The sequence below is a fragment of the Priestia sp. D3YE.R1 genome, from assembly GCF_049199565.1.
Lineage (GTDB): Bacteria > Bacillota > Bacilli > Bacillales > Bacillaceae_H > Priestia > Priestia aryabhattai.
In genome coordinates, this window is sequence record NZ_JBLTHW010000010.1 from 1 (window position 1) to 52334 (window position 52334).

A 52334-nucleotide genomic window follows, 5' to 3' on the forward strand; every position below is an offset into this window, starting at 1 on the left:
ATTTTCAAAAGGTATTACATTACATGCTATTGCAGAATCCATTAGTTCTAGCCTAAAGAAGAAAGCTATTGCGGGTAAAGTAAATGGAGAATTGTATGATTTGCATCGAGCCATTAATCAAAATGCAGAAATCGAAATTTTAACAGTAGATTCTGACGAAGGTCTAGAAATTATGAGGCATACAACAGCTCACATACTTGCTCAGGCAGTAAAAAGAGTACATAAGAATGTGAAGTTAGGGGTAGGACCAGTTATTGAAGATGGATTTTATTACGATATGGATCTTTCTACAACGATTGCTTCTAATGAGTTACTACAACTCGAACATGAAATGAAGAAAATTATTAATGAAAATCATCCTATTGAACGTACTGAAGTGACACGTAGTGAAGCTGAAAGAATATTTAGCGAGATAAACGACGAGTTGAAACTGGAGTTATTACGTGATATTCCTATGAATGAAACAGTTACGATTTATAAACAAGGGGAATTTTTCGATTTATGTCGAGGCCCACATCTTCCTTCTACTGGAATGGTTAAGGCGTTTAAATTAACAAAAGTATCAGGAGCATACTGGAGAGGTAACAGCGACAACCAAATGTTACAACGTGTATATGGCGTAGCTTTTCGTTCTCAAAAACAGTTAAATGAGTATCTGATGTTTCTAGAAGAAGCAGCGAAAAGAGACCATAGAAAATTGGGAAATGAACTAGAATTATTTATGTTTTCTGATGAAGCACCTGGAATGCCTTTTTATCTAGCTAAAGGACAAATGGTTAAAAATCAGCTGGAGCAATTCCTACGATCCGTTCAAGAAAAGCATAATTACGAAGAAGTACGTACTCCTTTTATGATGAACCAACAATTATGGGAAAAGTCTGGTCACTGGGATCATTATAAGGATAATATGTATTTTTCAGAAGTGGATAACGCTAAATTTGCATTAAAGCCCATGAACTGTCCTGGTCATATGCTTATCTTTAAAAATAAGCTCCATTCCTATAGAGATTTACCCATTCGAATGGGAGAATTCGGTCAAGTTCACCGTCACGAATTCAGTGGGGCTCTAAATGGATTATTAAGAGTACGTACGTTTTGTCAGGACGATGCTCATATCTTTGTTACTCCTGAACAAATTGAAAGTGAAATTAAATCGGTCATTGAATTAGTGGATTATATCTATAAAACATTTGGTTTTGAATATAGTATAGAACTTTCAACTCGACCAGAAGACTCCATGGGAGAAGATAGCTTATGGGAACTTGCTGAAAACTCCTTAGAAAACGTATTAAGAAAGTTGAACTTTGATTATAAATTGAACGAAGGCGACGGAGCATTTTATGGTCCTAAAATCGATTTTCATATTAAAGATGCCTTAAAAAGAAGTCATCAATGTGCAACGATTCAATTAGACTTCCAGCTACCAGAAAAATTTGATTTGAATTATATTAACGAAAAGAACGAAAAACAGCGTCCAGTTGTCATTCATCGTGCTATTTTTGGATCCCTTGACCGTTTCTTTGGCATTTTAATTGAGCACTTTGGAGGCGTCTTCCCAACATGGTTGGCACCTGTACAAGTAAAGGTTATTCCAGTTTCCCTAAAGGTTCATCAGGAATATGCCCAAGAGATTAAAGAAGCTTTAGGAAAGAAAGGGATTCGAGTAGAATTAGATAATCGAGAACAAAAGCTCGGATATAAGATTCGAGAAGCTCAAGTGGCGAAAGTTCCTTATATTTTGGTATTAGGAGATAAGGAAATGGAAAGCAACTCCGTAAACGTACGAAAACACGGTGAAGAAAAGTCTGAAACGTTCAATTTAGATAGCTTTATTGAAAAACTTCAGGATGAAATTGTTGAAAAGAAACTTAGATAATTAAACAAAAATGGTTCCTTAATATTTAATAAGGGACCTTTTTGTATTTCTAGTTTACTCTTTCCTATAATGAATCAGCACAGGTTTTTATATTTTATTATTAGGATTTTGTATACTCATTTTACAATTTTTTCATATAAAATCATTGACTTTATTAGTACCTAGTACTAATATCAATTTATATATCTTGGTAATTAAGAAGGGTGAATACAATGAAATCAACTGCACGTATTACAGCAATAGGTACATACGTACCAGAAAAAAGACTTACAAATGACGATTTAGAACGAATTGTAGATACTAACGACGAATGGATCGTGAAACGAACTGGCATGAGGGAAAGAAGAATTGCCGATGAAAATGAATATTCTTCTGACCTAGCTATTAAAGCAATTGAAAACTTAGTAGAGCAATATCAGAAAGAGTTAAAGGATGTAGGATGTATCGTAGTCTCAACTACAACACCCGACTATGCATTTCCAAGCGTGGGAGCCCAAATACAAGATTACTTTGATATTCCTACAACTGGGGCGCTAGACTTTAACGCTACCTGTGCTGGCTTTACATACGGATTACACATGGCAAACGCCTTTATTACATCTGGACTTCATGATAAAGTCTTAGTCGTAACTGCAGAAACATTATCAAAGGTTACAGATTATACAGATCGCACTACCTGTGTTCTATTTGGGGATGGAGCTGCAGCTGTTTTGGTCGAAAATGATGCAGAGCGCCCAAGTTTTATTGCTACGCATATTGGTACAAATGGAAAGGGAGGTAAACATGTATACCGCACCAATTTATCTACTACCATGCATGGACAACCTTTGAGTTCGAGTGGCAAGATGGTGCAAAACGGAAGGGAAGTATATAAGTGGGCATCTCGAACAATTCCTTTAGGTATGGCTGAATTGCTAGAACAAGCAAATCTACAAAAGAGTGAAGTAAATTGGTTCGTTCCACACAGTGCCAATTTACGAATGGTTGAGTCTATATGTGAAAGATCAGAGTTTCCAGTTGAGAAGACATTAACTAGTGTCGAGTACATGGGAAACACTTCTTCCGTTTCCATTCCTCTAGCACTACAAATAGGGATAAACGAAGGAAAATTAAAAGATGGAGACGTTCTCTTACTCTACGGATTTGGAGGAGGCCTTACCCACGCAGGTCATATTATTAAATGGGATTTAGGTAAGGAGTAAACAATTAATTTATATCATTTCAACAAGAGTTTTATAGCTAATGAGAAGTTAGTAAGTTTGTATACACAATGTTAGTTAACCCTTAAATAACCTAAACAAAGATGACCGGCATGACAATACAAAAAGATCCTACATCAAAATAATGTAGGATCTTTTCATTTACTTTTATAAATAGAGTATGTTTATAAAAGTATAGAAAAGCACCCTTACTCCAAGATAACATGTGTGTATACATTATTTATCCCTGGTAACATGGAACTTTCAATAAAAGTGCTTTTTCAACATGCTCTGGAATATAACTGCTTAACCTTCCCCCATTAGAATAGATTTCCTTTACCATACTTGAACTAAGAAAAGAATATTTTTCTTCTGAGTGAATAAAGAATGTTTCAGCTTCTTTATATAGATTTTTATTTGTTAGCGCCATCTGGGCTTCATATCCATAATCAGTCACGGTTCTCAAGCCTTTGATAATCGCTTTATAATTGTGTTCTTTCATATAATCTACAAGTAATCCTTCAAATGTATCAACTTTGACTTTTTTATTATCTTTAAATGATTGTTCAATTAGCTGTCTTCTCTCTTCGGTAGAAAATAAATATTGTTTCTTAGAATTCACCAAACCAGCGACTAAAATTTCATCAAAAAATTCACTAGCTCTATTTATAATATCAATATGCCCATTTGTAATTGGATCAAAGCTTCCTGGATATATAGCCTTCATTTAATCACCTCACTTCTTACTACTAACTATTCCGAAAAGCATTTGGTAATCTTTTCATTTTGTTAGCAATAATAATTACTTTAACATCTTGTAATAGATTTGAATATCTTGTACGTAAAAGTATGACTTTTTGAACATCACTAACAAAGGAAGACTTCCATTTCGAATTCTTTCTATTTTATATCGTTATCTTAAATGTTTTAACAAAGTCAATACAACTTTTCGAAATATTGTTTTATTGAAGGAAAGCTTCCTTTTGGAGCACCTAATAGTTTTTCGTAAATCTCGTCAATCGCATCAAGTTTGGCAATGAGTTGTTCGTGAGTCAATGAGAAAAGGCTGGGATCAAGCATGAAATGGAGTCCGACTAGTAAGAACTCCGTAATTTCATCTGGAAAATTCGTGTGAAATACACCTTCTTCCACTCCTTGCTTCACAACAGATGAAATAATTGGTGCATACTCTTTAATCATGCCAACTTTCATTTTCTGATGTAGAAGGACGTTATCTTTGTGATGCAAATGAGTCATTAATCCATCACTGAAATGATTTGATGTTTCCTGTGAAAAAAATTGAATGATGCTTATAAACTTTTCTATTGCCTTTAAATCAGGGTTATTAATAATTTGTTTAAATAACTGGACACTAGAATCAATAGAGTCTTGAATTACTGCGTCTGCAATTTCATCTTTTGACTTGAAATAATGATAAAAAGTACCTTTCGCAACTCCAACTTTTTTAATAATATCGTTAACCGTAGTATTCTCATATCCATTAGATGAAAATAAACCTTTTGCTACGGTAATAATCTCGATTCTTCTTTCTTCTGGTTTTTTGACGATTCTTTTCATGGAATTTCCCCCTTGAGACATATTATTGTCTTTTAAAGATACATCATTGACCGTCGGTCGGTCAATAGTGTATCATTTATTTACTTAACATCTGTAGGGAGCGTGAAAAGATGACAAATGGAAACCAAGAGCGAAAGTATGAAAATGAGCGCATTCGTATTGTTTTAAGAGAAATTGATAAAAAAGTGGTTAAATTGGATTATGATTCTGGTGGATTAAAAAAAGATGTCATTCATTTAAAGAAAACCTTTTGGGATGATGTGAAAATTAATCTAGATAATCCTGAAGATGCTGGTGAAACCTTATCAAGCATTAGACAGCAGGCAGAGATGCTGTCCGAGAGGGAAAGAACGCACCGTCAACTAGATAAGCAGAGGAAGACCTTATCTCGATTAAAAGATTCTCCATATTTCGCCCGAGTTGATTTTCTTGAAAATGGGGAGGAGACAACAAATAACGTATACCTCGGAGTTGCGAGTTTAATGAATGAAAAAGAGGAAAAATTTCTTATTTATGATTGGAGAGCCCCTATTTCCAGTATTTATTATGATTACTCTCCGGGACCAGCCCAATACGAAACAGTAGAAGGGATGATTCAAGGAGAAATGCAGTTAAAGCGTCAGTTTATCACGAAAGACGGCCAAATCAAAACGATGTTTGATACGGGTGTAACCATTGGAGATGAACTATTGAAAGAAATACTTGGCAATAACGCGAGTATCAATATGAAAAGCATTGTTGCTACCATTCAGAAAGAGCAAAATCAGATCATTCGTAACGTGAAAAGTAAGTATTTAGTTGTACAAGGGGTTGCTGGTAGTGGGAAAACCTCTGCAGCTCTTCAAAGAGTTGCGTATTTGTTGTATCGCTACCAAGATGAGATCACGGCCGAAAATATTATGCTTTTTTCACCTAATTCTTTATTCAATCGCTACATTGCTTCTGTCCTCCCTGATTTAGGAGAGGACAATATGCAGCAGCTTACATTCCAAGAATATGTAGAGAAGCGTCTTGGAAAACAATTTGATGTTGAACATCCGTTTACGCAAATGGAATATATGCTTACATGTCAGGAACATAAAATGTATTCTGCCAGAAGAAAAGGAATACGGTATAAAGCGAGTAACGATTTTAAATCTTTGATTGACTCCTATGTTGTTGTTCTCTCAAGTGAAGACTACCTTATCTTTAAAAATATTTCTTTCCGGGGAGAAATGTTGATTGGAGCTGAACAAATTAAAAGCTATTTTTATTCACTAGACGCATCTATCTCTATTCCAAATCGTATGCAGTTAGTAAAGGAATGGCTTCTAAAAGAGTTAGTAAAGAAAGAAAAATTGGAGAGAACCAAAGATTGGGTAATAGAAGAGAGTGATCTGCTAGATCTTGAAGAGTATACAAAAGTTTATAGTGAGCTCCTAAAGGAAGGAAGATTTTCTGAAAATACGTTCGACGATTTTGAACAGGAGCAAAAGAAAATAGCTAAAAAGATTGTCAAAAAACACTTTAAACCAATACGAACAGCTGTAAAGAAACTAAAATTTATTAATGTGGTAGCGCTTTACAGCCAATTGTTTAAGCAGAAAGATAACATCTACCAAAAGCTTAATGATACATTTCCTGAAGGTTGGGAAGAAATTTGTTCATATACGTTAAAAAAGCTACATAGAAAAGAACTGACGTATGAAGATGCAGCTCCTTATTTGTATCTCCAAGATAAACTTGAGGGGAAAAGAATAAACACAAGAATACGTCATTTATTTATTGATGAAGCACAGGATTATTCACCCTTTCAGTTTTTTGTGCTTAAGCAGCTTTTTCCTTATTGCCGAATGACGATTCTAGGTGATTTTAATCAGGCGATTTATGCCCATACTCTAAATGCACCAACCTTACTATCAAACGAATTGTATGTAAAAGAAAATTTTGAAAAAGTGGTGTTAACGAAAAGCTACCGTTCAACTCGTCAAATCGTTGAATTTACAAAGGGAATTATAGAAGAAGGAGAAACTATTGAAGCCTTTAACAGAAATGGTCAGAAGCCTACTTTTACGAAGGTAGAGGACCTGGACACCCTCCAATCTCGAATAACAAAGAAGATTAGGCAACTGCAGTCAGCAAACCATGAAACAATTGCTGTGATATGTAAAACAGGAAAAGAAAGCTGGGAAGCCTATGACCGATTGAGTGAGCAAATAAATATCCAGCTGATGGAACATAATACGAGTTCTTATCGAAAAGGTATCTTAATTTTACCTGCTTATTTGGCAAAGGGAATCGAATTTGATGCTGTGATAATATACGATGCTTCTGATGTAACATATGGAAGAGAATTTGAAAGGAAGCTTTTTTATACTGCATGTACGAGGGCCATGCACGAGCTTCATCTTTTCTCCGTAGGGGAGATGAGTCCGTTTATGAATAAGATTCCTGCAAATTCATATGAGATTACGGAGTAAGTATAACTTCAATGAGGAAAAATGGCCTTCCACCACTTTAATTCCTGACAGGGTTCGCGGAAGCTTTTTTCTGTGGCATTAAATATAAAAGCCGATGATTCCTTAGCGTAGGGAAAATCGGCTTTATTCATATCGAAATTTGCTTAGCGTATGTTTTTCGCATTTTGTTGGTAGGACCCCAGAAAGTAAGTTTAGGAGGTTACTTTTTTTAAGGAGGATTGTTCGTAAAAGTATACATTTACGGACTTTTGTTTTATGTAAGAAATCTATTGTTTAAATCGTTCGTTTAAGTTCGAAAAATAATTACGAACGTTTTTTAAAACACACACACTTTTACGAACTATCTATTTGAATGAAATGAGGAGAAACATGAAAGTAGTATGAAATAGTAAAAAACAAAAGATCCTTTGTTTTCAATAACAAGGGATCTAGAATTAATAATTATGGGAACACAATTGTTGTTTGAAATAAAATTAGAATAACTTACTTTATTTTTACTAAATGCCTTTTAAATTTTAAGTAATAACTTTTCATTATCAAAGATACAAATATCTCCATCCTCGGAAATTTTTATAGCTATCCCCATTTTCGAAGCATACCTTGCAGCTTTTGTACCCGTTCCAAAAGTCTCCTTATATTCTGTGGAAGCAGGTATAGAAATTATTTCACCAAAACTTACTATATTTAGACATTTATCCAATATTACTGCACCGTCAATAGCAGCAAGAGATTGAATTAAATACTGATCCAAATCTTTAATATTTGAATGATTTTTACCATCTTTAATTACATTCATATAATCTTGATTTAAATTATTTTGCTTAAAACCATTTTCTTTTAATATTTGTCTAGCGTTAGAATATGAAAGAGAATTAAAGTGATCTGTATCCAGAGAAATAATAAAAATAGAGCTTTTATTATTCTGAGAAATTATTTTAATTATATTATAGAGCTTCATTACTGCTTCCGTTAATTCACCTATCAGTTTTTCTGAATTTTGATGATTAAACCGAATTAACTGAACTATATTATTTACAAATACAGATTTCATAATTATTCCCAACATAAAATTATAATGTTTTAACTGCCAATCTCCATTTGCATACGAAATCACAAATTTTTGTTTTGTGAAAATGTTAATTTCTTTATCCCTAACTGCAAAATAAATATAGCTAGGAGGTCTTTTAGATTCAATACTATTAGATGTTGTCAGTATTTTCTCTATGATCTGCTCTGCTGTGTTAGTTAGTGGAATTGGATCTCCTTTCTTCATATATCTTTTAGCTATATTATCGGTTATTTCTTGTAAAATATGCTTATTCATCTCATTAATAGCCCAACTGTTGAATTGCGATTCTAGTAAATAAGATAAACTTTTCCCTTCAGATTTCTTTCTTAAAATCGCAAAAACGTCGAATTGATTATCGACTACAATAATGAGTGATTGATTGTCTATTAACTTTAACAAGGGTTTTTCCTCTAAAAAAAAGCGTTGAAGTGGCTTTTTTTTAGATAAAGAAATAATATCAACATCAAGTAATTTAAGATTTTCTTTATCTAGATCATTTTCACAATAAATAACCCCAATATTTACTGGAGAGTTTTCATAAGTTTTTGCACCAATATTTTTTAGTTCATTGACCATTTTAATATAGCTATATTGCGTTGATTTATCTGCTTCCAAGTATTTTTCAAATATAAAAGAAAGTGATACGTCTCTTGTAATAGTTTGAAGTATGTCATAATTAATTGTATCGTCTGTTTTAAAGTGTTTGAATATTAAATCAAACGCTCTGTAGAGAGGTTGCATTGCAAATTCTTCTATAATAAATTTTGGAAGATTTACACCAGTACTTACTTTTAAGTTAATACCAATTTTGCCTTCATTATTATTATAAGAAGGTTTAATTTTAACGTTAGAGTACTGATTTAATAACTCTTGAACTTTTTTAAAAAATTCTATGACGTCTTTCTGTTTTTGATCTGCTTCCCATGGTAATTCAACTTCCATTTTTATCTTCACTCCTTAAAGGTAACTATTCAATAGATATAAGTGAATAAATCATTAGATCTACTAGGTAATTCTTCTAAGATTGCTTTAAATATTTGTTATTCCGTTATAAGGCTTTTCTTTTTTTTTTTGAAGTATTTTCTATATAAATCATATTATAACTCTAAAAAATCATTAAAAACATATTTGTATGGTATTATATTCCTAGGTTTACTTCTTACATTTAAAAATTAGCAGATATAAGGGAGTATTTATTTGAAAAACATGTTCGCGGGTTTAATAGATTATAGTGAAGAAGATTATCAAGAATTGTGGAATGAAGCAATATTTGTAGTAGATACAAATATATTAGTCAATTTCTATAAATTTACCTCTAAAGAGAATACTACTAAGTTGTTTGAGATACTTACAGATCTAAAAAAAGAGGGAAGATTATGGATTCCTCATCAAGTTGCCTTAGAATATTTTTTTAATTACGAAAATAATTTAAATAAACCGAGAGAAGGTTATACTTTATTAAAAGAAAAGATTTCAAAAATTGAAGGAGAAATTCAAAAAATATTTGACACAGTAAAGAGTCAACATTCCTATATTACTACTGATAGGTTTAGGTTTATATTAGATGATTTAAAAGCTACTAATGAAAAAGCACAGCAACTTATTAAAGAGGAAATAGATAGCCTTCCTGATCCTAATGTCACAAAGGATAAGATATACAATTTATTAGAAAATATTGTTGGTCAACCTTATGACCAACAAGAAATTATCCAAATAGAAAAAGAGGGAGAGTATAGATATGAACATAATATTCCACCCGGATTTGGAGATATAGAAAAAAAGAAAAAACTTGGCTCTAGAGTATTCGGAAATTTAAAGTACGAAAGATTATATGGTGATTTAATTGTATGGAAACAAATAATTGATCATATTAAGGCAAAAGATGAATCTGTTCCAGTAATTTTTATTACAGAAGATAAAAAAGAAGATTGGTGGGAAAAAGAAGGTACCAATATTAAGAGACCTCATCCTCTACTAATTCAAGAATTTATGCAAGAGACAAAACAACAATTCTATATATATAGAACTGACAGCTTTGTTAGGTATGCTAAGCAGTATTTGGATATAGAGGTCACAAATGATGAACAAGAATCTATAAATAGGGATGTAAATAATATTAGATTGTCCATAGAGGTTGAAGAAAACTCTCTAAGTGGACTTAACCAATATGGAACGGGTTTATTATCATTCCTTAAATTTCAAAGTACTGAAGATGAACAAGAATTACTTTCTAAAGTTCTTATGTATCTAGATGATAAAGATCTACAAGTATATAACGATAAAATCATAGAAATTAATAAAATAGATAAGAAGCCATATTTTAAAGAACTCGAATCTACTAAAGTAAGAAGATTTGCCTTACAGGCTGCAATTCCAAACATGATTGATCGAGCTAAACTCATAATGGCTACGTTAGAATTCACAGGATTTGGAAAATTAGTAAAAAAAGCAAAAACCATACTTAATAATCTCCCTGAAGATAAAATTGAGACAGTAAAGGTTTTAGATGAATTAATAAATAATTTACAAACTAAACGTTTCTAATCATTCTATTTCAAATAAGCAATTTATATTTTAGAACAAAAGAAACAGATCTATGGATTTTATATTCCCATTTCTTTTTTCAGAGAGTTTAAATGATGAAAATAACTTAGTTTTTAAGATCCCTATTGACTTCTTCTATATTGAACTTTACAACTTTTCTCTACCCTGAGTATAAAGACAGATTTCTTGATTTTGTAACGCAAATAAGAAACTACTTATCTTGTTAATTTACTTTGGTTTTAGAATTGGTTTTATAGTATCTTTTAGTTTACGAATATGTGGCTATTTGAAATGCAAATTAAAACATAAGAGGCACAACATATGTGCCTTTTATGTTTTGAAGAAGTTTCCTTCTTTTGAACTAGGATCTACAGTTTTTAAAACTTTCATTATTCTTTTTATACAAAGTATATGACTTTTATTTATTCAATGGTGTTTCGTATGCACCCTGAAACTCAGTAAGTCCATCATTTTTATTGACGTTTGTCATATATTTAATAGCTTGCTTCTTTTTAAGGAATTTAAAAGTAAATTGATAACTCCTTTTTCCTTTGAATGATTCATCAAATAATTAATATTTTAATTTTTAGTAATCAACAGCCTCAAGGTTGTTTGCTTTGTTTTTGGCTCCAACCATGTCCAAAACAATTTAACCATAATCCTCCCTCTATTATATCTTTCCCACATCTAAAAAATCACTTTAGACTTTCTAATTGTAAGTCTATTTCCAATTAAGTTACAAAAACTATTTTATGACTTACTTATTAATTTACTTTTTTTCTTCTACTGGAGTAACCCTTTAGGTCCTCAATACGTTTTGTTAAGCTACTTCTTATTATCGCTGTAAGGATATACATCACTAGAAATGCATAAGTAGCAACAAAAAACAAAGGAGCAAGGAAAGGAAAAGGAGTTACATATTTGAAAAAAACACTTGCAACTAGAGCTAGAAGCATAAGAAGACGGCTTTGCTTTAACAGTTGATTTGTTTTTTCTAGTAACAATTCTTTTTGAGCAATAAACGTCTTTACCATCGCAGGCCTTTTTTTAATGGCTTCACTTTCTATTTTTCTGTTAGCCTTACCAATTGCAGTAGCTACAATAAAAATTAAACTTGTTATGATTAATGCTATAATAATGGAATTTGACATAAGAGTTTTCCCCAATCCTATTTATATTTTTAATCTATAAACACCTTTTTTCTAATAAACTAACTACTCTATTAGAGGATTAATGTAAGAAACACTAAATTTCTAATTAAATTCACTATCATCAACAAAACAGAAGTTAAGTTTGTCACAGCACTTCTCAGCAACATCCTATTTTCTATTTTTTAAGAGAATGGCTCTCTTTTTACACATATTCACCGATAAAATACATTTCGTTTTTTTGATCCATTAACAAGTGATAACAATACGTAAATTCCGTATTTCGGATGAACATGATTTGCGATTCGATATCATGATTATGATCAATCACTCTATTTTCCATTTGGATATGTTGACTATCGAAATACTCTCGTATGTGCATATATTCTTGAAAGTCTGAGTCATTGGTGTAAATACGTAAGATCGTGTACATTTCATATGAGGTATCCTTTTGCCTTTGTTTTGTAAGTTTTTTCAAAGAGAATACTGCACTCTCATTCTTAAATTTCAAGGCAAACATCACAACGATCCATCCCGAAGCAAACATAAGAGGATAAAAGAATCCACTATGAGTTAAATTAAACAACTGACACGAAACAATCAACACAACAAACGCCGTAATAGGCAGCCAATACTCTCTCCAGACGCCTTTGACATTCCTAATTACAACGGCTTTTATGTCCTCCACTTGTTCTTTTCCCATCCACTTCACCCCTCTTTATTAAGCTACACGTCGCACATTTCCATTAAATCGATCTTTCCAATATTTTGTATTTAAGTCACCTACTGATACTCCTTGTGAACTACTATCATTAAGAAACTTTCCATCTCCCAGATATATTCCAACATGTCCATTTATCTTATACGTATCAAAGAAAATGACGTCTCCACGCTTCATTTCACTTGCTTTCACGACTTTACCAAGTTTGACTAAGGTATCCGTTGTAGTAGCACTTACCGGCCCTAAATTAACACCAGCTGAACTATAGGCCCATCTAACATAAGAACTACAATCAAATTTACGTGCATTAATGTCACCTTGATTTCGTCCACCGCCCCATACATAAGGGCTTTTTCCAACGATAGAGGATCCCACTTTAATTGCTTTTTCAATAGCCTCTGAACCTTTTGCAGAACCACCTTTGATTGAAACAGCTTCAACAGACCCACTTGTGTACTCTTTCGTAAATCCCATCACTCGTGAAACATACCAACTAGCATGGTTATAAGCAAAAACAGCTTTTTGATAGTTTCCAGAAGCTCCACCATTTGCAGCCAGATAATTAGCTGTTGAATACATGGCATCTGTCACATTATAAGGATCAGCTTTTCCGTCTCCATCGCCATCAACCCCAAAACCGCCGTATTTTGATATAGCAGCTGGACTCATTAGCGTTTCTTTGGGAATAGAGGCGTCACCGAGACTCGTTCCTCCTGGAAAAGACCATCCAACCCATGTTTTTACCATGAACTGAGTGTGGCCAATGGCCCCAACTGAAGAGGTATTTAAATCTTGACCAAAGTTCGTTTCCACGCGGTGAATCGCAGCAATAAGTGTCCAGGGGATATTGTATTTTTCACCTGCTGCTTTATAAATAGGAATATACTCTTTTGGTATCTGACCTTCCCCAACCTTAGATATTTGAATATCTCCGAAATTTACAGCTGTACCATCTAATTCTGCTACGTCTTCTTGATCTGGTAAAAGGATACCAAACACACTCACCATAGCCATCGCACTTATCACAATGCCTAGCGCTAGTAAAGCTGCGATAATAGCTAGTAAGATTTTAGACTTTCGTTTAGCAGAATGATTCAATTTATGGATGGGCTTAATTCGGTACGTTGACACGAACACCCACCACCTTATATCCGGCCTCTTGCTTTTCAAGTGTGACTAAATACCAATCTTCCTCTTGTTCAGCGTTTCCATCTACGTCGTACACTTCCCCTTGCATGATGACATTCCATTGAATAACATCGGTATTATCATTTGAAACCTCTGTCGTTTCAAGGTTTTTGGGGACAACCTTATCATAAGTAAGCGTGCCTCTCTCTTTTTGTTCCTTATAGTTTTTATACATTTCCTCTGACATATAAGGCTTAGCTTTTTCAATATGTTCTGAAGGGTTTTTAGCATCAAAACTAGCAAAGACTTTGACAAACTCTTTTGCGATTTCTTTCGTACTCTGTAAGTCTTCTTTTGTATTTCGTTGTGTCTGATCATAGGGGTTTTTATTGTCTTCTGTAGCCTCTTCTTTCTCTTGTTGCACAGATTCAGAAGAAGGAGCTTGCTTCTCCCCTTGCGAAGAAGCAGGCTTTTCTTTTGAAAGAAAAGAACTAGTCATAATGCCCAAAAAGACAACGACACTCAGAAATACAAGCATTTTCTTTTGTCGAACACTCATGAAAAGCCCTCCCTTTTAATCTTGTTGAGACTGTCTCCTCATTTGTTCAATCTCTTTAGAACGGTCTATATGACTTCCATTTGATTCATTCGCAACAGAAACTTCTTCTTCCCCTTGCTGAATTTCTTGTCGTGCCTGTTGTTGCCTCATTTGTTTATGAAATTGCTGATGTGTTTTGTCTGTTCGTGGTGGTTTAGGTTGTGCTTTTAACGGTGCTTGCTCTTGGTTGAATTGTTTCGTTGAGACGTCTCCACTAGCTGGAACTAAACGCCGAGAACGTTGAATGGGTGCTTGCTGATTTTCTGAACGCGTCTCTTGTTTTCTCATTTGCTCTACAACTTTACTGGATTGAGAAGAACTTGATTTTTGCTGCGGCTGTGCTTTCAATGGTGAGTTTTCTTGTGTTTCTTGTTGTCTTATTTTTTTCATGACCTGTTCATTTTGTTTGCCAGAAACAGGTGCATTTTCTTTTATACCCTCTTGTTGAGGCCCTTTAGGCTGTGCCTTTAATGGTGCATGCTCTTGTTTTTTCTGTTGCCTATCAATCTGATTAGATACAGCTTGATTATGATTTGATGCCTGACCCTTTTTGTGAGGGTTGGGAATTACACCATTTTCAGACGATAAATTATTTTTCCGTTCTTTATCTTGTCGTTTTTTAAACGGCATTACATTTCGTTTTGGTGTATCTTCAATTACGTTCCCATTGCTATCGATAGGTTTATTTCTTCGTAAAGTAGGTTTATTACTTTGTCGTTCCATCGCTTTTTCCATCTGTTCTCTAGCTCTTGCGTCTGTTGTTCCCCTTTGGCCAGATCTCGAACGTGAATGTACATTATCCCCTGTATAAAATGGCTCTACGTGTGCATATTGACGTTGGGCATCTCGAAATTTAATGGCATCAACTTTTTGCCTCCAAGCTTGTTGGATTTGTTGCTTCTTTTCTGAATAAATCTTGTACCCAAAAAGCTGTTTTTGAAGAGCAAATATGGCTGCAACCACAATCAGAACGGCCACGATGGTCTGAGCATAGGCCCAATTATTCTCACTGGCGACTTTATAGGTGATGTTAACAAAACTAAATAATAAAATGAGTAAAACCGTAAGTCCGATACACATAGCCAGGAACCCTACTAACTTACCAACAAATTGTTTGGCAAACCGTTGAAACGTTGGAAAGATGCTAAGAAATAAAACAAATACCCCTGTAATAGCTGTAAGTAAGAAGCCTACTCCATATATCTGAATAAATGTGGCTAAATAGCCGACCATTGCTAATATAACAAGTGCTGGAACCCAAATTAACAGAGATAACACAATCCGTTTATTTGTATGTTCTGGGGCAAAAAGAGAGTTATTAGCATTTTCCTTAACTACAGTCTCTCTCTTACTACTTCCTGGTTTTTTACTTAACAAATCTTTGACTGTCTCTTTACCTTTTTTTATTTGTGCTGATGAAGCATTGTCATTTTTCCCACCACCAATGACACCATAGTTTGTTGTACCAAACTCTAATAACAAATACGGTTTCACAATTAATAAATCGTGCATTAGATTTCGTATTCTTGATACACCGTACCGTACGGATGATGTGTCCTTATAGCTTTGTGTAGCTTGATCTCGCTGTCTATCTTCAATCATTTCTTCTTTTATTGCCTCTTCATCCCCATCACCTAGTGAATAAGTAGAAGAAGTCAAAACAGCACCTGAGATATAGTTACGAGCTTGGTTTAATTGACCTAGTAACTGATCACTATTTTGCACATAAACGGTAAAAACTGCAGACAAGAGCGCGGCCATAAAGAGTCCTGAAACGGTAGCACGATATTTCTTTTGAGCAAAAGAGTAGACCAGCCACCCAGCCACCATAATCATCATAAAGCCCATGAATTGGCCAATTCCATACGTGCCACCTGTTTCTGAAATAAACCCGGTAATGTATGAAAGCATACTGTCAATAATGTCAAAAGTGAATGCTTGCTCCATTAAGAAAATCCCAAAATTAACAACTACTAAATATCCGTACCAAATGCCACTTAAGATTTGTTGTTGAAAGGCTGCGATATTGTTATAGACTTTTTCATCGACTTTAAAAATATTAATAGAGTCAAACCAGCCTTTATCGTCGTCATCCTTTACGTACACATCAATGTCGTAGTTTTCCAGAGGAACTTCGTTGTATCGAAGTAAAGGTGCATTTGTTTGTGGTAAATTACTGTTCGGCATTAGCTCATCCATCACATTAGGCGCAGCAGCTGATACCGTTGACATGGGACACAGTAAACAGACTACAACTAATAGAAAAAGCAACTTTGTATAAAAGTTTTTTCTCACTATTTATCCCCCCTTATTTTCAATAATTCTCAACAGGTTGTGGGCCAAATATAGTTTTATCTGTCTTGCTTAAACCCTTTGAATAATATCTTTTATAAGGAACTAAGGAGCCTTCATGCTTTATATCATTTTTAACTGCTCCATTAACATAATTATTAGTTAAATACTTACTACCTTTTTTATAAACTCCAACAGTAAAGTTTTTAACATCTCCGTTGCGAAAATCTTTAAATCTAAATTTATAGACATATTTTTTGTTTGGAATTACTTCATACTCTAACAATCCGTATTTTTTAATTTGTTGACCTTGATATTTTTTATAATCTGAAAGAATATGTTCTTTAGCTTCTTTTTCATCGTCATAACTAACAAGGTTTTCATCTTTGTTTTCCATTTCATATGCCTTGTCACTAGCTCCTTGCTCTACATACGTTGTATATTGTAAAGCTGTTTTACAAGGTTCAATTTGTTCACACGTTTTTGGTTTTGGCTCTGTAGTGGCCTTATCATTTCCACAACTTGCAAGCATACCAACAACGGCGGTAATTGAAATAAAGGCAAGTATCTTTTTCATATTTAGTCTCCCTCTCTTCAAACCTCTTAAAAGGATTAACCTTCTACATTTGGTTTGCAAGCTCTCTTACGTCTACAGATGTGTCAAAGGCATCAAATAAGTGTTCTTGTAAAATCCGAACCTGCATAACGCCTGTTCGTTGATGCAGGTCACGGTATAAACAATAACCCGACTGCATTTTAGGCATCATATCCTCTAACCCTGCACTATCTTCTAGTTTCATAAACTCTTGAATTGTTTCAATTTCCTCTGGTATATCGGTACGGAAACAGTACGCCGTACCAATCTGCCCCCTCATACTGCTTGGAATATCCATTAGGTTTTGGGTCATTAAGTAAATTGGTGAAAACAAAGAACGTCCTTCACGGAATAAACGATCAATTAAGCGTTCACCTGCTGGGTTTTGGAAGAAGTTCCACGCTTCATCAATCGCCACAACCGTTAATTCATTCTGGAACATCCGTAAAAACTTCATCATGTATGCTGTGAGACTAAACAGAATAGCGACGGATACAATGTTCGCTTCTGTATATTCTTCTGCAGATGTGTTCTTTTTGGGTAACTGTAAATTATCAACTTGCAGCACATTGAATTGATTAGCATAATTTAAGACGTTTTCATCATTCATACGCTTGCCAAAAATCAAACGAGCTAGTGACACATCTTCGAATTCCTCTAAAATGGAAGCTAACTCTAAGGCCATTGGACGATGATCTTCGGGTAATGTGTCATGTTCCTGTACTAAATTCCGCAACTCATCTTTAACGAATCTAATAGATGGTTCTTCCAATTGACCAACACGCTTAACGGCTTTGGTGACAATCGAGCTTTTAACGCTATCATTTCGAATATTTATATTTAACAGGTAGTAAATAATCTCCCTTGAAACCTCCACGGCTTCAGCCCGATTATCGAACAAAAGAAACGGATCTAACTTTCCGGCATCTTCATCTTTGGTAGAGAAGGAGATAAAGTTGAGCTCGCTTCCCAATTCCGTTAATTTTTCATCCCATTTACAGATGTCCTTACGTTCTGATTTTGGATCCAGCAGCAAGACCTTTCCTCCACTCAATGCCGTTTCGTAAATATCTCGATTGGCAGCCATGGATTTACCAGAACCTGTTTTTCCTGTATACACTGTGACAAGCGACTGTGTGAGGGCTGCGCCAGATGCAGCAAGACCAGGTAAGACATAAACGGCCGTACCACTCAACGTTCTTCCTGCGTAATAGCCGTATTCATCACCTAACTCTTGTCGGTTTCCAAAGAAGCTAGCTGTGACAGCATTAATGTCTACGTCTTGGATAAACTCCGTTACATAGCGTCTTGAACCTGGTAAGCATTCAAGCAAACTTCGTAATTGAAGGCCATATGTGTTTTGTAAGGTAATGCCCATTCCAGCGTATTCATCAATAAGATCATTGACTCGCTGCATCAATTCATCTTTATCAGAGGAACTAACCGAGAAAATAGCACTCATTAGGTAGCCGCCTTCTCGTTCCTTTTCCACATTGGAGATTATGCTTTCAGCATGTGAAATCCCTTGATACACATTTGATCCTGCATCTTCTCCAAACGTATTTAAATGGTTAGCTTGATCTTCTAAATTGGATTTCTTGCGACGCAACTTACGCAATCGTTGATCTGCATCTTGATAACTCATTTTTAAATTAACGCCTACCGCAAAGGGCAGAGACCGCAAGGCTTCTAACCATCGTGTTTCTGGGAAGTGAATTTCTTCTGGCATACCAACCATATGCAAGAAAGCCACGTGTGTCTGATGGTTGTAGCCTTTTGCATCGGTCTGATGTAGCGTTAAATACCGACGTGAACGAGGGTTCTCAATGCCCGTTAATTGAAGGTTAAGCACATCTTCTTCTGTCTGAATACGAGCAATAAGCTCTCCTTTTTTATTAAAAATAGGTGTGAAACGATCTTCCCAGTTCTGCCAATTGGGTGGGAACCGTAGTCCTATGTTAAAGATCCATGGAATTAATTTTGTCATTCCCTCTGGGGCAACAGGCGTAAAGGTAAAGGGTAATCCTTCAAGCAACCGTGTGACTTCGCGATTAGCACGATAAATTCTTCGTAAGCGATCTTCAGTTAAATGAACATGACTATCTCCACGGATTTTGGCAAATTTCGAAGACACCCAATCTTTTAAGGCTTGATACATTTCCTTGTACGTCATATCCTCTGCCTCGTCATCTAGTGTGCTCTTACCTAGTTCAACGCCAATATAAAAGTCATAGCGACGCTCTTCTGCGCCTAATTCATCACTTGTTTTAAGATAATTAAAAACCGATTGGATATGAGAGCTAGCTACAACTCGCAAGTTTCCACGGATCATAGATGCATATTTTTCTTGAACATCATCAATGGACTGACGTGTTGGTACCACGATGCATTGAATTTCTCGCTTAATTTCTTTGAATAAACGCTTCAACTCCGAGAAGTGAGCCATCAACTGGGCTTCTGAATCAAAACTCGTATGGAATCCACTAAATTTAAACCAGCCTTGATCTCGTGCATCCCTTGTTATGACCGTATTTTGCCAAACAGCTATAATGTCGTTTTGGATATCCATCTCTATCACCACTCCTTACATCATTTTCGGTATATAGGAATCTTGCGCTTATACGTGATTTTTTTGGCTTGCTCCACTTCTTCAAATCGAAAGAGCTCCTTTGGCTCCATGAACGTTTTGAACTTCACTTGCCAATAGCGAATAATGTTCATATTTTCTTTTGTCTGAGAGCCAACGAGATAACCAAAGAACATGGGCGCCGCCATACACACAACAATGACGCGTGCAATTTTATTAGGGATCAGAGGAGTTAAAGGAACAACGAGAAGAAGACTAAGAAGAAAAAATATAAAGATCACAATAATTTGAGTAACGGTAACAGAAAAGGGAAGCGAAATGCTTTCTCTTCCCCCAGCTAGCCCTCTTACGATATTTGGAATGGCAAAAATTTTGTTTGTACAATATCCGGTAACACGTCTCATGAATAGACCTCCTTAGGTTGAAAGACCAAAGAATTTTAAAAGGGAATCACCTAACGAAACGATGTTACTTGGACCATAGATGAAAACACCGATTACTCCGCCGAAGACCACAACCATAAGGGCGCCACGATATTTTTTCATGACCAACGAACCGATGATCGCAAATAATACGACCCAGATAAACACGGTTTGTAAAACACCCATTACATTGGTGTCTCCTTGACTACTAACACCTTGCAAATTAATGTCACCTAGCATAAATGTGTGTAAGAAGCTTGTAAGCATACTGAATCCCTCCATTTTCACTTATTGAACGTCATAAGAAACAGGTTTCATGTGTAAAATCTCAAACTTGTCTTGCCCATCCGTTTGGACATCAAATTCGTAGCTATGATTACTTTGAATACCTGTAGTTGGCTGTTCTAACTTGACTGAACATCTGACAATATACCTTCCTTTAGAAGACTTCTCTTCATAGACCGATACCTTGTTTAAAGATTTGTAGTTCATTAATCCATTTAACGATTGCGCTTTTTTCGAATCTTTAAAGAAGAACTTGGTTTCATCACTTCGATCTTTTGCTGTATAGGTTTTGAAGAACGATTCTAGAAAGCTTTGAACCTCATGATTGACAACTGAATCCGTGTTTTTGTTTTGCTCATTCTCAGAAACCGTGACGCGTTGATTTTCTTTTGGCATATACGGTTGTGGCAGATCAATGACGCTATAGCCGTTTTTACCTTCGTAGACTCTGACTAGATAGTAAACAGTAGCCGGCTTCTCTTCTTTCGTTTTCTCCACTTTCTCTTTTCCATCTTTGTCTTTTGATTTCTTCTCCACTTCTTTCATAGCTGTGACCTGAACTTTTATGGATACATCTGAGATGTGGGCATCTTTTTGTGTAATAGAAACGACGTCACTACTGTCATAACGCTGGCTTCCAGGAAGATTGGCATAATCAATTCCAGCGTCTTTATCTAGACCGGTTGCTAAAAAGCTCTGCAGCGCATCTTCCCTTGCTTTCTGTTTATCCTCTCCTGGCTCAATACTCGTGTACTGACGCACAAATTGGGTAGTGAAGTACTCGACAGCTTTAATATTTTGATTATTTTGACTTTTTTCTTCACCTGTACCTTGTTGTTGGGCTGACACTTTGTCTTCTAGATCACTAATGGCCCAGTTGTGGCGAAAAACACTGAAGACTCCTAAAGCTATAATGACTAGACTTAGAACCATGACAGCTCTTCCTATAATGCCTGCTGTTGAGCGTTTCATCGTTGCTCGCTTAATCATCCGTTGTTCTTGTTGCTTTTCTTTTTCATCCCTCTTTAGTAAGTTCGGCATATACTTCTTGGATGAACCGACTTTTTCTTTTCCCTTTTCTTTTGGTACCTGTGAAGGGTCAGTAGAAGTAGGCTTCTTTTTCTTCTGCCATTTCTTCATCGTCATTCCTCCTTACTTTTTACCAAAGAACAAGAAGGCGACAATCGCTATGATGATGAGTGTACCTGTTACGCCATAACTTGCTACACTTTGGTTATAGAAAACCGAAAACTGTTCTTTCCCTGTCTCCCAAAGTACGTTCGCTTCTGGGAATGTCCGTAGGATAAAACTTCCTACGAGACAAATTCCAGCGATGTATAGAAGGGTTTTAAATAAACTACGAACCACTAGACGTCCCCTCCTTACAACCCTCTTTTTACCTCTATTGATTCACTGAATACATAGTGATAAATATCTCCAAAGGCGTCTTTTTGTACGTCTTCAATGTTTGCTGTCAAAACAGGGATTTTGATATGTGACCGTTCTTGACTTGGAATGCTTAAGATATCACGCATGGTCTTTTTCGTGTTTGTTTGATTTCCAGCGACAAACAAGACTCGCCAATCTAAAACAGGTTCTTCAAAGCCCACATAAAGATCATACTTTTCGAGCGTTTCTTTTCCACGTTTCAAAAAGTCGTTATACCTTTGGATCTTTTGAATGGTATTTTGTCGCTTGGCTACACTACGTTCTAGTTCAATAAACAAGCCAATATTTTGCTCGCTATCTGCTTCTCCCACAACCAATACGCCGTCAGGTTTGATGACCTCTGACTTGCTCTTTCCATATTGGAAGGTCCCTCTTGCTTCTGGAATCCATTCCTTAACGGCTAGCCCTACTTCTTCTGCTTGTTTTCTGTAGGATAAAACTAAACGATTTAACATTAATTGATGTTGGTACCAGGCAGGTACGTCTGTTGACCATTTTTTCTGCCATTTCGAGAACCCTTGCAATTCCTGTACGTTCTCTACGCCAAACGCATCCAGTGTATATAGATTCCCTGGCTTTTCATAGCCTGGCATGGGAACGGTAAAGCTCTTAAGGTACTTGGATTCTTCCAGCAATCGCAAGCGCTGCATCACGTATTTTCGGTCTGCGTAATTCGTTAAAATATGATCCACAATAAAGTTTGAATCAATGTAGATGAAGTCATGTAACTTAATCAATAAATCTGTGTCTTGTTCATTCAGGGTGATATATTTTTTCATGTTGTTTCCCCTCTCTCCTTTGTCTGTAAGAGAAACGTTACGTTCGTGAGCCATTAATCTATTTTTCTATCTCTGTTTATAGTAGAACGCTTACTCCACTCTTTTCCTGCCCTCTCTACTCATTCTTTTCTGAAGGTTTTTTCTTTCGTAGTGACACAATGGGCTGTGGTTCCATTGGTAAATCTTCTATTTTTTCCTTTGAAGGTCTCACGTCAGGTTCCATCGATGTAGAATCCATTTCTGGAACATGTTCTTTCTCCTCTGAAACAGGCTCGACAGCTGCGGCCGTTTCATTCATTCCTTGCGCTTCTTCTTTCGTGATAGAATTCTTCCACGAAAGGGTAAGCATTGGCTTGAAAGGCGCATGGACTACTGGTTTTTCTTGTTCTGGCTGTTTTCTCTGTTTCTTTGAAAGGGTAATCGTCGCAAAAGAACTTTTTTCATGTTTATTCTCTTGCTTCACACTTTCTTTTTGACTTGTTTCAACTTCACCAGCATATGCTGCAGCAATGCTCTTTGATGGCTCAATAGTTGAATCCGTTTTCTTTTCTAAGGAAATCGACGCCTCTGGCTGCGCTTGTAACGGGGCCTTTGGTTTCTTAGGCTGTAATTTCTTTACTTGTTTCGGTTCATAAGTCTCACCTTGTAGATAAGCCCGGATCATAACATCCACTTCAGATTGATGATGGCCATTTTTAGATGATAACTCTTTTACTTTTGCCTTTGTCCAAGCATCAGCCTTTGCTTCTTCGGTTGCATGTTTGTATCGTGCTTTTTGTCCATTCGGCATATACCGATCTAACGGAGGTAACTTGGCCACACATTGCACAATTTCATCCACACCATTTACATTATCTTGTGTACGAATGACCGTTACTAGGTCAGGCAAGTTTCGAAAATACGATTCCGAAAAAAGAGGCTGATCTTTTTTGGTACCTTGAACACTAAACATTTTACTGGCTGCGGCTGCCCCTTCAGCCCCTTGTCGACAAACAAAGAAATTCCCTTGAACTTCTGTTAGGGCGTTTTTGAGTTCTTGATCTAGTTGATGCATGGACTGTGTACCAATTCCCAAAGACAGTCCTTTTTGACGTTGTTCCGCAATAATACGAGGCAGAATCGTCATTTTCTCTAGTCTGGCAGCTTCATCAAATACAAACTGATGCATTAAAGGATTAGGCGTTCTTGTATCAGCCACTCGATAATATAAGTAGGTGAGAAACCCACCAATTAATCCTGTTTCTTCTTCGCTTAGTCCACTAAAGTCATAAAAAATAATGTGACCAGAATCCATCCATTCACGGATAGGAAGAGTAAATTCTTTTTGGCCAAACATCCGACGTAATAATGGATTGGCAGAAAAGGTGTCTAAACGATTAAATAACGCAATGCGACTAGCATCGATTAAGTCTTCTGCTTCATTCTCCCAAAAATCCAATACGTCATACGCTTCAACGTTATCCTCTAGACGGTTCAAAATCCGTTTTCTGAACGTAAAATCATTGACTAATGGTTTTACACCCAAAATCGTATGTTGGCCTTCCACGTCTAATACAAGCGTTTTAATACAGTTGACCAAAAGACGTTCTGTTTGTTTGGCCACTTGGAAGTTTTCACCGATAATCCGCATAACGATTTGTGTGACTCGTTCAGGTGATTCACCTGGAAAACGATGAAGCAAGTTTAAAGCCGGTGGATATTCCGTATCTTTAAAAGAGATCCAATGAACTTTATCCCAGTTAATGGTCGCTCCATCATATTCAGCCTTCAACATTTGATTTAATAAAATCATGGCCGTATTTCTTGCAGGATCACCAAATGAGAAGCCAGGTGATGTTTTGTTTTCCATGCCTTGCTTAATAAATTGATGAACATAACTCATCAATACATTATTGAGTAGAGTTGATTTTCCCGAACCTGTCACACCCAGCAAGGACCAATGCTTCTGAAGAACACTCATTAAAATTCTGATCGTACGATCTTTCACAAACGGATGATATTGTACACCAAAATCGACAGACCCCTCTTCATGGCTCAAAAGATGGTCTGGAAGAAGTTCTTCACCACGTTTCGAATGTGGAACCTCTTTTGCAAGTTTCTGCATAATCGTTCGTTCATCAAAGTGTGGTAAATGAAGAAGGTTTGCAAGCTCTCCACCCGTCCATGTCATACGATACGGATTCATAGTTGGATACCATTGAACCGCCTTTTTCCACTTCTTGTACTTTAATTCATTCACATGATGCAAAACAGAATTAATGGCGTTGGCCATACTTTTCACAACGGGTACACCAGGGTAGTACTCGGAAGCCATGGACACTGTACAGTCAAAAGCTACTTCATTGCCTGAATAACGATGTTTTAAGCCCACTAATTCTTCTTTATCAAATGCAGACTGATCTCTGAAAGGTCGATCTCCTTTTAAGTCCTTTTCAAGCTTCTGGATGGCTTTTCGAAGTTTCCAGCCATCATTAGGGGTAAAGCCTACTTGTAACCACGTACCAGGCTTCATATGTGAAATGATACCGGGTAGTTGATCTGACTTATACCGTGAAAGAGGAAGTGACTTTTTCAGATTATTGCTTTTTAATTTTAATCGTCCACCTACGGCCTTCTTTTCCGGGAATTCTAAGTCATCTGCCGGAAAAAAAGTTAAATTTGGATAGACACTCTGAAAATTTGATTTAATAGCTTCTAAATGAGTCTTTTCAGCTCCCATATAGAAACGATATTGAATGCCTGCAGATTCATCCACTACATGGTGGATGAGAAATGAAAAGCGTTCCTTTCCAAGAAAGATCCGTTCAATCCACCTACGCTTTGTTCCGTGGATGCGTCTCATTAATTGCCCTAACATTTCTTTCGACACGCTATCATCTGCATGGGGCAGCAATTGAACATACTCAAACTGTCGTTGAATGCGAAAGACAGCACATATCCATCGAATCACAAGAAATACAAGCAGCAAGACTAGTAATAGTTGAATGCCGTGAATAAAGAGTGTCAACCAATGCTGGATGATTTCTGAACGGTATGGCAGAAGAGATAAAAGCAATTCCTTCTTCCAAATGCCAATGCCAGCCAAACCAAGAACAGCAATCGCTCCCCCCTGCCTTGGATGTTCAATCAGTTGATCCAGGATATCGTCAAAGATGGTCGATTGTTTTTTAGATGGTTTTTGTTGCATTTTGTTTCCCCTCCTTGCGAAGAGAGGAAGGAAAAGAGCTATGAAGTTTTCGAGGAACGAGGTTCATAGGGTGTTCGTTTCCGAGTTGTAGTGAAGTACGTTTCTAGGGTGAAGTGCATCGGTTCGTATGGTTGCCAGCATGTGTAAGGCCATGTTGGTTTGACGCTAGATGCGCCCGCCGCCAATACGAATGACTGATACAAATAAAAATAGGAGTACTAGTAGGACTTCTCCCATCGGTACATGATTACTAACGTAATCAATGTTACCTCAGGGAAAGTATCTTGAAAAAAGTAGGATGTTTATTTCTTACTTCCATGATATTCCTTCCCCACATGTGCTTCAAGGGATTTCCAGAGAAAACAACCTAATACCTAGTAGAAGTTTTACTACATAGCCCTTTAAGGTCACATTTTTTAACAAAACTGTAATAAAACCTCCTATTTCCATTACTTTCATCCTAATGCATATTTGTCACGAAACATGCGCACATTTAGTCAATTATGTATGAGCTATCCTATTGAGTCATATACCACTTCAAGCTTTAATTAGACATTGTCAAAATGGAGGCTGCAATTGCCTTTTGTTCACCGTTTTTATACAATGACAGTGATTATTCTGTAAGGAGAATAGTTACGTTCGTGAGTCGCATCAGGAAAGGATTTTGGACCTTTTCTTGATGCTTTTTTTATGAACATTAATCCTCTGTTTTCATGAAAAGCTTGAACTGATTCAAGCTCGAAGTAAGATCAAAAGCAGCATAATTCGCATAATGCTTGCGTCTTTGGCGAGCCGATGCCTCGTGTTCCAACTCTCTTAATTTAGCAACCTGCAGCTCTCGATCCACTAAGTTCTTTTTCTGCAATGTATCTTCTAACTCCATACCTACATGAGACAACATGACGTCACTTAAACGCTCAATCTCTTCCACAAATTGAGTCAACTGAGTAGACCGATGCTTCTTGAACAGCCCTTTCATCACCCCAAAGAGATACTTAAAGAAGACATCTTCTCCTTGGAAATCTCCTGCAATGACAGAACCCTTTTTCTGAACTGTTAAACCAACAGCCTCCACCGATAAGCGTACATAATGTGGAGTAGAAGAAATAGAACGATAAGAAATACCAAACTCTTTAAAGGCTAACTGAACCTTCCCCCAGGCCCTAAAGATAAAACGACCATCTGTAAAACCCCGGTTAAACAACGCACTAGTAAAGGCAGAAGGAACATTCCCCGGGAGAGGTGCAGGCTGTAGAGTACTAGAATACGTAGGCGGTAAATTTAAGGTACTACGTTCAGAAGAACCAGCAACCTCTGTACCCTGAGAAAGCGATAGAGCCGTCCCACCCACCACCGTATCTTTAATTGTATTTGAATTGAGCCCATTATTTTTAGGAGCAGTGTCTTGTTCTTTTTTTGAGGCTTCAGATTGAGCTCTATGAGCTTTTATTTCGTCAATGATACATAACTCTGTTGAAGCCCCTCTTCCTTTACCAGAGACCTTTTTCGAAAGGATTTCTTGCTCTTCCAATCTAGCAATCACTTTCTTAAACGTAGCATAAGGGATTTTCTTGTCAGCATTCACACTTGAAGTAATTTGATCAGCAAGATCACGTTGTGATCCTGATACACGTCCTCCCTGAGCACGAATAAATGCTACTACGTCTCCTTCCCACTCTTGAATGTGGCTATATGTACGTTCTTCACGTGGTTTCGCTTCTTCCCAAATAACATAGCTAAATAGCATGCCCGATAATTCGCGAATTTTTTTCGCAGATGGAGCATGAAAACGTCCATTATAGGCACTTTTAACCTTTCTTTTAACGTCAATTTGACGCATTTGAGGCGTATTTTTTTGATTCCAGTTATGTAAGTATGCTTCTGCTTTTTTTTCATCGTATCCAGCTGCCTTGTAAGCAAGAGCAAGCGTGTAGCAAGCCGTGTCACGTTGACCTTCATGTACACCTTCTAGGATTTTTTGAACAGCAGGATGCTTTAAAAGAGTTTCATAGCCTTTGCAGAACCCTTTTTTGTATGTATGTACATCTTGTTGATCTTGCTCTTGAACTAGTTGGAACCATTCACATAAGTCATCAAACGACACGCGCTCTTGTGAATGAAAGACCGTATTCTCATCCGTCGGTAAACGGAAGAGTCGCTCTGGACCAATCGCATTTGCGTCCCCTTTTAACATCTCCGCGATGCATGTTTGAATACGACTATAATGAGCATTCAACTTGTCCGAAGCTCGTTTTGACTGGTCTAAAAACCAGTGAACATGAAACCCTTTGGATGGCGTTTGAACGATTAAAGAAGGCCTTGGAAGTCCTGCTTCTGTAATCAACTCTTGCACATCTGGAAGAGTCATCCCCTCGTTCTCACCGTTCTTTGCATCAATATCAATTGACATCGCATTGATCCAACGTAGTGTACTTAAACGACGTAGATCATTACGATAAAACGTATTTGGCGTAAAGTATGTATAGTCTTTGCTGACATTAAATAACGAACCGTATGTACGAACTGCTTTTGTTGTTTCTTTCGTAAAGTCTTTTGATACAAAAACCCACCCTAAACGGCTACTGTATCCATTTTTTTGCTTTTGTGTTTGTTTTTTTGAATATTCCGTCAACTGGTTCCCATAGATTTGTTGCGCAAGGTTTCTCATTACACGTGTCCCTCCATTTACTCGGAAACACAAAAAGCGTCGTTTACCGTTAAATGGTAAACGACGCGTCTATGTATAGAGAAACCCTATAAATTTAGCGTTATCTGTTCAAATTAATCACTCATAATATCTTGATTATATTTCCTACTTGTAGTAAAATTCCAAGTAGGAAAATACATTATGTACGTTGAATACGTACATTGAGTGAAAAGCTTGAGCAGCAGTTTACCGTAGTTAGGTTACGGTGAACGATTAGATAGGACGGCAATCCGATTCTAATCGCTTGAGCTTTTTGCTTTTTTTCCGTTCATTTAGTTGTACTTCTATGATACTGCTAAACTTAACCACTTTACAAGTATAAAATAAAAAAATATAACCATTTTATTCTAAATTGTCTAATAACTAAGCGTACAAAGAATCATATCTTCCATTGGGTTTTTATACCTTATCCCCCTTAAAACATGCTATAATACTGGTGTATTGTTTATCGAGTATTATGTTATAGAGTTACACCTTTAATGCTATAGTCTATGCTCAAAACGCGTGAGATCTTTTAAGATTTTACGCGTTTTGTCGTTTTTAAAACAAAATAATTTAGCATTAACCTTATTGGATTTTATTATTTCTTAAAGAATTAGGTTATACTTAAAACAAAGTTACATTACTTGAACTTAAAGATTAATAATTTCATATGTACATAGGTTTATATCTTTCAAGTTAAACTAATAGACTTTTTAAATAAGCTATATATCAACATAATCAGCTTTTAAGTTCAACTAGTTAGTTTAACACACAAATAAACATCCAAATTTAGATTTTTAGTTCAACTTAAGTTGAACTAAGGTGTTTCCCGACTCGTTTAACCTTGTTTCAACACCGTTATCAAAGTGTATAATAGGCACTTTTCATCTTTTAACATATGTATTATTATCTAAAACAACTACCTTTAAAAAGGAACAACTAAAAAGCTTTTGAATTTAAGAAGAGGATATATTATGCTTTTAACGTAATAGTTTTCTATAAGTTTTAAATTAGGTTCTAACCATTATAGTACTGATAATCGAGTTTACATAAGTTTTATAGCTACAATGATAGGAAGAGAGGTAAAAACATGAATACTGACGATAATCGAGATGAAAAGCAAGGTTTTGAAGAACAAACCGAAGAACGTGAATACATTATAAAGGATATATCAGAAATTTTAGAAGAAGAGCCACATACCATACGTAACTGGTTAAAAGAACTTGAAGGCTATATTCCTTTTACGAAAAAGAAAAATGGATATCGTATTTTTAAAAGAGATGGGTTAGAAAGATTTCAATTAATTAAACATCTAAACCGAGATCAAGAGTATACACTTAAAGAGATAGCTTTATACCTTGACACTGGAGGAGAAGCATTTAAGCCTGTTCCAGAAATAAGCGCTGATTCGATGTTAGCTGATGAAATGAGAAGGATGAGAGAACGTCTTGATCAGTTAGAGGAACGTGATAAAAAACGTGATGAAGTACTTATGAACTTAGCAGAACAGCTAACTAAGCAAAATACTTATATAGAACATACCTTGCAAGAAAGAAATGAAAATCTTACTGCTGCCATGCGTGAGATGCTAGAAGGTAAAAAACTCACTGCAGTAAGTCAGCATGAAGAACAACCTACCAAGAAAGGTTGGTTCCAAAGATTATTAGGTAAATAAGAATTAAACAAACTCCTAAATTGCAGCATAGAACAATAAAAAGGGATTTTTTCTAAATTATTATCAAAGTAACCTTTTGAAATGTTATAATGAACTTATGTATCCCATGTGTGCAACAATACAGAAAAAAGCCTTGATTCTATTTTTTAGAATTAGGGCTCTTTTTCTATTTAAACAGCAAAAAAATAAACTGTATGGACTTTTAAATGTTAATAAGACTAATTAAAAAATAGCTTACTGATAGATAAACAAGAGCATTCTCCAATTATATCTATGGTTGTAATTGTAACTGATTTAATTTACTTATTGTATTCCATTTAAAACCATTAAATTGATTTCCTTGCCATATTTTACATGAAAATTTGGTTGATAAAATATAGTTAAGAAACTTCTTAATGAGTTTTTTTCAAGGAAAAACCCCTTTATCCAAATTCGATTTTTGTTAAAAGACTCGCGCTATAAAATGTGAGTCTTTTCTTTTTTTATTTTATTTTTAGCATATTCGTAACAAAGACCGCCCATTATTTATAGATATATATAAGGCGGTCTTAACTGTATTCATGCTATATAACTATTCGCAAATTCTCGACATTATTCTAAAAGACGTCAAGCGAAAAACGCAATGGCTAGAATGGCAGCTACACACCCCAAATAAATATTTCCACTCCAATCTCGTTTTTCTTTTTCATCAACTACATAACTATTATAAGAGCCTGGTATTGGCTCTACTTTTATTTTTCGTGGAGAATCTATTTCATTACCTAAAATCAATTCGGATTCCTCTATTGTTTGCAAGTTGTACGGCAGGAAGCGCCCTTGTTCGTCTCTCAACCGATTGCTGACGTCTATTTTGCTCTGACGTCTCATTGTTGGAAGTATGCTGCTGTTTTGATTGAATAACTGTTCCTGGTATTGATCTGCTATCTGTTGATGCTCCAAATAATTTAGAAGTGCTTGAAGTCGTTCTTTTTCCTTCCATGACATCACTTTTTGTTCCTCCTTCCTCTCTCTTTAAAACCCCTTGCTCCAACCATATATGATGGTCACTATCCTGCCACAGCGGGGAGGGGAGAGGGACGTCACCTTTTTTATAATTACGCATCAACTCTAAAAATGTATTGTTATATGCAGCTGCAAATAACGCACAGCGAATAATTTGATTACGGTCTAGTGTAGTCGCTTTAAAAAGAGCATCAACATATGTACGATAGATGTTGTTGTATCTCACGGTAGGTCTGTAAGCAATATTAATGTTTTCTAGCTTCTCATTTCTCTTCATAGACGCTTTTTTCTTCCAAAATGATCTCTAATGCCTTTTTACCTTCTGACGTCAAATAGACGTCTTTTGAACTCAATAAAGAGATTGCTAATTCTTTTGTCATTTTATTCGCTCCATTCATGAAGTTTTGACGCCTTGTTGACGTCTTAATAAAACATATGATTGATAGCTTGTACACTATGTGTAATTTTTTATCGTTGAGGTGTATAAAATTTTCGGTCTTGGACATGACTGATAAAAATAATTGAAAAGGAATGACATTAAGTATGTGGAGTATTGGTAAACCAAGAACTAAATTAGGAAAATGGCTAGATCAAAGATCAATAGAGCAAAAGGAGTTAGAAAGGGTAGCTCAAGTCAGCCATAAAACTATTTCTAAGTCCTGCAATGATAAAAGTTACATTCCAAGTCCAGTAGTAATGAAAAAAATTTTAACTGCTATTCGTAAAATAGATTCAAATGCAAAAATTACAGACTTTTGGGATATGTAAAAGACAGCTAAAATGTAGCAGACGTTTCTTATGTTTACGAATTCAGTTAAATTTTAGATCAATTAATGCTGTTAGTAGCATTTCAATTTTTTATTCAGATGCATTATTAATAAGATCAAAACAGCTTTATTGATTTACCCATTATTAACCCAACGGATTTTTTAAAGGGATAGCAATCCATTTCTTAACATCTCTTTATATCCGGAATCTTGCTATAATGACTAGTAGGAGGGATAGTTACTTGATGTACTCGATCAAATTTGGAAATCAAACAATTGAATATAACCTCAAGAGAAGCAACAGACGCAAAACAATGTCTATTTCTGTTGATCAGCATGGGGTATCCGTTATTTCTCCTTCAGCCACAGAAATTGAAAAGATTGAAGCTATTCTTTATAAAAAGGCCGTATGGATTAAAAAGCAGCTATCTGATTTTAAAGACATGAATCTTAACAATATGCAACATTATTTTCTTTCTGGTGAAAAACTACCTTACCTTGGACGATATTATCGCTTAAAAGTAGTTAGAACCAATACTTCTCAGCCTCTATTTCGTTTTTACCAAGGCAGGTTTTTAGCAGAAATACCTTATGAAGCTGTAGAAGAAAAGCAACGAGATATCATTTATCCGTTATATGTTGAATGGATTAAGAATCGCGCACATGAATTCACCAAAAATCGCTTAAAAAGGTTTATCTTAAAGCTTCAGCAAGAGCCAAATAAAATTATAATCAAAGAGCAAAAACAACGTTGGGGAAGTTGTACAGCCTCCGGTAACATTTTGTTGAATTGGCGTATATTTTTAGCACCTACTTCTATTGTAGATTATGTGTTAGCTCATGAATTAGTTCATTTGAAACATATGGATCATTCCAAAGAATACTGGAATACACTTCAAATGCTATTGCCCGACTATGAAAAACGGAAAGAATGGCTAAAGATAAATGGAAAAAGATTAAACGTATAGAAATAACCAGAGATTTTATGTAATCTCTGGTTATTTGTTGTTTATCCATATTGATTCTCTGCGAGTGCAGTAAAATAGCCAACTAGCATTGAAGCATCACCCATAGACATTTTTTTCTTCAGAAGTAGAATTTTTAAGTTTGCGTTCAATGAACGTTTAAAATCTGTTTTTGACGTCCAATCACGTATAGGGCTTACTTTATCTTCAATAAACTTATGGACCTCAATAGCAAGATTTTTCAACTCATTATCCTCTTTTTCGTCTTCAAATAGTTCTTTTAATTTGTTGTAATAAGGTTCTTGCTCAGGAGATAAACCACTTTTAGTCTTTCCTTGGGCTTTTTTTATAAGCTCTTCTCTTACATCGTACATTCTGTCTAAAAATTCATAGATATCACTTTGACGCTCTTTAAGACGCTCTAACAGTTCTTCTACTTTGTGTTTTAGAGATGTATAAAACACTTCGTCTTCTTCCATACGAATAGAAATTTCTCGTTTAATTGCATGTTCTATTTGTGCGGCCTTTGTTTCTGGTAATTCATTATTTTCTATTTCCTCTTTAAAAGACGTGTCCAGAATCGAAATCGGATCTCTTACTTCAATCCCTTGTGAATGTAAATGATTATGAACTAACTGACGTACCTTTTCACCACATTCTGAGATATCTAATCCATCATTAACGGAGAAACGCGATTTAGCGAGTTGTCGAATCATCCCAACGTGTTTTAAATCAGGAACAAAACGTTCTGCTTTTGGGCTTGGCATCACTTTGTCCATACTTTCCGCAAAACGTTTATAAGCAATGTCAAAGTCTGCGCGAACGTCTTCTTCCTTAAGGCGTAGAATACTTTCTTCGCGTTGAGACTTCTTTAGCCCATCAAAGAAACGTAAAGCTGCACGATGACGTTGTTCTAGACGTGGTAGTTCTTCATCAATTGACTGAAGAGCTCCTTTTACATCATTAGAGCTAAAGATTTCAAGTGCTTGATCAAGAAAACGAGAGACACCGAAATAGTCTACAATTAATCCATATGTCTTGTTATTGTCATAACGTCGGTTTGTTCGAGCAATTGCTTGAAGTAAGTTATGTTCACGTATTGGTTTATCTATATACATAACTTGCTCAATTGGAGCATCAAATCCCGTTAAAAGTTTATCACATACAATTAACATAGCTAATTTATCTTCAGATAAAGGTTTTTTAAAGCGTTCAATTAGCTCTTTCTCTTGTTCTTTCGTAATGTGATGTTCACGTAATTCTTTTACGTCATTCTGACCTGCAGAAAAGATGACAGCAGTTTCAAACTGACCTGCAGCATATTGATCAATTAATCGCTTATATTCTACAGCTGCTGCACGAGAAACGGCGACAACTTGTCCTTTATATCCATTTATAAGAATATGAGATTCATAGTGCTGAACAATATCGAGTGCAATTTCATTCATTCGCTCTGGGGCGGTTAGTACAAGTGCTTCATTCACGTGTTTCTGTTTAACTTTCTCTCTTGTTTCTTCATCATATTCAAAAAAGACACGATTAAATATTTCATCTAACGAATCGCCTTTTACATGTACTTTAGGCAAACGAGATTCATAGTGAATGGGTACCGTAGCACCATCTTCTACAGCTTGCTCAATCGTATATTTATCAATATATGAACCGAATTTCCCTGTAGTGGAGCGTATTTTTTTATCAATAGGTGTTCCGGTAAATCCAATGAAAGTAGCATTCGGCATGGCTTTGCGCATGTTCATAGCTAGTCCCTTATACTGTGAACGATGGGATTCATCTGTCATTACAATGATATTATCAGCTGTTGAAACAATTGGGAACGCCTCTTCTTCATCTTCTTTCCCTTGGAATTTTTGAATGAGAGTCATGACAGTGGCTCCTGCTCCTTTACTCAATTGTTTCTTTAAATTGGCTACTGAAGTAGATTGAGTAGGATTCGGAAAACCACAATTTTGGAACGTTTTTGTAATTTGATCATCTAGATCTTGACGATCTGTGACAATTACAAGCATTGGATTTTCAAGTTCTATCATACGACGTAGTTTCATGGCCATATAAACCATTGTCAACGACTTTCCTGATCCTTGTGTATGCCACACAACGCCTCCACGCAATGATGGTTTATCATTACTTATAATTCGATCTATCCCTTTATTTACAGCACGATATTGTTGATAGCGAGATAGTTTTTTTACTTTCCCGTCATACACAATAAAATTGCGCATTAGGTCCAAAATTGCTTCTTTTCGAAACATTCCGGCGACTAATATATCTTGCGCTCGTTCGCTCCCAACTTCATCAACAGTTAAGGGATATGGATCTTTCCATAAACCATAATGTTGTGGTCTTGCTAGAATTGTACCAGCTCTGGCCCGATCACGACTCGTAACGATTAATATCTGGTTGTACCAAAAAATTTTTTCATTTGTTTCTTGGTAGCGATCAAATTGACGAACTCCTTCAGGTAGCTGTTTATCCCACTTTAATTTAGGACTTTTACATTCAATTAGCACTAATGGAAAGCCATTAATATAAATGACGATATCTGGCCGAATTGTTCCATTCGCATTTTCATAAGAGATTTGATTAACAACCAGGAATTCATTGTTCTCAACATTGTCAAAATCAAATAAGTGAACCGTTTGATTCTTTTTACCAGTACCAAGATCTTGTGTAATAGAGATACCTTGGCCAAATAACCAATTAAACATCATTTTATTTGCATGCCATAAATCTTCTGACTGTACAGTAACAAGCTGTTTAACTACTTTTTGGACATTATACTCAGATATCCATGGGTTTAACTTCTTTATAGAACTAGCTAACTGAGCTTCTAGTACAATACTTGCTCTTGTCATACGTTCCTCATCTAGCTTAGGTCCTTCTGCATATGTATAACCATAGCTTTTCAACTGTTCAATAAAGGGCAATTCTACTTCTGTATATTCATACGGTTTCATTCTTATTTAACCCCCATTTGAAAAAGGGAGACGGCTTACACCGTCACCCGTAGTTTTCCTGTTAATAATTGTTGCATTAACCCTTTTTTGAGTTCTATATACTTTTCTTTTTCTTCTTCATAGCTTTCAATTTGCTCATCAACAGATGACAGAATTTCAGCAATTTTTTGTTGCTCCTCTAAGGATGGAACTATCATATCAAATTTTTCTACTTCTCCCACGTTTAAGTTAGGTACCCCTCCCCCCTGAAACACCTTACTTTTTGCTATCCTTTGATACTTTTCGGAATTTAAAAGATATGAATAAAAAAGGCTATCGTACCCTTTTTTCATTTTTATTAAAGTAAGACTTACATAAACACTAAATTCCCAATCAACATTCACAATAGTAGCTTTTCCAAAATTCGCCCCAACTCGTGTATACAAAATGTCACCTCGAGTTGGCTTATGTTTTTTAGTAAGTTCTTCGTGATATTCCTTCGATATAAAATTATATTTGTCTAGAATTAGTTTATTTTCCTTAACATTTTGTGAAGATAAAAAAGGAATTCCTTCATCTACGTATTGAGGAGTACTAGCTACCCCACACTTTAGTACATCAGTTATTTCAATAAACTTTTTAACTTCCCATTCAACAGGAATTTCTCCAATATCTGTGGATTTAAACTCTGTATGTTCTAACCCTTTTGTAAATAATTTCTGAATTAATCCTTTTTTAAATTCTTTTGTTTTGACTATGAGATGATCTACATTTTCGATTTGTTCATCTACGGTGGAAAGAATATGCCCGATTTTTTGTTGCACTCTGTAATCGGGTAAATCAAATTCAAAATTCTCAAAGGCTTTCTGAGATAGCCCTACAATAGTACTGCCACTTTTGTTTTTTTCAATATATTTCTTAAATTTATCTGATTGAAGCGAATAGAAAATATATTTAGGATAAATTCTTTTTTTATCTTCTACCCTTAAAACCAGCAAATGACTATTTAAAGAAGAAGGGCCTGGTAATTCGTCTATGAAAGCTACTTTACCAATGGTTCCATCTTTTGTTAATAGTATATCTTCTAATTCAAGCATAATTTCAGGAGATTCATCATAGCGATGTTGAGGTATATGAAAACAACGGTCCCAATCAATTTTCCCATTTTCTTTAAAGTGCATTCCAGTTATCAAAAAGGGACCTGTCTCAGTAAATTCTTCTTTCTTTAAACCTTTCCACCCTATTCTTCCTTTTATATATAGTATTTCTTTTGACTTTAATAATTCAAAAGTCATTAAACCATTCATAATAAATTAAGCTCCTTAAGATAAGAGTTCATTTGCATTTCTAAATCGTATTGTTTAGTTTTAATACTGTTTATCTCCTCTAAAACTTTTGGAATATCTACAGGTATTTCTTCTTCTGATTTATCAATGTAACGAGTTATATTTAAGTTATAGTCGTTATCTTTAATTTCTTCTAAAGATACAATACGGGAATATTTTTCAATATCTTTATAAGTATCAAAGGCTGCTACAATTTTTTCAATATCTTTATTCCGTAATGTATTTTGATTTTTCCCTTCCTCATAATCACTCTCTGCTGCGATAAATAACACATTATTTTTACGTTCCATTAATTTATTTCGATTAAAAATTAAGATACATGCTGGAATCCCAGTACCATAAAAAAGATTAGATGGGATCCCAACAACAGCTTCTAATAAATCTGATTCGATTAACCCTTTACGAATTTTCCCTTCAGCTCCTCCACGGAAAAGGACACCATGAGGCATAACCACCCCACACATTCCATCTGATTTTAAAGAAGCGACCATATGCTGAATAAATGCATAATCCCCTGCATTCTTGGGAGGTAATCCATATTGAAAACGCCCATATGAATCATGTTCAGCTTCTTCACGTCCCCATTCTTTTAATGAAAACGGTGGATTAGCAATTACACGATCAAATAACATAATTTCGCCATCTTCAACAAGTTTTGGCTGACGAATCGTATCTCCTTTTTCAATTTTATGGTCAGGTAATCCATGAAGAAGTAAATTCATTTTAGCAATTGACCATGTACCAAGATTCTTTTCTTGTCCAAATAAAGATAAAGATTGAGGGTTTCCGCCTTGCTCACGCAAATAATCTACTGATTGAATAAGCATCCCACCAGATCCACATGTTGGGTCATATACTCGCATTTGTTCCTCAGGTTTGAGTAATTTCACAATCAATTCCACAACTTTGGAAGGTGTATAGAATTCTCCGCCTTTTTTCCCTGCATCATCCGCAAACATTTTAATCAAATACTCATATGCACGGCCTAACATATCAGGTTCTGATAAATTGCTATTCGTTAAGTTTAATAATGAAAAATGTTGTAGCAAACGTTGTAATACGCTATCCGTCAAAACTTCTTTACGGTTAAAGTCAATTGGTGTTAGAACACCTTCTAATGTCTGGTTTTCATTCTCAAGAGCTTCAAACGCAACGTTAATAGCAGAACCGATATCTTCAGCATTTTTACGAATCTCTTCCCAACGCGCTGCTTGTGGGACATAGAATTGATATTGTTCTGGATCATCAGCTAAGATAGAACCAATTTCTTCTCCATGTTCCTGAATCAAATTATGTTTATGTTCCTCAAATACATCACTTAATCGTTTTAGAAATAAAAGTCCAAATATATAGTTTTTATAATCACTTGAATCAACCGATCCACGTAGAATATCTGCCGATTTCCATAAATGTGACTCTAATTCTTGCAAAGTTAATTTACTCAAGTTGTTTTCCTCCATTAATGCTGATTGTATAGAGCGAAAATTTATGTACGATTAGAATTTCACATAAATTTAGTTACATGTCTCTGTACCTATTCTACCATTTATCTTTTGAAAAAAAGAGAGTTTAAATAAGACACTCTTTTAAAATTAAATGGCAAGTAATTAAAAAATATGTGGTGAGAATTATTCCCCTACTAAATAAAAGATACTATTCTATAAATTATTAATAAAAAATATTTCATTACAATTAAAGACAAAATATATAAAATATTTGAATTTTTTGTTTATTAATAGTAGGATATACATGATAATAGTTTAGTAATTTAGATTCATTAAAGCTGGTTACATCTATAAACTTTAAAAAGGTTGTGTTAATGAATGAGCGAATTTGTAAGAGCAATTCAAAAACAAGACACAGTTGTAACTGTAAGTGATACTTCAAGAATTCCCGGGGGAAACACAGGGGATATTGTAAATGTAGATACAGTAATCACGTTAACAAATCCCGAATCTCAAGAGATTACTCTTGTCCTTCCTACTATTACAGGAGATCCAGAAAAAGCTTATTTACGAACAATAGGCGAAGTAGAAAACAGACAAGAATTTCAATCTCCAGTAGATTTAGAACAACTTGATGCAATGCCTGAAGAACAACGTAAAAAACTTGAAGAAAAGATAGAAATTTTAAGACAGCAATGGAACTTAACTAAAGAAGAAGCTAGTAAGGTTGCTTTAAGTACAATTAACTTAGAGGCAGGAAGCCAGGAGCTAAAGTTCTTCATGCAAAAAGAAATTACTCCTACTGTATCTTCTGAAGGAGAAACTTTCGAGTTTTCTTTTATTGCTCCTCAAAGTAACTTTAGCGTTAATCAAGGGAGATTCACTATGTCTGTAATTATTATTCTTCCTAAAGGAGCTTCATTGTACGGTGAACCTGTAGCAATTAGTCCCGAAGGAATCCCTGCGCCAGTATTAGAATATAACAACAAAACTCAAAATGTTGATCGACATATACTTCAGTATTCAATGCAATATGACCCAATTTTCACTATTCGTTACAGATACTAATGGAAAAAAGAGCATTTTCTTTACACTAGGATTGCTCTTTTTTCAAGGATGAATTTAGTATATATAACCAGAATATAAAAGTTCTGTATTTTCCCTATTTCGACAAATTTGAAAATCCTTTGCTATTATAAGCAAAGGATTCCTTTTATATCTGAAATTAATTTATATGTTAGAAAATTCCCTTTTTTCTTCATTACATTCACCTTTAGTTTAGCCGGATAAGCAAGGGGCAAGATACAGGACGCGTCACAGCAGCATTATGAGTCTGCTTTTCCTCTTGCCAATACCCAAGCAAATCTGTGCACCATTTTGAGCTAACCCTTACGAAGCTTACAAACCTTCACTTTCGTTCACCATACTCACCCTCCCCTAGCAGTGTTCCGAGTCGTGCACTGACTCTCTGTTTCTGCATTTCTGCATGCAACCCACGAGCCCGTTACCAGGCCCGCAGTTTTGGACTGAGATAGTTTTTACGTCTAAACTAGTGGCCTGAGCCACACTATATAAAAGCAACTTCTTGTCGCACTATAAACCTTATTATCGGCATACAAGTAGTAAGCAACCTACAGATTTTTTTGATATTTAAACTATCAACAATAGAAAAGCTTTAATATCACTGATGTTAAAGCTTTTATTGAATGTTTTCATTTAGTGTTTGATTGAAGTTATATTATGTATAACTATAAGGCTTTATAACAGGTATGTATAAATTCTTAGACTTTTACATAGCCTATTAAAAACTTAATAAATATACTCATTTATATATTCTTAAAAATACCTCTTAAAATATAACGTATGACCTATATGCTTTTTTATAAAGCTAACTGTATAATTTAATATGATTAGACATCTAATCAATAAATTTCAACGTACAGAAAACACCTAACTTTAAAAGTTAGGTGTTTTCTGTTTATATCCCATATCACACTTATAAAAGCGATCAAGTAAACACATCAAAAGGTGCTCCATTTTCTTTTTGTCTTATTTCAATAGCTAAAATCCATTTATATAAATGAGCAAGTGTAAAACCTTTTTTCTCCAAATCCTTTGGAAAACAGTCTGGATGATCGCGAAGCCAATAAAGACGTTCAAGGGCCTCCGGCATGGACCCGAAACTGTATAGAGATTTACTTCTCACCTTTTTTCCTTCACGATAGGTTTTTTTTATAAATAAATAAGTTTTCCCTTTTACTTTTTGTTTTGCAAGATACCCAGGCTCTGTTGTTTTCATTTTCATAAAACCAGCTCCTTTTTGGGTTTTACTACACATTTATAATTCAAAAATGTAGTAAAACTTCCCAATTCTTCACACGTAAAAGTTTTCACTCCAGGCAGCATTACTAACAATTCTTTCGTATTCTTCTTCGCAATCATCATCATTCATATTTTTTAAATGCTCATTAGGATACTTCAAAAAATGACGCAAAACAGATCGATAATAACTTTCTTTCACCTTCATTTTTAATACCCCCTAAATTTAATTCGCCACTTTTACCCATTATACATTAGTGGGTAATGGGTTGTAAATGACTTCCTTCTATTTATTCAATTATGTATAGTGTATAATGGTTAAATCTTAATTTAGGAGGAATTCCCATGTTCGTTGTAAAACCTAGATTGAATGCTTTAATGAAAGAAAGAGGGCTGACACAAATGAAATTGTCTGAAATGTCAGGGGTTCCCCAATCAAGTATTTCACGATTCGATCGAAATAATCAGCATATTGATTGGCATCTATTTAAAATCGCTAAAGCTCTAGGAGTATCATTAGAGGACTTATTTGAAATTGAAGAATAATTCTTCATCACCTCACTTTTTATGTGCGTTACCTCGTGAAAATATACAAAAGAGAAACATAATGTTAGAATCAACTTATCTAGTTTTTCAACTTTGCTAAAAAGCAGCCAAAATATATTATTTTGGCTGCTTTTTTAGTTTTTGCTTATAAACTTATTTAAACCTAAGATCGATTAATGCTGTTAGTGGTATTTCGTTCATTAATTCAAACACCTCATCAATAAAGTGAAAACCATTTTTATGTACATTTAATGGATAGCTTTTTTATTACTGATACTGATAGCATACTTAAAACGAAGGATCCATATGTTTCCTTAAGTGATGGAAGAAATAGGGACTCATACAAAATAGTCTAATATATTGTATCTATTTTACATTCATCTCTTATTAATATAGGTTTAGTTTTTATATACCTTGTAGAAAATAGATAAAAAGCCTCTACCAAATTAGACAAAGGCTTTTCAAAATAGCTTAGATAATCTTTTTTAATTCATATTCTAGAATCACTAATTGTTTTGAGAACTTCTTAATGTATTGTGAATTTAAATAGTGTTCGTTTCCATGTTTTTGTTCAACTGCAATAGCTAAGTTATCTAAATCAGTTAAAGATTCGTTTAATATATTAGCGAATTCTCTACATTCATAGGGCGGAAGAAAATCACTTGTTGCTAGAAAATTCTTTGTATATTCCATCCTTTTTGAAATAACATGATTATAAAATTCGATTTTATTTTCTTTATTAAAGAGCCTAGAGAGAATATCTAGTTCGTTCATTGCAAAAGATAAAATTGTTCTTATACTTTCTAAATACAGTGTTTTCGATGTAGCATTTAAGAGAAGGTACTCTTGTAGCGGTCTATAATTACTTTCCCATTTTATTCTAAGATTGAAATCTTCAATATTTTTGTCAAATTCTTTCAGGAGTATTGGTTCATTTATTCCTTTAGGATTCAACCATTCTGTTCGACAAAATGGGAGACCAGACTCATATTGGATTAAATCATCATATAAATAAAGCCAGACATAATCGGGTTCGCTGTTTGTAGCATTTTCCTTTAAAACATTTTTATAATAACCATTACTTTTAACTTTTTCATTTATCTTCTTAATAAGTTCGACCATGGAATCCTTGGAAGTGGCAAATGAGCGTTCAATGTAGACCTTTGCACTAATTCTTCTTTTAGCTGGAACAGAACTGTCTTTTTCCTCCAAAATCGTATAGTAGTAATCACTAGTTTCTTGTTTCCTCCACTGTTGTAATTCATTTACTCCTTCCCTTGATAAATACTCTAAATCACTATAAAAATCGTTATTTTCTCTTACCTCATTATTAATTGGAATTTTCATTCTTATTGTTGATGTATTGTTTCTCCATTCAATATCTTTACTATCTAAAGTTTGAAAAATATACCTTTGAGTCCATACCCAATAAGCCTTGTCAACATCAACACCATACACCACTAAAATGACTGGTATATCACAAACATCACAAAAATTTAAAAATTTGATCGGACAATCAAAAATAATCGATTCTTTGTCATATTTTAATTCTTTAGTTGCTTTCAATTGTACTTTTATAATCTTTGCAGTAGTTTCTCCTTCTTTAGAAAAAACTTCAATTTCACCATCTATATCATTATCTTTTTCTTGTTCTCTATATTTCCATCCATTTCTAATAATTGTTTTTTCAATAAAAACACTCGATTCATACTCATATATTTGCTTTTGGTCAAGTTTAGAGCGCCCCACTTTTATCATTCCTTTTAATATTTATTCTATATATAACTTCCTTCTCTAACTATAATGTTTAAAGTATAAATCTTTACAAAAATGCAAAAAGCATCCTTTAAAGTTAAATAACTTAAACTACCAGTAAAAAACACTATCACCTAGGGGATAGTGTTCAATTATTAATATCTAAAATAATCATAGTAATAATTAATTTATTGTTCCTGTACTCGAATTATTATTTGCCTGCAATATTGGCTGCTTCCTCGATCCAACCAGAAAAATTTTCATAGCCGTTGTCCAAATCCCAATAATATGTTTTAAAAACACTTGAAGATTTTTTTATTTTCCCATCAATTGTTACATAATAATCATCTAATGGATTATTACCTCTACTATCTTTTTCCCCGTCTTTATTTTTTAATCGATGAATATAGATTCCTAACAAGCCATTTCCTTTTTCAAGACTTTGTTCAATCTCATGCTTAACCCATTTTCTTTCGGACGTTTCTTTACCAATAAGGACTACAGTTACAGAGGTCCCTTTCATTTGCTCTGCAATCCAGTCTTTGATTGTTTTATCCCCTTTCCTCTTTATTTCTTCCCATTCTGCTTTATCTACATATCCCTTAATTGATTGAGTTATATTTGAGTTTCTTACCTGTCCAGCTCTCCACGCATCTCTTTCATAATGAAAACTAAAGAATACCTTTCTTGCCATTATACTCTCCTCCTGATTTTTTCTATTATTATATTTATTTCAAAAATAATTTTTTGTTCATCTTGTTCATTTTCTAATATATCCAATGAATCCTCTAAATACCAAAACTCTTCTAGATTACCTTTTACTTCATTGAAAATCTTCTTAGCTGCATAGCCAGTTGAGCCTATAGGTATAATGTATTTATCCTTTTCCCTAGCTATTTGATATTCTTCTATCATTCCATTAGCTTCGACAACTTGTCCATCTACTACTTTATTACCAAACATAAGAATCATTACTCCAGATTCATTTATCATGTCTTTTCTATATTCTGTCCAAAGTTCTTTAAGTGTTTTCCCTCCAGATACAGCTTGTGGAAAGGGTCGTAATGTTAAAAAATCATTTATTTTTTTCCCTTTACTACGAAATATTTCTTCTAGTGCACCATTAATTACATAACTTCCCACTCCTAGCCCAAAACCGGAAATTATATGATGACTATTTGAAACTAATAATTTAGAAAGATTATGGAGTAAACTTTTGGCCTCTTCTTCGGAATAATTACCATATTCTTCAGCGCTTCCTGAAATGAATATTTTATTAACTTTAAATTTTTTCTCAATATTCTTCAGAATGTTTGTTATATCTGAGTATTCATCAATAAGTACTGAATTTATTCCAAATCTCTTTAGATCTTTAACTTTTAAGTCCTGTTTAACTTTATCGTAATTATAGTCTTCTTCTCTAATTGTTCCGTCAGAATTTTTGTACCGTTCATCTAACCTATTTACTTTTCGGAAGAAACAATAGTGATTCTTTGGACTATCTCCTAATAAGTCTATACGAATCTTACTTAGAATTTGTTCTAAATTAGGATCCTCAAAGCTAAACCCAATAAAAATAAATGTTTTGGATATAAGTTCACCCTTAAGTTGAGTAGTAAACAAAGCTCTTTCAGAGTCATACTTTTCGTAATCATCTCTTGTTATAACAGCTTCGTCAGGAAACTCTTTATCGCCATGCATCTTGTAAACTACTACATCCCTGTTAGGCTTATAGTTTTTCATCTGGTTCTGGCTGATTTTTTTATCTACAATTTTCCCCGTATCGCCCAAAGTATCTTCAATTATGGAATCGTAATTGGTTGTCCAATAAGTGTCAATTGGTAACCGTGATAAAATATTCATATTTTCATTTCTTTCAGCAGTTCTTTGAAATTCATCTACAATTGCTTCATTAATGGTCTGACGACCGTTGGCATTGAAATGATATTGGGCAACTGAAACTAAATCTAATTCTTTATTAATATCTAATTCTAATTCTTCTGCAATATCTTGGAGTAATCCCCTCCAATCAACAAATCCAGAACCTCTTGAGAGCCCTGCTCCTGCAAATATAGATAAATTATTATTTCTAAGTTCTTTTAGTATTGCTTTTTCAAATAATGATAAAGAAACACTCAAACTTCCACCTTCTATCTTCGTTTTTATTAATTATATACGCATAGAAAAATACTAGTTTTTATAAAAATATACCATATTAATCCACATGATTATACCTTAAGTATTGTTCAGCGTCTAATCTTTTAATTATTATAAGAATGCAACATTCCTATATCTAAACAAGGGGTTGTTGCGTACAACTTCATTACTTTTAGATGGTATCCTCTAAAAACAGAAATGAATTTGCATAAATAATCTAAAAAGGTACACCTTTTTAGACGGCAAAAAAGCCAATGACAAAACGTCTATTTGTCACTTTAAATCTATAAATAAACCTTTTTAAATGTATAAATAATTGACCTTATTACACATTTGCTTATATGCTTCAATTTAATAAAAGAACAGGAAAAATCAAGAAAAGAGTAATCCATGCTCCAGAGGATTACTCTTTTGAAATTTTAGATTAAAAATATTTGACTAGTTTGCACAACACTAATAGTTTACGTATATGTTTTTTTAGTACAATATAGATTTAGTCTTGTGATAAATCATTAAGGGTCATTCTATAAAATATATTTAGCATTGTATATATATCCTAGGATTCAAATCCTGCTCTTTTTAACCAAATAGACCATTTGCAACGTTTTAAATACGTTTTTTGTGTAGGGTAACCTTTCAACCTTAAGTCACTAAGTTTAGGTTTTCTATCAAGTTCCTTTGCCAATTTATGAAGTATTTCAATTAGTTGTTCATCTGTATATTTTTGCAGTTTTTCAGATGGTTTAACAACACGTCCAGTTTTGGGGATTGAAACTGGAACACCATCAAAATTGTTATTAATATCTTGTATCATAATAGCTAACTTATTGGATAAATAGTTATTTATATTTTTTAATTTTTGTTGGTGAAATAGTACAATAAATTCACCAGTAAAATTCCCCTCCTTTCTAGCATTCTCTACAATTTCCATCTTCAGTTTTATCTTTTCTTTATAATCCTGTGTTATTTTATCCAGCTTAGCGAAATTATCATAAAAATCCTCTTCTGTTAACATACCTGCACACTCTATTAACCACTTATCCTTAATAACAAAATCAATATCAAATTGCCTATTAGTCACAAAGAAAGTATTATAGGGAACGTCATGTTTATGAGGGACTTGGGTTCTATTATGAATAAAATCATCTACCAACCCTTCAAGTGTACTTGGTCTTAAATCTCCATGATTTGAATAGTAGAGAGCACCAAAACTCGATTGAGAATTTGGGATAAATCCTGCCTCTATAATTGCATCCTTCCATGAACCGAAGCGTCGAATAAAAACACTACGGTCTAATGCTAGTTCATCCTTGAAAGGAATCCTATTATATTTATTGAAAAATTCCCTTATCATATTAAGAAGCTCTAAGTCTGAGTACTTATCATTCTCTTGGTTTAGTGGTATACCAGCAACTCGAAGAGCTTGATTCCAAGAACCAAAATATTTGACTACCGTAGTCGGGTTAGGAAATCCATCTCTACCTTGCCAGGAACTAAAAGATGGTGGAACTTTCTTATCTTTATAGTCTCGCTTTAAAAGATCAATTATTTCCTCTTTAGTAAAGGTTTCTTTTAGTAAAGGAACACCAGATATACCTAAAAGTTCATTCCATGTGGGATATGTAGGGTGTGCAAGAGTGGCCTTAATACCGCGGTTACTAAGATATTGGTGCATCTTTCTTATAGATGGACTTTCTTTCTTTTCTTTGTAATATTCTTTTATAAAACTAGAAATTTCTTCAATTGTTCTAACTTTCGTGGCTTTATTTAAAGGTATATTGGCCTTTGCTAACAGTTCATTAAATCCTCCAAATCGAAAGGTATTGCATGCCAATTCCTTTTCTTTTAAAAATAATTTTAATGTTCTGGTTGTGGGAGCTACTTTATTTTTTTCATAATAGTCAATCATATGTTGCAATAATTGCTCCTCTGTCATACTTTTCCGCATAAATTAACCACCTTCATTTAATAACATCCTTATAAAATGAATGTTTTACTATTTATCCTTAGTGACGGCAAATAAGAAGTTTTTCTAATTATAATATATAGTTAATTTTATTTTTCAAGAAATTATCTATATATTAAAGACATAACGATTTTTTATATAAAAGTAAGTGAAACTTATTGTTGAAAGCAATAATGAAAGTATATTCTTAAAAACAGTATTAACAATTACCTACTTTATAGAAGAATACCCAGGTTTTCTATTTGTACATATAAGAGATAAAGTTTTACAACACATGATTAAAAAAATGAAAGTTACAATATGATACTATATAAATACAATTTAATTTTATCAATAAGAGTAATAGCTAACGTAATTTATAAAAAATAGTGTTAACAATTACATACCTTGTGGAAAAATAACTATTTTGTCGTCACTTAAAGTAAATAGTGAAACTTTAATTATTTATAAAATACTTTAGTATTTACCTAACGAATTGTAAAACTTAAGGTGAAGAAAAAAGAGCATCCATAAGGGTGCTCTTTTTGTTTACTCTGTATTTTGATCTCTCAATTCTACATAAACTGCTGCCATATCCAATTTGGCTTTTCCATTTTCTTTTGCAGAGTGATACGTAGTATTTGTTGTTTCAGCAAGTGGCAACGTAATATCCAGATGATCCGCAGCCGTTTTAACGAGTCCTAAATCTTTAGACATGAGCTCAAGCATAAATGCAGAAGGGAACTCCTCTTTGCGGTACATCTCTTTCTTTCCTTGAAAGAGTGGCGTATTCATTCCAGATTGAGAAATCATCTCTAATACTTTCTCTTTACTTAGTCCTGATTTTTCTGCAAATAGTAACGTTTCTCCAATACCTTGTCCAATAATACCAAGTAACAAATTAATGGCTAATTTTGCAGAGCTACCCTTTCCAGTAGAGCCGAAATGAATGGTCTCTTTCCCTAAAAGGTTAAAGTACGGTTTGGAAATTTCAATAGCTTTCTTTTCCCCACCTGCAAGTATAACTAATTGTCCACTAATTGCAGCTCCTACGGAACCTGATACGGGTGCGTCTACATAAGTTCCAGATTTAGCTTCAATTAATTGTGCAAATGAGACTGATTCTTCAGGTGAGATTGTACTCATGTTTATGATGGTTTTATCTTCTTTAATAGCGTTTAATACTCCATTTTCTTCAGTCAATACAGAATGTACAGCTTTAGCATCTGATAACATAATAAATATAATATTTGATTGCTCCACGATTTCTTTAGGTGAGTTTAATTTAGTTGCTCCAGATTCTACTAAAGAGGCTGTTTTTTCTAATGAACGATTATATACGTTCATTTTGTAGCCTGCTTGTAGAAGATTTTTTGCCATAGGTGCTCCCATTTGACCTAGTCCAATCCATCCTAATGTATGCATTGATTCTATTCCTCCTGTCAAAGTATATATAAATGTAAAAATAAAGATGAAAGACCCTCACTTTCTACTAAGTGACGGTCTTTCTATATTTCATTTCTGCTAAAAATGAATGTGTATTGACGTTCTTATGAACGTTTTTTTGCTACAGCTTTCGCTAATCCGTCAATCCATTCTTGGTGACCATTGATCATTGGATTTGGCGTCGTTTCAGCCATTTCTTTAGCAGCTTTTCCATTTTGTGTTTCTTGAGTCAGAATACGTACTCGTCCTTCTGATAAATCTTCTAGAAGCCAAGCATGGTGAACATGTAAGGCATCACTTTCTGTTGATCCTTCTTCCCAACCATGCCAAGCTAATCGTGCTGGTTTGTTCGCAGTAGGTGGCTCATACTCTACTACTTCCGCCTCGATTGGAAAACCAAAAGTATTAAATCGGAAGTGAGCACCTTGGCTTAATTCAGGCCCCTTAACATTATGGAAGCGAATTGTGTCAACATTACTGTAGTATGACTCCCATTTTGAAGTATCATTAAGGTACTCCCAAACATCTGCAGCAGATAGATTAGCTACAATTATTTCGTTAGAAGCAAAGTTATCAGTCTTTCCTGGTAAATAGCCTTTAGGCCAAATAATTTCATTCATTGTATACATCCTTTCATTTCTTTAAAATATAGTTTCGTTCTTGCTACAAAATGTATTCTACTTTAAATTGCATGTACATGCAACTATTTATTTTTAACCAAATATTTGAAATGAAGAATATAATCTTAGCTATTTGGTCTAATTTAAATGCTTAGTGTATACTTAAATCGAATAGTATTAGAATTTAAATGTTTTAAGAAGGTGAAATTTTTGGGTAGACCAATAAGTCAATCATTAAACCGATGTCTATTCTTTACCGTTAAAAAATTAGACCGTATTATGGACAAAATTGCTGAAGAAGCTTTTAAACAGACTGGATTGTCTCCAACCTACGGTTTTATTATTTTGGCGGTTAATGAACAGCCTGGAATCACACAAAAGGAGCTTGCTGAACTATTGCATACAGCGCCGTCTACAATTGCTCGTTTTGTTGTAAAGTTAGAAAATAAGAAGCTTATTTATACAGAACAATCTGGAAGAAGTACTTTGTCCTATCTTACAGATGAAGGAAAAATCTTAGTTAAAAAAATCGATGAAGCATGGGACAACTTGCACAATATTTATGCTGATGTTTTAGGTAAAGAAGAAAGTGATGACTTAGCCCTCCATATTAGTAAAATTGGGGATCAGTTAAAGTTGAATGAGTAAAATTCATTAATTATCTATCAAAAATTTGAACATATCATAAAGAGAGCTACATATAGCTCTCTTTTATTTATAAAAAAATCAATATACATGTATTCCTAGTTAACATAAAACGTATTATCGGTAGCATTTTAATCTAATCGATTACATTCATAAGAACTTCACAGTCACAAAAGCCACCTTGGTTTTGCAGCGCCTTTACAACCTTGGCTTTTTTGCTCACGGAGATATGGGTATCTAGCCATTCTTTAGTGTAGAGAAGTGTATGGTCACACCCCTGTATGTCTACTTTTTCGTCCAGAAATGCTTCCAATGAATCCAGCTCTTCAGGTGATAAATCAAGTTCGTGCCACTTATTTGCTTGCTCTTTTAGTAGCACCAACTTCTTTACTAACTTTCTGTCTTTTTTGTTAAGAGTGACTGCATTTTGAAGTGCTGATAAAGCTGCCTTATAATTCAGTAGATATTCTTCTGCTTGAGACAACAACTGCCAAGCAAACGCATCTGTTGGATGTTGTTCAACATATTCTTTGAGTCCTTTTCTTGATGCTAAAAGATGGGGAATTGCTTTTTTAGAAGGAGCTCTTCTTTGATAAGATCCTTGCATTGCTAGTTTTTGTCCTTTTATTAGTTCATCTTTTAATTCTAATAAACTATCCATTCAAATAGCTCCTTTTAAACAGTATTAAGAAACCAAAAATCCTTTATGTGATTTTCCCATGTTCTTCAATATTCTTCAATTATTTTATGTATACTCTATGCATCGCTAGTTTACATAAACACTCTTTCCGGAATACACGAAAAAAAAGAACCCTTGTCGCAGAACGGTTCCGCCGAGGGTTCTTTTTCCGGAGTATGCAGCTTTTTATACATCCTTGATTTATCAACGATGATTTGAGGAATCATAAGCAGGAAGATGCATAAAAAACGCACCTTTTATTCATATGCTTCATACCCTAAAAATAGCATTATAGACCATAATATGGTACATTAAAGGTCAGACTATTTTTACAAATTTCAACGTAGCAAAAAAGCAACCTCCATCTCCTATGACAAAGATGAGGTTGCTTTTTTATTTTGTTATTTTTCCACCTCGACAAGATATGAATACGTGAATTACTTTATATTTGTACATATATCATTTTTTATGAATATGCCAACGCCTCCAAATTAGTTCTTTAGAAAAGAGTTTCAATACATATCTAAAACAATACTTAATTCTAATTAATTACATATTTAGAATTAAGTATTGACATTTACAAATAATATAAATTATAATTTCATTTATTGGAAATAAACATTTTGAGCGTTGAAAAGGACACGAATTATTTTTAGATTTCTTTACAGAGAATAGGGCCTTTGGCTGTGAGCCCTTAAGAAAGAGAAATAATTTACCACCTTGGAGCTATTGTGGGGAAATATGTAGATAGAGTAACCGCAATCGGGAAATCCGTTATCTTTTTGAGAATATAACACTTGTAGTGTTTTATAAAATTAGGGTGGTACCACGACCGCACTCGTCCCTGTTAGAGGGATGAGTGCGGTTTTTTATGTTCAAAAATAAATAGGTAAGCAACGAAAAGGACATGAATTATTTTTACACTTCTTTACAGAGAATAGGGTCTTTGGCTGTGAGCCCTTAAGAAAGAAAGATAATTTACCACCTTGGAGCTTTATTAGTGAACTAGTAGTAATTAATAACGTTTGCGACGTTACAGCACCAGAGCCATTGATATATTTATATTGATGGGAATTTGGGTGGTACCACGTGTGAAAACATACTCGTCCCTTACTTAGGGACGAGTATGTTTTTTTTTGACTTTATTTAAATAGGAGAGGTTATCATGAGTAAAGATTTGGTTCAAATTCGTTTTTTAGATGGAAATGAGAAAGAATTTTCAAAAGGTATTACATTACATGCTATTGCAGAATCCATTAGTTCTAGCCTAAAGAAGAAAGCTATTGCGGGTAAAGTAAATGGAGAATTGTATGATTTGCATCGAGCCATTAATCAAAATGCAGAAATCGAAATTTTAACAGTAGATTCTGACGAAGGTCTAGAAATTATGAGGCATACAACAGCTCACATACTTGCTCAGGCAGTAAAAAGAGTACATAAGAATGTGAAGTTAGGGGTAGGAC

Annotated in this window: 42 protein-coding genes and 2 other annotated features; of the genes, 11 read left to right on the forward strand and 31 right to left on the reverse strand. The window is 34.5% G+C overall.

Features of this window, described 5'->3' with window-relative positions; translation table 11 throughout:
- The coding region (gene thrS / locus ACOZIR_RS26470) for a threonine--tRNA ligase (RefSeq protein WP_421536025.1) at positions 1 to 1876 on the forward strand (1876 nt) is incomplete at its 5' end.
- A 212-nt stretch (positions 1877 to 2088) separates the two neighbouring features.
- Entirely contained in the window at positions 2089 to 3078 is a 990-nt protein-coding gene (locus tag ACOZIR_RS26475; RefSeq protein WP_325076153.1) for a ketoacyl-ACP synthase III, read from the forward strand.
- 238 nt (positions 3079 to 3316) lie between these two features.
- Here the strand turns inward: ACOZIR_RS26475 and coaD are convergent, their stop codons facing one another.
- Positions 3317 to 3802, reverse strand: coding sequence for a pantetheine-phosphate adenylyltransferase (gene coaD, locus ACOZIR_RS26480; RefSeq protein ID WP_047752015.1), 486 nt, complete (start codon positions 3800 to 3802; stop codon positions 3317 to 3319).
- 209 nt (positions 3803 to 4011) lie between these two features.
- Positions 4012 to 4653 (reverse strand): TetR/AcrR family transcriptional regulator, encoded by a 642-nt coding sequence (locus ACOZIR_RS26485; protein WP_168761487.1) that lies wholly within the window; start codon positions 4651 to 4653, stop codon positions 4012 to 4014.
- 110 nt (positions 4654 to 4763) lie between these two features.
- Between ACOZIR_RS26485 and helD the strand changes: the two genes are divergently transcribed.
- Positions 4764 to 7112: an RNA polymerase recycling motor HelD gene (gene helD / locus ACOZIR_RS26490; protein ID WP_421536026.1), complete on the forward strand. Its 2349-nt coding sequence runs from the start codon at positions 4764 to 4766 to the stop codon at positions 7110 to 7112.
- A 508-nt stretch (positions 7113 to 7620) separates the two neighbouring features.
- Here the strand turns inward: helD and ACOZIR_RS26495 are convergent.
- Positions 7621 to 9123 (reverse strand): hypothetical protein, encoded by a 1503-nt coding sequence (locus ACOZIR_RS26495; RefSeq protein ID WP_325076152.1) that lies wholly within the window; start codon positions 9121 to 9123, stop codon positions 7621 to 7623.
- A 264-nt stretch (positions 9124 to 9387) separates the two neighbouring features.
- Between ACOZIR_RS26495 and ACOZIR_RS26500 the strand changes: the two genes are divergently transcribed.
- Complete coding sequence (locus tag ACOZIR_RS26500) at positions 9388 to 10725, forward strand: PIN-like domain-containing protein (RefSeq protein WP_325076155.1); 1338 nt, start codon at positions 9388 to 9390, stop codon at positions 10723 to 10725.
- Positions 10726 to 11489: 764 nt separating this feature from the next.
- Here the strand turns inward: ACOZIR_RS26500 and ACOZIR_RS26505 are convergent.
- From ACOZIR_RS26505 to ACOZIR_RS26570, 14 genes are all read right to left on the reverse strand, one after another.
- Positions 11490 to 11876, reverse strand: coding sequence for a hypothetical protein (locus ACOZIR_RS26505; RefSeq protein WP_325076151.1), 387 nt, complete (start codon positions 11874 to 11876; stop codon positions 11490 to 11492).
- A 202-nt stretch (positions 11877 to 12078) separates the two neighbouring features.
- Positions 12079 to 12576, reverse strand: coding sequence for a hypothetical protein (locus tag ACOZIR_RS26510; protein ID WP_325076150.1), 498 nt, complete (start codon positions 12574 to 12576; stop codon positions 12079 to 12081).
- 18 nt (positions 12577 to 12594) lie between these two features.
- On the reverse strand, positions 12595 to 13725 hold the full coding sequence (locus ACOZIR_RS26515; RefSeq protein WP_325076149.1) for a bifunctional lytic transglycosylase/C40 family peptidase: 1131 nt from the start codon (positions 13723 to 13725) through the stop codon (positions 12595 to 12597).
- Entirely contained in the window at positions 13706 to 14281 is a 576-nt protein-coding gene (locus ACOZIR_RS26520; protein WP_325076148.1) for a hypothetical protein, read from the reverse strand. Before ACOZIR_RS26520 ends, ACOZIR_RS26515 begins: the two co-directional genes overlap by 20 nt.
- Positions 14282 to 14296: 15 nt before the next feature.
- Positions 14297 to 16615 (reverse strand): CD3337/EF1877 family mobilome membrane protein, encoded by a 2319-nt coding sequence (locus ACOZIR_RS26525; protein ID WP_325076147.1) that lies wholly within the window; start codon positions 16613 to 16615, stop codon positions 14297 to 14299.
- Positions 16616 to 16634: 19 nt separating this feature from the next.
- Positions 16635 to 17189, reverse strand: a complete 555-nt coding sequence (locus ACOZIR_RS26530; protein ID WP_325076146.1) for a hypothetical protein — start codon at positions 17187 to 17189, stop codon at positions 16635 to 16637.
- 43 nt (positions 17190 to 17232) lie between these two features.
- The gene (locus tag ACOZIR_RS26535; protein ID WP_325076145.1) at positions 17233 to 19776 is read right to left on the reverse strand and encodes an ATP-binding protein; all 2544 of its coding nucleotides are present in this window, start codon (positions 19774 to 19776) and stop codon (positions 17233 to 17235) included.
- A 20-nt stretch (positions 19777 to 19796) separates the two neighbouring features.
- A complete protein-coding gene (locus tag ACOZIR_RS26540) occupies positions 19797 to 20198 on the reverse strand; it encodes a hypothetical protein (protein ID WP_025753476.1) in 402 nt (133 codons plus the stop codon).
- Between the two features lie 12 nt (positions 20199 to 20210).
- Positions 20211 to 20498, reverse strand: a complete 288-nt coding sequence (locus ACOZIR_RS26545) for a hypothetical protein (protein WP_142326367.1) — start codon at positions 20496 to 20498, stop codon at positions 20211 to 20213.
- A 6-nt stretch (positions 20499 to 20504) separates the two neighbouring features.
- Positions 20505 to 21641: a conjugal transfer protein gene (locus tag ACOZIR_RS26550; RefSeq protein WP_421536027.1), complete on the reverse strand. Its 1137-nt coding sequence runs from the start codon at positions 21639 to 21641 to the stop codon at positions 20505 to 20507.
- A gap of 12 nt (positions 21642 to 21653) precedes the next feature.
- The gene (locus tag ACOZIR_RS26555; protein ID WP_025753473.1) at positions 21654 to 21869 is read right to left on the reverse strand and encodes a hypothetical protein; all 216 of its coding nucleotides are present in this window, start codon (positions 21867 to 21869) and stop codon (positions 21654 to 21656) included.
- Between the two features lie 14 nt (positions 21870 to 21883).
- On the reverse strand, positions 21884 to 22729 hold the full coding sequence (locus ACOZIR_RS26560; protein ID WP_272816276.1) for a replication-relaxation family protein: 846 nt from the start codon (positions 22727 to 22729) through the stop codon (positions 21884 to 21886).
- Positions 22730 to 22844: 115 nt separating this feature from the next.
- A complete protein-coding gene (locus tag ACOZIR_RS26565; RefSeq protein ID WP_421536028.1) occupies positions 22845 to 25916 on the reverse strand; it encodes a TraM recognition domain-containing protein in 3072 nt (1023 codons plus the stop codon).
- A gap of 697 nt (positions 25917 to 26613) precedes the next feature.
- Entirely contained in the window at positions 26614 to 28584 is a 1971-nt protein-coding gene (locus ACOZIR_RS26570; protein WP_421536029.1) for a primase C-terminal domain-containing protein, read from the reverse strand.
- A 1111-nt stretch (positions 28585 to 29695) separates the two neighbouring features.
- Here ACOZIR_RS26570 and ACOZIR_RS26575 point away from each other — a divergent pair.
- A complete protein-coding gene (locus tag ACOZIR_RS26575) occupies positions 29696 to 30280 on the forward strand; it encodes a helix-turn-helix domain-containing protein (protein WP_421536030.1) in 585 nt (194 codons plus the stop codon).
- A gap of 606 nt (positions 30281 to 30886) precedes the next feature.
- Here the strand turns inward: ACOZIR_RS26575 and ACOZIR_RS26580 are convergent.
- Both ACOZIR_RS26580 and ACOZIR_RS26585 read right to left on the reverse strand, forming a co-directional pair.
- Positions 30887 to 31051, reverse strand: a complete 165-nt coding sequence (locus tag ACOZIR_RS26580; protein ID WP_328231532.1) for a hypothetical protein — start codon at positions 31049 to 31051, stop codon at positions 30887 to 30889.
- Positions 31038 to 31559 carry a hypothetical protein gene (locus ACOZIR_RS26585; RefSeq protein ID WP_421536031.1) on the reverse strand — a complete coding sequence of 174 codons (522 nt, stop codon included), beginning with the start codon at positions 31557 to 31559 and terminating at the stop codon, positions 31038 to 31040. The genes ACOZIR_RS26580 and ACOZIR_RS26585 overlap by 14 nt, the downstream gene beginning before the upstream one ends.
- Before the next feature lie 266 nt (positions 31560 to 31825).
- Here ACOZIR_RS26585 and ACOZIR_RS26590 point away from each other — a divergent pair, with 266 nt between their 5' ends.
- Both ACOZIR_RS26590 and ACOZIR_RS26595 read left to right on the forward strand, forming a co-directional pair.
- Positions 31826 to 32050: a helix-turn-helix domain-containing protein gene (locus ACOZIR_RS26590; protein ID WP_421536032.1), complete on the forward strand. Its 225-nt coding sequence runs from the start codon at positions 31826 to 31828 to the stop codon at positions 32048 to 32050.
- A 244-nt stretch (positions 32051 to 32294) separates the two neighbouring features.
- Positions 32295 to 33017, forward strand: a complete 723-nt coding sequence (locus tag ACOZIR_RS26595; protein ID WP_421536046.1) for a M48 family metallopeptidase — start codon at positions 32295 to 32297, stop codon at positions 33015 to 33017.
- A 41-nt stretch (positions 33018 to 33058) separates the two neighbouring features.
- Here the strand turns inward: ACOZIR_RS26595 and ACOZIR_RS26600 are convergent, their stop codons facing one another.
- Genes ACOZIR_RS26600 through ACOZIR_RS26610 form a run of 3 tightly spaced genes read right to left on the reverse strand, consistent with a single transcriptional unit; the run spans position 33059 to position 38759 of the window.
- Positions 33059 to 35989: a type I restriction endonuclease subunit R gene (locus ACOZIR_RS26600; RefSeq protein WP_421536033.1), complete on the reverse strand. Its 2931-nt coding sequence runs from the start codon at positions 35987 to 35989 to the stop codon at positions 33059 to 33061.
- A 35-nt stretch (positions 35990 to 36024) separates the two neighbouring features.
- Positions 36025 to 37275 (reverse strand): restriction endonuclease subunit S, encoded by a 1251-nt coding sequence (locus ACOZIR_RS26605; protein WP_421536034.1) that lies wholly within the window; start codon positions 37273 to 37275, stop codon positions 36025 to 36027.
- A complete protein-coding gene (locus ACOZIR_RS26610; RefSeq protein ID WP_421536035.1) occupies positions 37272 to 38759 on the reverse strand; it encodes a type I restriction-modification system subunit M in 1488 nt (495 codons plus the stop codon). The genes ACOZIR_RS26605 and ACOZIR_RS26610 overlap by 4 nt, the downstream gene beginning before the upstream one ends.
- 378 nt (positions 38760 to 39137) lie before the next feature.
- On the opposite strand from ACOZIR_RS26610, the gene ACOZIR_RS26615 reads away from it, so the two are divergent.
- On the forward strand, positions 39138 to 39827 hold the full coding sequence (locus tag ACOZIR_RS26615; RefSeq protein ID WP_421536036.1) for a hypothetical protein: 690 nt from the start codon (positions 39138 to 39140) through the stop codon (positions 39825 to 39827).
- Between the two features lie 940 nt (positions 39828 to 40767).
- Here ACOZIR_RS26615 and ACOZIR_RS26620 read toward each other — a convergent pair.
- Positions 40768 to 41064 carry a hypothetical protein gene (locus ACOZIR_RS26620; RefSeq protein WP_421536037.1) on the reverse strand — a complete coding sequence of 99 codons (297 nt, stop codon included), beginning with the start codon at positions 41062 to 41064 and terminating at the stop codon, positions 40768 to 40770.
- 69 nt (positions 41065 to 41133) lie between these two features.
- The gene (locus tag ACOZIR_RS26625) at positions 41134 to 41286 is read right to left on the reverse strand and encodes a hypothetical protein (RefSeq protein ID WP_421536038.1); all 153 of its coding nucleotides are present in this window, start codon (positions 41284 to 41286) and stop codon (positions 41134 to 41136) included.
- A gap of 137 nt (positions 41287 to 41423) precedes the next feature.
- Between ACOZIR_RS26625 and ACOZIR_RS26630 the strand changes: the two genes are divergently transcribed.
- Complete coding sequence (locus tag ACOZIR_RS26630) at positions 41424 to 41624, forward strand: helix-turn-helix domain-containing protein (protein WP_098399970.1); 201 nt, start codon at positions 41424 to 41426, stop codon at positions 41622 to 41624.
- Between the two features lie 471 nt (positions 41625 to 42095).
- On the opposite strand, the gene ACOZIR_RS26635 is transcribed toward ACOZIR_RS26630, so the two are convergent.
- The 6 genes from ACOZIR_RS26635 to ACOZIR_RS26660 all read right to left on the reverse strand — a co-directional run bounded on the left by ACOZIR_RS26635 (position 42096) and on the right by ACOZIR_RS26660 (position 49556).
- Positions 42096 to 43373, reverse strand: a complete 1278-nt coding sequence (locus ACOZIR_RS26635) for a DUF4365 domain-containing protein (RefSeq protein WP_421536039.1) — start codon at positions 43371 to 43373, stop codon at positions 42096 to 42098.
- 217 nt (positions 43374 to 43590) lie between these two features.
- Positions 43591 to 44073 (reverse strand): TIR domain-containing protein, encoded by a 483-nt coding sequence (locus ACOZIR_RS26640; RefSeq protein ID WP_421536040.1) that lies wholly within the window; start codon positions 44071 to 44073, stop codon positions 43591 to 43593.
- Positions 44073 to 45518 carry an SIR2 family protein gene (locus ACOZIR_RS26645; protein WP_421536041.1) on the reverse strand — a complete coding sequence of 482 codons (1446 nt, stop codon included), beginning with the start codon at positions 45516 to 45518 and terminating at the stop codon, positions 44073 to 44075. The genes ACOZIR_RS26640 and ACOZIR_RS26645 overlap by 1 nt, the downstream gene beginning before the upstream one ends.
- Positions 45519 to 46092: 574 nt before the next feature.
- Positions 46093 to 47484 (reverse strand): homing endonuclease associated repeat-containing protein, encoded by a 1392-nt coding sequence (locus ACOZIR_RS26650; RefSeq protein WP_421536042.1) that lies wholly within the window; start codon positions 47482 to 47484, stop codon positions 46093 to 46095.
- Positions 47485 to 48030: 546 nt separating this feature from the next.
- Positions 48031 to 48906: an NAD(P)-dependent oxidoreductase gene (locus ACOZIR_RS26655; protein ID WP_421536043.1), complete on the reverse strand. Its 876-nt coding sequence runs from the start codon at positions 48904 to 48906 to the stop codon at positions 48031 to 48033.
- 125 nt (positions 48907 to 49031) lie between these two features.
- A complete protein-coding gene (locus ACOZIR_RS26660; protein WP_421536044.1) occupies positions 49032 to 49556 on the reverse strand; it encodes an SRPBCC domain-containing protein in 525 nt (174 codons plus the stop codon).
- A 201-nt stretch (positions 49557 to 49757) separates the two neighbouring features.
- On the opposite strand from ACOZIR_RS26660, the gene ACOZIR_RS26665 reads away from it, so the two are divergent.
- Complete coding sequence (locus ACOZIR_RS26665; protein ID WP_394549338.1) at positions 49758 to 50195, forward strand: MarR family winged helix-turn-helix transcriptional regulator; 438 nt, start codon at positions 49758 to 49760, stop codon at positions 50193 to 50195.
- A gap of 133 nt (positions 50196 to 50328) precedes the next feature.
- Here the strand turns inward: ACOZIR_RS26665 and ACOZIR_RS26670 are convergent, their stop codons facing one another.
- A complete protein-coding gene (locus tag ACOZIR_RS26670) occupies positions 50329 to 50853 on the reverse strand; it encodes a DUF2695 domain-containing protein (RefSeq protein ID WP_325076122.1) in 525 nt (174 codons plus the stop codon).
- 639 nt (positions 50854 to 51492) lie between these two features.
- Positions 51493 to 51720, forward strand: a binding site (T-box leader).
- Between the two features lie 38 nt (positions 51721 to 51758).
- Positions 51759 to 51985: a binding site (T-box leader), on the forward strand.
- A 51-nt stretch (positions 51986 to 52036) separates the two neighbouring features.
- Here ACOZIR_RS26670 and ACOZIR_RS26675 point away from each other — a divergent pair.
- On the forward strand, positions 52037 to 52334 hold a 298-nt coding region (locus tag ACOZIR_RS26675; protein ID WP_421536045.1), incomplete at its 3' end, for a TGS domain-containing protein.

Excerpts from the sequence above, each read along its gene's own strand:
- ACOZIR_RS26670 (WP_325076122.1), bottom strand. The coding sequence starts at position 50,853 with ATGGATAGTTTATTAGAATTAAAAGATGAACTAATAAAAGGACAAAAA.
- ACOZIR_RS26475 (WP_325076153.1), top strand. The coding sequence starts at position 2,089 with ATGAAATCAACTGCACGTATTACAGCAATAGGTACATACGTACCAGAA.
- ACOZIR_RS26550 (WP_421536027.1), bottom strand. The coding sequence starts at position 21,641 with ATGAAGAAATGGCAGAAGAAAAAGAAGCCTACTTCTACTGACCCTTCA.
- ACOZIR_RS26575 (WP_421536030.1), top strand. The coding sequence starts at position 29,696 with ATGAATACTGACGATAATCGAGATGAAAAGCAAGGTTTTGAAGAACAA.
- ACOZIR_RS26590 (WP_421536032.1), top strand. The coding sequence starts at position 31,826 with ATGTGGAGTATTGGTAAACCAAGAACTAAATTAGGAAAATGGCTAGAT.
- ACOZIR_RS26520 (WP_325076148.1), bottom strand. The coding sequence starts at position 14,281 with ATGAGTGTTCGACAAAAGAAAATGCTTGTATTTCTGAGTGTCGTTGTC.
- ACOZIR_RS26500 (WP_325076155.1), top strand. The coding sequence starts at position 9,388 with ATGTTCGCGGGTTTAATAGATTATAGTGAAGAAGATTATCAAGAATTG.
- ACOZIR_RS26620 (WP_421536037.1), bottom strand. The coding sequence starts at position 41,064 with ATGAAAATGAAAACAACAGAGCCTGGGTATCTTGCAAAACAAAAAGTA.
- ACOZIR_RS26630 (WP_098399970.1), top strand. The coding sequence starts at position 41,424 with ATGTTCGTTGTAAAACCTAGATTGAATGCTTTAATGAAAGAAAGAGGG.
- ACOZIR_RS26560 (WP_272816276.1), bottom strand. The coding sequence starts at position 22,729 with ATGAAAAAATATATCACCCTGAATGAACAAGACACAGATTTATTGATT.
- ACOZIR_RS26625 (WP_421536038.1), bottom strand. The coding sequence starts at position 41,286 with ATGAAGGTGAAAGAAAGTTATTATCGATCTGTTTTGCGTCATTTTTTG.
- ACOZIR_RS26530 (WP_325076146.1), bottom strand. The coding sequence starts at position 17,189 with ATGAAAAAGATACTTGCCTTTATTTCAATTACCGCCGTTGTTGGTATG.
- ACOZIR_RS26655 (WP_421536043.1), bottom strand. The coding sequence starts at position 48,906 with ATGCATACATTAGGATGGATTGGACTAGGTCAAATGGGAGCACCTATG.
- coaD (WP_047752015.1), bottom strand. The coding sequence starts at position 3,802 with ATGAAGGCTATATATCCAGGAAGCTTTGATCCAATTACAAATGGGCAT.
- ACOZIR_RS26540 (WP_025753476.1), bottom strand. The coding sequence starts at position 20,198 with ATGAGACGTGTTACCGGATATTGTACAAACAAAATTTTTGCCATTCCA.
- ACOZIR_RS26660 (WP_421536044.1), bottom strand. The coding sequence starts at position 49,556 with ATGTATACAATGAATGAAATTATTTGGCCTAAAGGCTATTTACCAGGA.
- ACOZIR_RS26495 (WP_325076152.1), bottom strand. The coding sequence starts at position 9,123 with ATGGAAGTTGAATTACCATGGGAAGCAGATCAAAAACAGAAAGACGTC.
- ACOZIR_RS26605 (WP_421536034.1), bottom strand. The coding sequence starts at position 37,275 with ATGAATGGTTTAATGACTTTTGAATTATTAAAGTCAAAAGAAATACTA.
- ACOZIR_RS26615 (WP_421536036.1), top strand. The coding sequence starts at position 39,138 with ATGAGCGAATTTGTAAGAGCAATTCAAAAACAAGACACAGTTGTAACT.
- ACOZIR_RS26510 (WP_325076150.1), bottom strand. The coding sequence starts at position 12,576 with ATGGGAAAAGAACAAGTGGAGGACATAAAAGCCGTTGTAATTAGGAAT.
- ACOZIR_RS26650 (WP_421536042.1), bottom strand. The coding sequence starts at position 47,484 with ATGCGGAAAAGTATGACAGAGGAGCAATTATTGCAACATATGATTGAC.
- ACOZIR_RS26535 (WP_325076145.1), bottom strand. The coding sequence starts at position 19,776 with ATGGATATCCAAAACGACATTATAGCTGTTTGGCAAAATACGGTCATA.
- ACOZIR_RS26585 (WP_421536031.1), bottom strand. The coding sequence starts at position 31,559 with ATGAAGAGAAATGAGAAGCTAGAAAACATTAATATTGCTTACAGACCT.
- ACOZIR_RS26485 (WP_168761487.1), bottom strand. The coding sequence starts at position 4,653 with ATGAAAAGAATCGTCAAAAAACCAGAAGAAAGAAGAATCGAGATTATT.
- ACOZIR_RS26600 (WP_421536033.1), bottom strand. The coding sequence starts at position 35,989 with ATGAAACCGTATGAATATACAGAAGTAGAATTGCCCTTTATTGAACAG.
- ACOZIR_RS26595 (WP_421536046.1), top strand. The coding sequence starts at position 32,295 with ATGTACTCGATCAAATTTGGAAATCAAACAATTGAATATAACCTCAAG.
- ACOZIR_RS26570 (WP_421536029.1), bottom strand. The coding sequence starts at position 28,584 with ATGAGAAACCTTGCGCAACAAATCTATGGGAACCAGTTGACGGAATAT.
- ACOZIR_RS26565 (WP_421536028.1), bottom strand. The coding sequence starts at position 25,916 with ATGCAACAAAAACCATCTAAAAAACAATCGACCATCTTTGACGATATC.
- ACOZIR_RS26640 (WP_421536040.1), bottom strand. The coding sequence starts at position 44,073 with ATGGCAAGAAAGGTATTCTTTAGTTTTCATTATGAAAGAGATGCGTGG.
- helD (WP_421536026.1), top strand. The coding sequence starts at position 4,764 with ATGACAAATGGAAACCAAGAGCGAAAGTATGAAAATGAGCGCATTCGT.
- ACOZIR_RS26545 (WP_142326367.1), bottom strand. The coding sequence starts at position 20,498 with ATGGAGGGATTCAGTATGCTTACAAGCTTCTTACACACATTTATGCTA.
- ACOZIR_RS26505 (WP_325076151.1), bottom strand. The coding sequence starts at position 11,876 with ATGTCAAATTCCATTATTATAGCATTAATCATAACAAGTTTAATTTTT.